Below are 57,091 nucleotides of genomic sequence, written 5' to 3' on the forward strand. Positions count from 1 at the left end.
ACTGGTCAAGACAGGCCGCGCCGAAAATGTAACGGGGCTCAAGACTAGTGCCGAAGCTTCGGGTCACACGTAAAGCGTGTGGCGGTAGGGGAGCGTCCCAGTTGCAGCGAAGGTCGACTGAAAAGGCGGCTGGAGCGACTGGGAGTGCTGATGCCGAAATGAGTAGCGATAAAGGGGGTGAGAAACCCCCTCGCCGTAAGCCCAAGGTTTCCTGGGTCAAGTTAATCTTCCCAGGGTTAGTCGGAACCTAAGCCGAGGCCGAAAGGCGTAGGTGATGGAAAGCGGGTTAATATTCCTGCACCATCTTGTGAGCGTTGAACTAAGGGAGGACGGAGAAAGCTAGGCGAGCTGACCGGTGGTTGTGTCAGTCTAAAGGTGTAGGGGTGTCGCGTACGAATAAAGGCGCGGCAGTTATCCCCGAGACTCCATGGCGCCCCGTAAGGGGTAAGTCGCTGATGCTCTGCTTCCAAGAAAAGTCCCGTAGGGAGCTTGCAGGGTGTCCGTACCGTAAACCGACACAGGTGGGCGAGGAGAAAATCCTAAGGCGCTTGAGAGAACTCTCCTCCAAGGAACTAGGCAAATTTCCACCGTAACTTCGGAAGAAGGTGGGCCTCTGGTAGGTGAAGGCGTACAGCCGGAGCTGAGAGAGGTTGCAGAGAAATGGCGGTAGCGACTGTTTACCAAAAACACAGGACTCTGCGAAGGCGACAAGCCGACGTATAGGGTCTGACTCCTGCCCGGTGCTGGAAGGTTAAGGGGATTCGTCAGCCGCAAGGTGAAGCGATGATCCGAAGCCCCAGTAAACGGCGGCCGTAACTATAACGGTCCTAAGGTAGCGAAATTCCTTGTCGGGTAAGTTCCGACCTGCACGAATGGAGTAACGACTTCCGCGCTGTCTCGGAGAGGGACTCAGCGAAATTGAAATAGCTGTGCCGATGCAGTTTACCCGCAGCAAGACGGAAAGACCCCGTGAACCTTTACTATAACTTGACAGTGACACTAGGGATTGACTGTGTAGGATAGGTGGGAGCCTTTGAAGCCGGGCCGCTAGGTTCGGTGGAGGCAACGGTGAAATACCACCCTGTTGATTTCTGGTGTCTAACCATGTCCCGTCAGCCGGGATTGGGACACTGTCTGGTGGGTAGTTTGACTGGGGCGGTCGCCTCCCAAAAAGTAACGGAGGCGCGCGATGGTTCCCTCAGCCCGATTGGAAACCGGGCGTCGAGTGCAATGGCATAAGGGAGCTTGACTGCGAGACGGACACGTCGAGCAGGTGCGAAAGCAGGTCATAGTGATCCGGTGGTCCTGAATGGAAGGGCCATCGCTCAACGGATAAAAGGTACTCCGGGGATAACAGGCTTATCTCCCCCAAGAGTTCACATCGACGGGGAGGTTTGGCACCTCGATGTCGGCTCATCGCATCCTGGGGCTGGAGCAGGTCCCAAGGGTTTGGCTGTTCGCCAATTAAAGCGGTACGCGAGCTGGGTTCAAAACGTCGTGAGACAGTTTGGTCCCTATCTGCTGTGGGCGTAGGATACTTGAGAGGCTCTGACCTTAGTACGAGAGGACCGGGTTGGAGGCACCGCTGGTGTACCAGTTGTCTCGCCAGAGGCATCGCTGGGTAGCCATGTGCCGATTGGATAACCGCTGAAAGCATCTAAGCGGGAAACCGACCTCAAGACCAGGTATCCCGGGCGCAAGCCCCTGAAGACCCGTCGAAGACTACGACGTTGATAGGCCGGGTGTGTAAGCGTGGTAACACGTTCAGCTAACCGGTACTAATTGGTCGTGAGGCTTACTTTCCCCATTCTCTTGCATGCCCCCTCAAGGGGAGTAAGGGACTCGGGGCCAAGGCCGAGGCTCGAGTGCTTCAAGCACTCGCCTGGAAGACTGAAATACGCACAGCGAGACTTCGCTTAGCAATGAATTGAAACTTACCCTTTGTATGCACTGTCGCTTGTTTTCCGGTGGCTATGTCGGAGGGGTCCCACCCGTTCCCATCCCGAACACGGAAGTTAAGCCCTCCAGAGCCGATGGTACTTCGCGGGAAACCGCGCGGGAGAGTAGGTCGCTGCCGGATTCTTTTTGAGAAACCCCCGGTGTCCCTCGTGGACACCGGGGGTTTTCTGTTTTGGGCGTCTTGGGTTTCCACGCCTCACCGCGAGCGTTGGGCCAGGCGCCGCGTGCGCAGCCGGCGCACGCCCCCCACCACCAGCAGGGCCACCGTCGTGGCCAGCACCAACAGGTGCTCGGCCCGCGCGGCTCCTTTCGCCACCGCGTCCACGCTGTGTGAGAAGGCGTAGCCCAACCCCACCACCACCGGGGCGCTGAGGAATAGCGCCAACCCGTCCCACAGCAGGAAGTGGCGCAGTCGCATGCCCTGCACCGCGGCCATGATGAACACCGCTCCGCGCAGCACCGAGAGAAAGCGCCCCACGAAGACGCAGCGCCCGCCGTGGCGCGCGTAGAGCTGGGCCAGTCGCTCGCGGCGCTCAGGCGGCAGGAGCTTCTTCATCCGTGGATGCTCGTACAGCGCGGGCCCCAACCTTCGAGCGGTGAGGAAGAGGGCCGTGTCTCCGCAGAGCACTCCGGCCACCGCGACCGCGGCCGCCAGGGAGATGGGCAGGACGTCCCGGTGCGCGAGGATGCCCAGCGACAGCAGCACCAGGTCCTCTGGAATGGGCACCCCCAAGCCTCCGGCGACAAGGGCGGCGAAGAGCAGGGCCGCTGTGCCATGGGTCAGCAGCCACGGGAGTGGACCTGCGGCCATCGTGTCCCCCTTTCAGGGCGTCATTCAGGTTCCGCGGGGGGGATTGTGCGCGCCGCCCTGCGCTCCTGCCGGAAGAGGAGGACCTCCCGGGAGATGATTTGAAGGGTCGCGGCCACTGGCACCGCCACCACCGCGCCCACGATGCCGGCCAGCTCCGCGCAGAACAGGACTGCCAGGAGGACGAGCAGCGGATTGACGTGGACCGTACGTCGGAAGACGAGTGGGGCCAGCACGTTGCCCTCGAGGGGCCCGTACAACAGGAAGTAGGCGAGCGCGGCCGCCGCCGCCCAGATTCCCTGCGTGGCCCACGTCAGCAAGGTGATGACGCCCCCAGCGATGAGCGGCCCTACATAGGGAACCAGGCTGGAGAAGCCACTGGCGATGCCCAAGGGCAGGAAGTACGGCAAGCCCAGGAGCGCCAGCGTCACCGTGGTCAGGGTGGCGTTGATGGTGCAGATGAGCGCCAGCCCGGACAGGTAGCCGCCCGTGGCGCTGTAGACGTTGTGGAAGACCCGGACGTATCGCATCCGGTGCTCGGGGCCGACCAGGGCCAGCCCCCTGCGAATCAGGTCTCCTCCGAATGTCAGCATGAACACGACGAGGAAGAAGACGGTGAGGGCCGAGATGACCACCCCCACCACGCCTCCGATGGCTCGGATGAGCAGCGTAGGCAGGGCGCCGGTGGCGAGCCGGGGAGTTGCTTCCTCCAACCGTCGCGCCCAGCCGAGCGCCTGCAGCCGGTCGCTGAGCACCTGGATGGGCCGAGAGCTCCGCAGTTCCTCCATCAGCTGCGGCCACTGGCGAACCAGGGCGTCCAACTGGTCCGCCGCGGCGGGAATCACGAGCAGCGCGAGGGCGGCGACGATGACCAGCAATGTCGTCATCACCAGGGCGATGGCGGCCAGCCGAGGCAGCCTGCCGCGCTCCAATCGCGCGACGCCATGTTCCAACGCGAGCGCCAGGATGGTGGCGATGCCCGTCAGTGTCAGTGCCACCCGCGTCTTCGCCATGAAGGTGACGAGCACGACCACCGCGAGCACGGAAGCGCAGACGGTGAACACCGTCGTCGGTGTGACTTGCGAGCGTTGCCCCCCGCCGTCTCGCTTCGCCACCACCGCCCACGCTCCCGTGCCGTATCGCTGCCACCGACGTGCCCACCCTGCCAGGAACGGGCTACCCACCCCGCCGTTCAGGGTCGGTGCGGACCTGGACGGGGTGTTTCGTGGGGATGGATTTGCGGCGGCCGTCCTTGTGGCCCCGCTGCGCCTCGCACACCTGAATGGAGCGAGGCGCTGAGCCCTTGGGGCTCACGGTGTGTCAGTTGCGCGACGGGAAGATGCCTTCCAGCGCGATGATGAAGTTGATGCACAAGAAGGGCGACATGTTGTTGTGCGGCTGGCTTCCGCCTGCGACGCCGATGGCCGCGGGGTTCATGGTCCCGTCGATGGGGGCAGCCCGGTAGTTGAGCACGGTCGCCGTGGAGTCCGCCGCGAGCACGGTACCAATGGGCGTTTCCGTATCGCCGTGCTGGCTGCTCACATTCAGGGTGTGATTGTGCGCCGGCATCTGAGTCGAAATCAGCGTCACGGTTTCAGCTCCACCCTGTTCGCCCAGCGTGCGGGGGGACAGGCCGGGGCCCTGGCCCGGCTGCATGGGATAGCGGCCGCGCAAATCCGGCAGAGCGAACGTCGTCTGCCCATTGCCTCCATAGGTGGTGCCAAGAATGGAGAAGAGCGCCGTGTTCTGGGCGATGGAGAGAAGCTGCCCCTGGCAGAATGCCCAGCCCCGCGGAGCGAAGTTGCCTGCGAACATCATGACCTGACCGATGAAGGGCTCTGACACGTGCGTCTACCTTTCGAGGAGAGGACTGCCTGACTGCGCCTGCTGCGCTTCCTCCCTGAGCAAAGGTCCGGCCAGCGCTGAAATCGCGCGTGTTTCATGTGCGTGTGACGGCGGCATGCAATGAAACGTGAGGCGCGGTGTCTCCATGTCTCGCTGTGTCACGCGCGCTCGTGCGTCCGGTACAGACGCGCATGCGTCCGGCCCAGACGCCGCGGCGGATCCGCGTGCCGATGAAACGCGGGTGCGTCTGACCCGGACGCCGGGGCAATGTCTCGTGGGTTCTCTCCCACGAGAGAATCTGCCCGGTTACCGCCGAACCTCCTGAGGCCGCCCCGGTCTTCTTGGCGTGGCGTGCGGCTTGCTCAGAGGCCCGCGGCATGACGTTTCACGACGAGGAGGCCGGCAGATGACGCAAGAGAACTGGCGACGCCCGCTGTATCAGAAGTGGTTTCAGGCGCTTCCGTTGACGGCACTGCTGGTGCTGTCGGCGTGTGAGGAAGGCACGCCGGGACCTCAGGGGCCGCAAGGTCCTGCCGGTCCCGCGGGCGCAGAAGGCCCTCCGGGAGCGCCGGGCGCCGAGGGGCCCGTTGGTCCTCAGGGCGAGCCAGGTGCGCCTGGTGCTACGGGCCCACAGGGGCCGCAAGGTCCTCCGGGCCCGGCAGGCGGGCCGGAGGGACCTCCGGGGCTGACGGCGCTGGTCCGGACCGACGCCGAACCCTCCGGTGAGAACTGCGCCCAGGCGGGTGTGGTGGTGGAGACGGGCATCGACCTCAACCGGAACGGTCAGTTGGAGGATGAGGAGGTCGACGCCTCGCTGACCCGTTACGTGTGCAACGGGGCACAGGGGCTCACGGGGCCCGAGGGGCCGCAGGGCGCCATGGGCCCGCAGGGCCTCCGTGGTGAGCAGGGCGTGCAGGGGCCAACCGGTCTTCAGGGTGAGACGGGCATGCAGGGTGACCGGGGACCGGAGGGGCCCGCTGGCGCGGTGGGACCTGCTGGGCCGGCGGGACCGCAGGGCTCCGTAGGACCTGAGGGCCCGGTGGGCCCAGCGGGTGCCACGGGTCCCCAGGGTGATGTCGGTCTGGGCACGGTGACGCGGACCACCGTGGAGCCGGCGGCCGGCAATTGCGCCACCGGTGGCGTGCGGCTGGAGATGGGTGTCGACGCCAACCGCAATGGGACGCTGGATGCAGGCGAGGAGAATGTCGCGCTCACCCGCTTCGTGTGCAACGGGCCGGCGGGACCGCAGGGCGGGCAAGGTCCTGCGGGCGCGACGGGTCCTGACGGGGCCCAGGGCCCTTCGGGACCGGTTGGTCCGCAGGGCCCTCAAGGTCCGCAGGGGCCCACGGGCTCGCTGGGCGCCTACGGTGACGGGTCGGCTGGAGCGTACAACGTCCCCAGCGGCAACACCGTCGATCTGACCACGGCCGCTGGCTACAATACGTTGGCCGGCCGGCAGCACCTCCAGTTCGCGAACGTCACCATCTCCGGCACGTTGATTGTCCCGAGTGGAACGGTCATCCGGGCCACTGGTGACGTCACCGTCAACGGTACGATCATCGTGGACCCCAGTGCCGAGGACAACGGAACCGGGCCCGCGGAGGCGGGTGTGGCGCGTGCGGCCGCAGGCGAGCCCCAAGGAGGGCGTGGGCTGTTGCCGCTCCAGGCCGCGCAACTCCTGCGACCCGGCGGCCTGGGCGGCGGCGCGGGGGCCAAGCAGGCCGGGGTGACCGGTGGCCGGGGTGGCGGCTCCCTGGTCATTCTCGCGCAGGGAGCGATCCGCATTCCCCCGGGGGGCGCCATCAATGCCAATGGTGAGGCTGGTGGGACCGCCGCCAACCTGCCCGGCTCGGGCGGTGGCGCGGGGGGCGCCATCGTCCTCGTGGGCAAGGGCTCCATCACCGTGGGGGGATTCGTTCGAGCGGTGGGGGCCAATGGTGGCGCTGGCAACAACGCGGGGGGCGCGGGCAAGGGCGGTGGCGGCGGCGGCGGCGGTGGCATCGTCCAGCTCCTCTCCACCACGACGCCCAGCGTGACAGGCGGCATTGTCGTGACCGCGGGCGCCGCGGGCGCCACCGCGAATCCCACGGGCGCAAGTCAGGCCATCACCGCGGGCGGTGGGGGCGGCGCGTGCGGTGGAAATGGTGGCTCGGGCGGTGGCGGGACGCTGGTCGCGCCTCAGCCGTCCGAGGCGGGGGCCGCCGGATATGACCTCCGGACCATCACGCCCACGCCGGAGAACGTGTTCCTGTAGGTCCTGGCGGTTTGGGGGGGATGCGGCGGCTCGCGGGCAATCAGCTCGCGGGCCGTTCGTGTTTCCGGAGCATGGTTCCGCTGTGCATCAGTCCTGACGTGGCGCGGGGTTCCACGTCATGGCGACGTAAGGGGCGGCGGCCTCCTCGGGAGGCTCGGCGTCCACCTCGAAGCCCAGGCGCTCGTACAGCCTGCGCGCGGGGTTGGTTCGTAGCACTCGCAGCCGGAGGGGGACGCCTGCTTTGCCGGCCTCGTCCCGCACCTGGGTCAGCAGCCGGGTCCCCACGCCGCTGCCTTGGTGTGCGGGCAACAAGGCGATGTCCACCACCCGCCACGCCGCCGCGTCTTTCGCGACCAGCAGGCGCCCCACGGGTTGGCCTTGGAGACACACCACCTGGTGGTCGGCGCGAGGATGGCGGGCCGCCCAGTCGTGGGACTGCGCCATCCACTGCATGCGGAGGAAGGCGTCGCGCTGCGCGGGCGCCCAGCCCCATGCGGCGAGCTCGGACTCCCGGGTGCTGGCGTACAGCGCGAAGAGGAAGGGTTCGTCCGAGGCCGTCGCGGCGCGCAGGTCAATGGACACAGTGGCGAGCAGCATGGCTCGACGGGCGACGACACGTCCATCAGCGGACGGCCACCGCGGTGCGCCGTCATCCGCCCAACGGCGGATGCAAGCAGCGGTAAATCCGGACGTCCTGGCAATCGTGGTTGGACGTCAGACCCGGATGAGATTTTCGGGAGCAGTTCCCGAAGGAGCCACACGATGAAGAAAACGCGAGACGAGGCACTGAACCTCCAGGAAGCGGGGGACATGGAGGCGCGGTGGCGGGGCCTCGCCACCCAGTTGCTGGAGCTGGGGGACGACGCGATGGATGCGCAGCTGCTGGTGGCCTTCCGCGCCGCGCGTGAAGAAGGGGTGGTGCCTCCCGATGCGGGCTTCTTCCTGGTGGCCCACATCCTCACCTCCATGGCGGACGAGGCGATTGGTGACGAACCCCGCGTGTGCCGTCTGGCGCTGGAGCTGGAGTTGATGGAGCGTGAGTACGGCGTGGAGCAGGGCGTCTGGCTCAGCGGCGAGGAGACTCCACCCGAGGACTGGGAGGCCCTGCGCGCGGCGTATGAGGCCGCTTGCGACGAGGCCCGCGCCACCTTCTTCACGGCCTATGGCGAGGAGGAGATGGCCCGTCTCTACCTGGATGACCGCTTCTGCTTCCACCGCCGCTTCGAGAGCGGGCGCCGCTTCTTCCACGGACTGCCCATGCTTCCCGAGCATCTGCACTGACTCTCAGTTCTCAATTTCTCTCATTCAAATGATGTGAGCCGTCTTTCACGCATCTCAGGCGGAATGTTGCGGCTACAAAGTTTGGATTAGCAGGACTTCAAGCTAGCTCAACGCCGTGTTGGTGAGGCGGCTTGCGGCGTCCTGGCCTTTTCCTTCGCCACACCCTATTCCGGCGCTCGCTTCCGGGTGGCGGGTGGGGTGGCGGGGAAGAAGTCAATGCATACCATACCCTCGGTGTGAAGACTCGAAACTCCAAGGCGAGTCTTCAGCAGCTTCGCTGCTCGGCGGCGCGCGTCTCTGGCTGAAGTCCCCTCCAAGGACCCGGGGCCGCGCGCCGCCGCTCTTTTTTCCGCAGGACGGTGGCCCGGGCCGCCACGGCGGCCCTCGGCGAGTGGTGGCGTTAGATTCGTGCGCCATGACCACCGACTCCGCCCATCGTCTCCTGGACCTGCTGTGGGAGCGCTACGCCGCGGAGGTGCCCTATGCGCGCACCTTCGTGCAGCTCTCCGGGGGCCGCTTCCGCAATGACCACGTCGCGCTTCGCTCGCTGGCCCGGCCCGGCGGTGGCATCGCGCTCTTCTCGCAGCCCTTCATCCGGCTTGGCTGGAAGGCCGCGGGTGCGTACGCCTTTCCGGATGCGCACCTGTCCGCCATCTATTTGTCACATCCGGCGGGGCTGCCCCGCATCTTCATCTCCGAGCTGAAGCAGGAGGAGCTGTCCTCGCGCGCTCGTGAGCTGCTCGCCCGGCTGCCCGAGGACCCCGCGCCTCCCGAGGACGTGGACGCACTCGCCGCGTGGTTTGGCCCGCCGGCGCCGCCGGACGAGGCCGCGCTGCTGGAGCTGGAGAAGGAGTCCCAGTACGGCGCCTGGCTGCTCGCCTTCGGCCGCAAGGTGAACCACTTCACCGGCTCGGTGGACGACGTGGAGGCGTGGCAGAAGCGCATGCGTGAGGCCGGGGTGCCGATGAAGGCCGACATCGAGGGCGCGCCCGGGACGTCGCTGCGGCAGACGGCCACGCAGGCCGCGCCGCTGCCCGTGTTGCTCAAGGGCGGTGGCTCACGCTCGTGGCCCTACGCCTACTTCGAGATTGCCCAGCGCACGCCGGACTTCGACGGCTTCCTGGGCCCCCAGGCCCGGGCGCTCTTCGACATGACGAAGCGCGGCGAGTAGCCCCGGGTCATCTCCGCCGGCCAGGGGCAATCAGCGCGTTGAGGACGTGGTCGCGCCACTGGCCGTCGATGAGCAGGAGCTCCCGCGCGATGCCCTCTACCTGGAAGCCCAGGCGCTTCAGCACCGCGGCGCTACGCAGGTTCTCTGGCAGGTGGTTGGCCTGGAGGCGGTGCAGGCCCATGACGTTGAAGGCGTAGTCACACACCGCGCGCAGGGCCTCCGTCATCAGGCCCAGGCCTTCATGGTGGTGGTCCAGGCCGTAGCCCAGGTCCGCGGACTGAAACGGGCCGCGGCGGATGTTCGTGAGTGAGACGTTGCCGATGATGGGCGCCAACTGGACGGGCTGGTTTCGCGGCAGCAGGAACACGCGCAGAGACAGGTCGAGCCGGAAGTCCTCTCGGTCCTGCGCCAGCCGCGTGCGCCAGTACGTCACCGAGAAGAAGTTGGCCGGCCGTGCCGGCGACACGGTGGAGACGTGCTCCCGGTTCGCCTCGTGGTACGCGAGCACGCGCCACGCCGCATCCGGTGGGAGCTGCACCAGATGCAGGCGTTCGGTGCTCAGCAGGCTGGAAACTGCGTCTGGGCCCATGGCGGGCATTCAACCCCGGCGTCCGTTGGATTTCAGCGCCGGGGCGTCATCGGGGACTGCGAGCGCCGCTGCCGCCGGTGGCCTCCTCTCCTTCGCGTGGGAGGATGATTTCCACGCGCCGGTTGTTGGCCCGGCCCTCGGGGGTGGAGTTGTTGGCGACGGGCCGGTACTCGCCCAGGCCGCGCACCTGGATGCGGTCGCGACTCACGCCCTGGCTGATGAGGAACTCCCGCACGTGCTCCGCCCGCCGGTAGGACAGGGCTTCGTTCATCGCGTCCGAGCCCATCGAGTCCGTGTGGCCTTCGATGACCATGGGACTGTCGGACACCTTGAGCGCGTTGGCCACCTCCGTCAGCTGCTCACGCGCCGCCGGGAGCAGGTCCACCGCGTTCGACGCGAACAGCACCTGTCCTGACATCGTCAGCACCAGGCCTCGCGCCTCCTCGCGGACCTTCACGTCGCGCGCCGTCGACTCCAACTGCGTCAGGGCCTCCGTGGCGCGCTGTTCCGCGTCGAGCCTCGCCTGTCGCTCGCGTTCCAACTCCCGCTCCACCTGGCGCCGTGCCTCCTGCTCCGCTTCCAACTCCGCCGAGCGCTGGAGCAGTTCGTGGTTCTCCTGGGCCAGGCGCTGGGATTCAGTCTCGGCCCGCACCCGGCGCTGCTCTTCTTCCTGAAGCCGCGTGGTCTCCTCCGCCAGCCGCCGCGACTCCGCCTCCTGCTGCTGGGCCAACCGCCGCAGCTGGTCCGCCTCTTGCTGGCGCCGCTGGGCATCCATCCGCATGCGCTCGGCTTCCTGCTGCTGCGTCACGGCGTGCTGCCGGGCCTGTTGCTGTTGCTGGAGGGCCTGCAGCCGCTCACGCTCGGCCTGGGCGAGCTGCTGACGGGCCGCACCCAGCTCCACCTGGGAGCGTTGCCATTGCCGCGCCTGGGCTTCCTGGAGCGTGGCCTGGGCCTCGGCCTGACGCCGCGCCGCCAGGTCCGCGGTGCCGCGTGTCCCCGCCGTCTCTGACTTGCGCAACGCCACGTAGGACAGCGAGCGGGTGCGAGGAGAGTCCTGGCTGCGGTCGTACTCCCGCTCGGCTTCCAGCAGCGCATCCCGCGCCGCCGCGACGTCGCGAGGGCGCTCACGGCCCTGGGGGCTGGTGGAGACCTCCTGGTACGCCGCGCGCGCGTTGAGGAGTTCCTGTGGCGGTGGTGCGTGTGCACACCCCACGGCGGCCAGCGCCGTGATGCCAGCGAGGGCCTTCCATCCACGCTTCAGCATGTCGCTCTCTCCTGTCGAGGTTGTCTGCTCACGGCTGGCCGCGGCGCAGGGACTCCGCCTGGGCGGCCGTGCGTCGCGACTCGCGCTCCAGCGGGACGGCCCGGGCCAGCGCTTGCGCCAGCTCCGCGTCCGCCTCGGCCTGCATGAAGCGCAGCTCCGCGGCTTCCTGTTCGCCTTCCACCCACAGCCGCTCCGCGTCGGCAATCTGCTGCCGGGCGAACTCCAGGTGCAGGGCCGCTTCGGGGACTCGGGCGGCGCCAGCGCCTTCCGCCGCGCGCAGCGAGGCTTCCGCCTGCACGCGGTGCTCATTCGGCGCGGGTAACACCCGCCGCCCGGCGCATCCCACCATCGTCAGACCCAGCAGCACCGCCGCCAGCTTCAGGCGCATGGTTTCACCTCCCGCCGCTCGAGGACGTGGACACGCGTCAGGGCGCGCCCAGACGTAGAGGTGGGGCCTCGGAGACAGGCCGGCAATCCAACCGTGGCAGGGTTGGCCGAAGAGCGGGCGGGCAGCCTTGCCAGCGCCTTACGTCTAGAGTGCGGGCTTCCCCTCACGGGCGCACCTGGGCACTGGCCGGCGTGCGCTACCGGGGGTAGAGAGGGCGACATGCGCCTGCACCTGGTCGACGGCACCTACGAGCTCTACCGCGCCCACTTCTCGCCCCGTCCGGGCCATGCCGCGCCGGGTGGACAGGACGTGAAGGCCACGGTGGGGCTGCTGTCCTCGCTGCTCGCGTTGCTGCACGACGCGGACGAAGCGGTGACGCACGTGGCGGTGGCGTTCGACAACCCCATCCGCTCGTTCCGCAACGCGCTGTTCGACGGTTACAAGAGCGACGAGGGCGTGCCCCCGGAGCTGCACGCGCAATTCGACCTGGCGGAGGATGCCGTGCGCGCGCTGGGCGTCACCGCGTGGTCCATGAAGGAGCAGGAGGCGGATGACGCGCTGGCCACCGCCGCGGCGCGCTGGGCGGACGCGGTGGAGCAGGTGCGGCTGCTCACGCCCGACAAGGATTTGGGCCAGTGCGTGCGTGGCAGCCGCGTGGTGCAGGTGGACCGGCGGCAGGAGAAGGTGCTCGACGAGGACGCGGTGCGCGCGAAGCTGGGTGTGCCGCCCGCGAGCGTGCCGGACCTGCTGGCGCTGATGGGTGACGCGGCGGATGGCATCCCCGGACTGCCGGGCTTTGGGGAGAAGGGCGCGTCGGCGCTGCTGAGCGCGCATGGCCACCTGGAGGACATCCCCGCGGAGGCGTCCGAGTGGAAGGTGCGTCCGCGGGGCGCGGAGAAGTTGGCCGCGACGCTGCGCGAGCACCGCGACGCCGCGCTGCTCTACCGCCGGCTGGCCACGCTGGTGACGGACGCGCCGCTGCCGGGTACGTCGTCGCTGGAGGACCTGGCGTGGAAGGGCGTGCCGGCCGCCGCGTACGAAGCGTTCTGTGACCGGCTGGGCCTGACGACGCTCAAGCGCCGTCCCAAGCGCTGGGCGCCCTGAGCGACTACCCCGCGGCCTCGTTGCCGTCCGGGCGCACGGGCAGCGCCGTGGGCGCATGACGCGGCAGCCGCACGGTGAAGGTGGTGCCCGTCTCCTCCTGGGAGTGCGCCTCCACCGTGCCACCGTGGGCCAGGACGATGCTGCGCACGATGTAGAGCCCCAGGCCGATGCTGCGTCGGCCCTGGTCCTCCGGGCGCACCGTGGCGCGCTCCAGCGGCTCGAAGATGCGCGGCTGCCGCTCCAGGGGAATCGCCGGGCCCAGGTTGTGGACCTCCAGCACGACGCCGTCGTCATCGCCCCGGGACGCCACTCGCACGGGCGTGCCGGGCGGGCTGTACTGCAAGGCATTGCCCACCAGGTTGCCAATGAGCTGCGCCAGCCGGTCCGGGTCCCACGTGCCCGCGCCGCTCCCGGTGCACTCCGTCTCCAGCCGGCGGTCGGGCCAACCGGCGTGCACCTCGTCCAGCACCGTGCGAACGACTTCGTGCAGGTCCATGGGCTGGGGGTACACCGGAAGCCCCGTGCCCTGGCGCGCGCGGGTGAAGTCGAGCAGGTCGCGAATCATCCGCGTCGCGCGGTCGGCCGAGCTCCGGATTCGCTGGGCCTGACGCTCCTGCCGTTCATCCAGCGGTCCGCGCTGGAGCATCATGGCCACCGCCAGGGTGATGGCCCCCAGCGGGTTGCGCAGGTCATGGCTGACGATGCCGATGAGCTGCCGCTCGAAGTCCGCGCGGGCCTTCATCTGCTGCGCCAGCTCCGACTCCTTGCGCCGCGCCAGGACGGAGTCCGTGACTTCCACCGCGAACAGGATGACGGCCGTCAGCCGTCCGCTGGCATCCAGCATCGGCTGGTACATGAAGTCGAAGTAACCCTCCGGCGGGGGGCCGCCGGGCACCTGGGCGATGCGCACGGGCAGCTCCCGCGCGCTGAAGGACTCGCCGGTGGCGAAGACGGTGTCCAGCAACTCGAGGACGTTCTGTCCCTCCAGCTCCGGCAGGGCCTCGCGGAGCGTGCGGCCCACCAGCGGCCGCTGGCCGAAGCGCTGCCTCAGCCGCGCGTTGGCCACCACGCAGCGCTGGTCCGGCACGCTCAGCACGCCGAGCAGCGCGGGCACCTGTTCGAAGAGGGTGGCCAGCATGGCGCGCTGCCGGTCCGATTCCTCCCGGGCACCGCGCTCCAGCTCCAGCAGCCGGGCCCGGGCGGCCTCGGCCTCCTGGCGCTCGGTGACATCCTGCATGGCGCCCACCACCTGCGTGGCCTTGTCCTGCGCGTCCCGGATGATGTGGCAGCGGTCCGCCACGTAGGCCCAGGAGCCGTCTCCGCGCTGGAAGCGGTAGGTGTCCTGCCACTCGTGCTCGGGGCCTTCCAAGGTGGCCTGGAGGCTGGCGACGACGCGCGCGCGGTCGTCCGGGTGCAGCCGTTCCTCCCACCAGCGATGCTCGTCCTGGATGGTGCCGGGGGCGTAGCCGAAGACTTCATGCAGGCTGCTCGTCCAGTCCGTGAGGCCCGTGCGCGGGTCCCACTCCCACACCGCGTCCCGCGTGGCGCGCGCCGCCAGCCGGAAGCGCAGCTCGCTGCGCCAGGCGCGCTCCTCTGCGGCCTGGACCTCCGTCAGGGTGCCTTCCAGCCGCCGGCGTCGCGCCCGTTCGTCCTCCAGCGTCTTGCGCCGGCTGCGCTCCCACTGCGCCAGGGCCTGGACGCGCGCGGCGAACTCCACCGGGCGGAAGGGCTTGAAGACGTAGTCGTTGGCCCCCGCGGCCAGGCCCTCCACCACGTCCTCCGCGCGCGTGTTCCCGGTGATCAGCAGGACGGGGACGTGCTCGGTGGCGGGATTGCCGCGGACGAAACGGCAGACCTCCAGGCCCGACATGTCGGGCAGGTGCCAGTCCAGCACGAGCACCTCGGGCACGGGCCCCTGCGTCAGGCACTCCAGCAGCGAGGCCCCGTCCATGAACCCGGTGACCTTGCAGCAGGGCTCCAGCGCGCGGCAGATGGCCTGGGTCTCTACTGGACTGTCGTCGAGCACCCAGACCACAGGAGGGGAGTGTGCGGCGCGGGGGGAGAGGGGCACGGGTGGCCGTGGCTCTAGCAACCGCCTCTCGCCCAGGTCAAATCTTCCAGGGCGAGCAGACCCCGGACCGCCTGCCTCTCTGTCCGCCGGAGGTCAGCTGGGCGTTTGGAGGGGAATGACGAGTCTCCATGAACCCGGGCGCTTCCGGCTGTAGAAAGAAACCATGTCCGTACAACTGAAGATGCCCACCGAAGACGACTGGGTGCCGAGCCCGGACGACCTGCCGTACCACCGGCTGGGCGGCACCGACGCGGCCATGGCCCTGGCCGAGGCTTTCTACGACGCCATGGACGCCCACGAACCGGAGTTGGCGCGCCTGCACGAACTGGACGCCGAGGGCCGGGTGAACCGCGGCACGCGCGAGCGGTTCGGCTTGTTCCTCGCGGGATGGCTGGGCGGGCCGCAGGACTACACGGAGCGTCATGGCCACCCCCGACTGCGCATGCGGCATGGCCACCTGCCCGTCGGCGTCGCCATGCGTGATGCGTGGATTCGCTCCATGCAGCGGGCCATGGACGCGCGGGGCATCACCGGGGGCCTGCGCCGCTTCCTCGATGAGCGCTTCGCCCACGTGGCGGACTTCCTGCGCAACGTCGAGGAGTGAAGCACTCCCACCTCGGAGCGTCAGGCCCGGCGTAGGGCGAGCACGCAGAGGCGCCGGGTCCGACGAGGCTCCGGGCGGCGCAGGCGTGCGCCCGGGCGCGGCGGCAGGTGGGCCAGCGACTTCACGTCATGCACCAGCCGCAGCGCGGCCAGTCCGCGCACGGCCCACCAGCCCGGGTCCGGCTGCCGCCACCCGAGCCCCATCTGCGCCGAGGCCGGGTAGACGTGGTGGGTGTTGTGCCACGACTCGCCCATGCTCAGCAGCGCCAGCCAGCCGGCGTTGCGCCCCTGTTCGGCGCAGCCCGGCAGTTCGTAGGGCTGCTCGCCCTCCACGTGGCTCACGTAATGGACGCACCAGAAGCCGTCCTGGGTGAGCGCCAGCCGCACCAGGATGCCCCAGGCCACCCAGGGCGCCCCGCCCAGCGCGTACAAGGCCAGGGCGAGCGGCACCTGAAGCCACAGGCCCGCGCGTTCCAGCCCGCGGAAGAACACGTCCTGCGTCACATGGGGCGCCGCTGGCACGTCGGCGGCGCCGCTTCGCGGGTGCCAGGTGTGGAAGAGGGCGTAGGCCATGGCGCGCGTGAAGCCCTCGCGGTAGCCGAAGTAGGGGGGACAGTCCGCTTCCGGCTGGTTCTGGTGGAAGTCGCGCAGGTCATGCATGCGGCTCATCGCGATGGGGCCGCCCAGGCCGGCCAGGGTGCCGAGCAGCGCCAACGCGCGCTCCACGGGCGCCGAGGCACGAAAGGCCCGGTGGATGAGTCCCCGGTGCAGGCCCACCGACACGCCCAGGCACATCGTCACCGCGGTCAGCCCGGCGAACACCGCCGCCGCGCTCCACGAGAAGAAACAGGTGCCCCCCACCAGCGCTCCCACGTGTAGGAGGCTCCAGCGCAGCACCTTGCCTCCGTCCAGCCTCGCCGTTCCCCACCAAGCGCTTCCTGTCTCCGCCATGGCCCGCTCCTTTTGGAAGGGCGCCATCGCAAGGGGCCTGCCACCGGAGGACGGGCCTGTTTCCGCGGGGTTGCGTGCGCGGGGCGGGCCTGGGTGTCAACGCCGTTCACGGCGCGCGCCCACGGCGTGGACGGTGGACACCCGCCGGCCACCTTGACGGGATGCCCACCGTGCCAGAAGCAATTCCCGGGGGTTACCCCAGGGTGAATGACGGGCCGGTATCCGGTGTCCACCCTGTCGTTAGTCAGCCGGGGATGAAACCGTACGAGGAGGTCTCCACATGAAGCGCATGCTGATGCCGCTCCGCCGGAGCGTGCTGGTGTTGGGGGTGGTGCTGGGGGCGGGCGTGGCGATGGCCGAACGGAAGCAGGACGCCATCAACATGAAGATTGCCTTCCAGTCGTTCAACCTGGAGATGACGCCAGAGGCGGTGACGGGGGCGGACTTCCAGGTGGCTCGCTCGCCCGGGATGCTGAAGGGCCGCGGGCTGAAGGGCAACTTCGCCCTGACGCTGAAGGACGGGTCGGTGGAGGGCGCCGTCGGCGGCGCGCCGGTGAACCTGACGGTGACGAAGGAGGGGGACGCCATCGTGGCCAAGGGCGGATTTGGCGGACGCCCCGTCAACCTGAAGCTGAGCCCCAGCGAGCTCACCATCTACGTCCGCGACTGCACCTACCGGCTGAAGGCGGAGAACACGAACCGCTTCTACACGGGCCGGCGCAGCTGCGACCGGGCCATGACGCCTGACTCGGAAATCTGGCTGCCGGACGAGTTCCTCGCGGCGAGCCCCGAGGAGAAGGCCGCCATCCTGTTCCTCGCGCTGTGAGGGGCGCGCCCGCGCGGGTGGGCCCCGGGCGTCCTCACCCGCGCGCACGCGGCAGCACCACGCTGAAGGTGGAGCCCACGCCCAGCTCGCTGCTCACGGTGACGTGGCCGCCCATGGCCTCCACCACCTCGCGGACAATCCACAGCCCCAGGCCGACGCCGCTGTAGTCCCGGCTGGACACGGCGCGCTCGAAGCGGTGGAAGAGGCGGGGCAGGTGCTCCGGCGCGATGCCGATGCCCGCGTCGCGCACGTCCAGGCGCACGTGGGCCTCGGTGCTGGACAGCGCCACCTGGACGGGGTTGCCCCGCCCGTACTTCATCGCGTTGGACATCAGGTTGGTGAGCACCTGGTCCAGTCGCAGCCGGTCCCAGTGGCCGTGGGCCTCCAACGGCAGCGTCAACGTCAGGTGCGTGCCCGCGCCCGCCATCTCCGGCTCGAAGCGCTCCGCCACTTCGCGGACCAGGGCGCCCAGGTCCACCGGCTCCGGGTTCAGCTCCAGCCGGCCGGCGTGGATGCGCGACACGTCCAGCAGCGCGTCGATGAGCTTCGCCTGACGCTTCGCCTGCCGGCCCACCAGGTCCAGTCCACGGTGCAGCCGCTCCCGGGGAACGGTGTCCGGTGTGCGCTCCAGCGCGGTGCGCAGGTTCTGCACCTGGAGCTGGAGCGCGCTGATGGGGGACTTCAGCTCATGGCTGGCGATGGCGAGGAACTCCTCGCGCAGGCGGATGGCCTGGCGCGCCTCGTGGTACTGGCGCGCGTGGTCCAGGGCGAGTGACGCCCGGCGCGCCAGCTCCCGCGCCAGTGCCATGTCCCGCGCGTCGAAGGTCCGTCCGGTGCGCGAGAAGACAAGCGCGGCGCCCTTCCGCCCCGGCCACGCCAGCGGCACGCCCAGCCAGGACGGCGGCTCCGCGTCGTGCAGCGCCGGCTCTCCGGACGCGATGATTCGCGACACCGCCGCTTCGTCCGGGACGAGCGGCGTACCCGCATCAAGGGGCTCCCGTGCGTCCAGGCCCGCCGATACCACGCAGCGCACCTCGCCCGGGGCATCCTCGAGGAACACGCGGCAGGAATCCGCGCAGCCAGGCACGGCGAGCCGCACCAGGTGCTCCAGCGTCGCGTCCTGCTCCAGGCTGGAGCCGAGGACTTCACTGGCCTCTGACAGGAGCCGTCGGTGAGCCTCGCCCCGGCGCCGCTCGGTGACGTCCACCAGCATGCCCAGGCACTGGGCGGGACCGGTGGTGGACGGTGGCATGGGCGCCGTCCACAGCTCCACATGGAGGGGCGTGCCATCGCGCCGGTGGAGCTCCAGCTCCAGACAGGGCGGCTCCACGCCCTGCGTGGCCTGCTCCAGATGGCGGCGGAACTTCTCCCAGCGGGCGTCGGTGGCCCAGGGGGCGCGGTGGTCAAGCACGTCCTCCCGGCTCCAGCCGAAGAGCCGCTCGGCGGCGGGGTTCCACAGCCGCACCGTGCCATCCAGGTCCATCAGGTGGATGGCCAGGGGGGAGACCTGGAGGATGGCTTCCAGCATCGCTGGACCGTGTGCTCCGGACCGCCGGGCTTCTGCCTGACCAAGTGCCGCCACCATCGTCATCGAGTCCCCCCCACCCATCGTGTTGCATGGGAGCATGGCTGTAACGGGGCGAGGAGCGTCCCTCCGGGCAGGGCGGTCGTGCCGTCGCGAATGTCGAACATCCCTGGCCTGGGAGTGTTCGTTCCGGACGCACTCCCCGCCCTAGGGCCCTGTGACGCCGAGGCGGGGGGCGTCAGGCGCACAAGGGAATACTCCGGGCGCGACACGGTGGCGGTTGCTCTAGGCCCGGGTTCAGCTAAAGCGCGGCTTCGTGAAAGCGACCACCACCGGAGTGCCGGGCGGCGAAGACGTCAAAAAGGGCCCGGACACCTTCAAGCGCTCGGCGCTGCTGGCCCTCGGGGCCCTGGGCATCGTCTACGGCGATATCGGCACGAGCCCGCTGTACGCGTTACGGGAGTGCTTCACGGGGGCGCACGGGATTCCGCCGACGCCCGCGAACGTGCTGGGGGTGCTGTCGCTCATCTTCTGGTCGCTCATCATCATCGTGTCGGTGAAGTACCTGCTGCTGGTGATGAAGGCGGACAACCGGGGCGAAGGCGGCATCCTGGCGATGATGGCGCTGGTGATGCAGCGTCAGCGCGCGCAGCCGTCCCACCGGTCGCGTCCGGTGTTGATTACGCTGGGCATCTTCGGCGCGGCGCTCCTCTATGGAGACGGCATCATCACTCCGGCCATCACCGTGCTCAGCGCGGTGGAAGGCCTGCATGTGGCCACGTCCGTCTTCGACCCCTACGTCATCCCCATTACCCTGGTCATCCTGGTGGGGCTCTTCCTGGTGCAGCGGCACGGCACCTCGGAGATTGGCGCCGTGTTCGGGCCCGTCATGTGCATCTGGTTCCTCACGCTGGGCGTGCTCGGCGCGAAGGAGCTGGCCCACAACCCGGCGGTGCTGGGCGCGCTGTCGCCCTGGCACGCGGTGGAGTTGTTCCGTCACAACCACCTGCATGGCTTCCTGGTGCTGGGCGGCGTGTTCCTGGTGGTGACGGGCTGTGAGGCCCTCTACGCGGACATGGGCCACTTCGGCCGCAAGCCCATCCAACTGGCGTGGTTCTCCATGGTGCTTCCGGCGCTGATGCTCAACTACCTGGGGCAGGGCGCGCTGCTGCTGCGCGACGCGAGCGCCGCGCGCAATCCCTTCTTCCTGCTGGCGCCGTCCTGGATGTTGTACCCGCTGGTGGCGCTGTCCGCGGTGGCGGGCGTCATCGCCTCGCAGGCGCTCATCGCGGGGGTGTTCTCCCTGACGCGCCAGGCGATGCAGCTGGGCTACAGCCCGCGCATGGAGGTGGTGCACACCTCGGCGGAGGAGATGGGGCAAATCTACCTGCCCGGTCTGAACTGGGCGCTGCTGGTGGGCGTGGTGGCGCTGGTGCTGGGCTTCCGCTCCTCCAGCGCGCTGGCGTCGGCGTACGGCATCGCGGTGTCCACGGCCATGGTCATCACCACCCTGATGGCCTACGTGGTGGCCCGGGAGCTGTGGGGCGTGCGGCGGTGGGTGGCCATTCCCGTGGTGGGCCTGTTCCTGGTCGTGGAGCTGGCCTTCTTTGGTGCCAACGCGGTGAAGGTGGCGGACGGCGGCTGGTTCCCGCTGCTGATGGCCATCGTCGTCTTCACGCTGATGACGACGTGGAAGCGGGGGCGCGACATCCTGGCGGCCAAGCTGCGCGCGTCCAGCATCCCCCTGAAGGAGCTGCTGGGCAGCTTCGGCGACCACCCTCCGGTGCGGGTGCCGGGCACGGCCATCTTCATGACGGGCAACGCGGAAGGCACCCCGCCCGCGCTGCTGCACAACCTCAAGCACAACAAGGTGCTGCACGAGCAGGTGGTGCTGCTGACCATCCTCTCCGAGGAGCTGCCGCACGTGCCGCCCAGCGAGCGCGTGGAGGTGGAGCCGCTGGAGCAGGGCTTCGTGCGCGTGGTGGCGCGCTACGGCTTCATGGAGAACCCAGGCATCCCCGACGTGCTGAAGCGCTGCCGCGAGAAGGGGCTCCAGTTCCAGCTGATGGGCACCAGCTTCTTCCTGGGCCGGGAGACGCTGATTCCCACCAAGCGCCCGGGCATGGCCGTGTGGCGCGAGGCGCTGTTCGCCTGGATGAGCCGCAACGCGCGCAGCGCCACCTCGTACTTCCGCATCCCGCCCAACCGGGTGGTGGAGCTGGGCGCGCAGGTGGAGTTGTAGCCCCGTGAACGCCGGAGCGGGGGCGGGTGTGCTTCACCCCACATCTGCCTTGACTCTTTGCGTTGAATGACGCTTCTGTGTCCTGGGCTGCGCCTCCCTGCCACATTTGCGTCCAGATTTACCGCTTAGTCGTAAAATTACGACGGGACGCAACAAATCGGACCGTATGCCGAGAATCATTTTCGTCCGCCGGAATTAATCTTCTGTCGGCGGAACGAAGCTCGGTATCTCGAAAACTGGTGTCCCCCGGCACCCCTCGTCCGAAATCAGGTCAGTCCATGCTCCTCGACATTGCGCCCTCGTCCGCGAATTCCGCTGTTGCCCCTGTTTCTGCCTGGGCTTCGTCGGAGCAGACGCTGGAGACGCTGTCGGGGCTGGCACCGCACACGCTGTTGACGCATGCGGATCTCTACCCGCGCATCTGCGTGCGGGACCCCTACTACGCCCTCAAGGACGTGACGGTGATGGGGGAGGGCGAGGTGGTGGCGCGCATCCCGGTGCAGCAGGACCCGGACGCGGAGGCGGGCCCCATTGGCCTGGGTGAGGCGGGGCGGCACCTGGCGATTCTGGGCTCGTGCGCGTCCGCGCTGATGTCGCCCAAGGACGGCCAGCACTTCTACCTGGCGTGCGGCGCGCGCGGGCAGTGGCTGCGCCCGGAGCCCATGGCCCGCGCCACGGACCTGCTGTGGGGGCTGGCGAAGGCGGAGTTCACCGGCCGCCGCACGGCCACCGCGCACACGCTGCTGTCGCTGCCGGACGGCACGCCGTTCTTCCGCCTGGAGGTGGACTACAGCGTGCTGTCCGCCGCCGCCTTCACGCGCCTGTTCGGCGAGGCCCGGGTGGACATGCGCCGCGAGCCGCGCCGCGACGATGGCGTGCAGCGCACCCCCGAGGAGTGGGCCCGGCTGCGGCAGAACCCCTACAGCAAGCCGCTGGCGCTGCGCGATTGGCGGCCGGATGGTGAGAGCCTGTCGGCCACGCTGGGGCCGGTGACGGCGGAGATGTGCAAGGGGCACTTCGCGCTGCACCCGGTGATGCCGGTGGCCGTGGTGGCCAGTGGGATGACGCGCGTGGCCACCACGCTGCTGCGCCGGCTGGAGGGCGCGCCGTGGGCCCGCTGCATGGCGAAGGACGTGCGCCTGAAGGCGGACACCCTGGCCTACGCGGGCCAGACGGTGACGTTCGGCGCCGTTCGCAGCGCGCACGACGGTGACGCGCACACCTTCACCTGCCAGGCGTCGGTGGGCGAGCGCGTCGTCGCCGAACTGGACGTCACCTACATCCGCGTGGACTGAGCGCCGCGCCTCAAGCCCACTGGATGTCGTAGTCCGCGCTGTCGATGCCTCGCGGCGTCGCGCGCGCGGTGCCTTGCAGGCCCAGCACCTTCAGCGCGCCGGTGAGGATGCCCTCGTGGTAGGCGGGCGGCAGCATGTCCCGGCGCATGTGCAGTGTGCCGGAGGTGGGGCCGGTGGGCACGTAGTCGCGGCTGCCGTAGCTGACGGCCGCGCCGTAGCCCATCTGCGCGCCCGCGAAGAGCTTCTGCGGGTCCCCGCGGGAGATGATTCCGAAGATGAGCATGCCCGGCCCGGTGGAGAAGCGCGTCACGTCCTTCTCGCCGCAGGCATGGAAGACGGCGTCCTCGGGGCCCAGCAGCGGCTCCAGCGCATCCGCCGCGCGGTAGAGGAGCGTCAGGAAGTCCCGCGCCGGGTACGTGAGCAAGTCCGTGTACGCCGCGCTCAGCGCCCCCGCGCGCACCGTTTCCAGCGCCGTCAGGCCCGCCTGCTGCTGGACCAGGCTGAGCACCGACTTGAAGAACAGCCCGCGCACCGAATCACCGGGGTGAACGGCCGCGAGCCGGGCCTCGAGCTCCGCCTTGTTGGACGGCATGGCGCGCCTCCTCACACCTCGTCGAGCAGCACCGGGGCGAAACCCGCCGCGTCACACGAGGCCAGCACGTAGCGTACGCCGCCGCGCTCGCCCGTGAAGCCCGCGGCGATGCCGGCCGCGTGCAGGTGGCCATAGACGCACACTTTCGGTCCGAAGGCTTCGATGGGCTCGCTGAAGGCGGTGGCCTTCTCGTTCGCGTACACCGGCGGGAAGTGCACGGCCACCACGCGCACCAGCGGCGTGGCGCTGGCCGCCTCCTTCTTCTTCGCGTCCTCCATGGAGGCCGTCAGCCGGCGCGTCTCCCGCTCCACGTAGCCGGTGTCCGCCGCCTCGTCCCCCATCTCCCCGCCGGGCATGGGCGGCGCCTCCGGCGCGGTCCACAGGCGGCTGCCCGCAATCACCCATGGGCCCATGACGACGGCGTTGTTGTGGAGGAAGCCCTCCAAGGTGCGGAAGGGCTCCAACAGCTTGCGCAGCTTGGAGGCGGAGTCGCCCCACCAGTAGTCGTGGTTGCCGCGCACCAGCACCTTGCGGCCCGGGCGCGCGTCCAGCCACGCCAGGTCATCCATCACCTCGTGGGCCCGCGTGGCCCAGGAGATGTCCCCCGCCACGATGACCACGTCCTCCGGAGCCACCCGCTCATCCCACGCGCGCTGCAGCGGCAGGGGATGCTCGGACCACCCGAAGCGGTGCATGTCCTTCTGTCGCGTGGAGGGCAGGTGGGTGTCGCCGATTCCGAAGAGCCGCATGGCCCCCTCATAGCGGAAGCCCTCGCCCCTGTCGGCACCCTCGTCCTATCCCCTGCATCCGGTGTCACGCCAAAAGGTGGGGAGGACTGGAAAGGTAGTAAAGTAGTTTTACATGTGGCTGTCTCGAAACACGTCAGTGCGACATCGGTTGGCCAACCCGACGCCGCGATTGTCAGGGCTTACATGTGCGTCACTCCTGATTCCAAGTGGTTGCACTGTCGGGTGCCCGGGTTCGAGGGATGATTTCTTGACGGGAAGGTGGAGCATCGATGCTCCACCTCGGGTCGGGAAAAAGAGGTGCTCCCTGGGACCGCGTGGCTGGCATGCATGGTGCTCAGGCGTGGCCCCCTGCGCCGCTCCCGTGGGACGGGGGCGACCGTGGAGCTGCTGACCCCCCTTCAAGGAGTTTCCATGCACGTGTTGCGCAAGACGTTCGCGGTGACGGCCGCGGCCATGGCCCTGGCGGCCTGTGGCCCTCAGCCCGAAACGTCTCCGGAAGAAACGGCACCTGAGTCGCAGGTTCCCGCAGGCGCGGTGGACGACGCCGCCCGCGCGGTGGCCGACGCGGCTCGCCGCACGCCCAACGAACTGGACGCGCAGTTCGCGAAGGCCGCTGGTGAGTTCAACGTTCCGGTGAGCCTGCTCAAGGCCATCTCCTACGCGGAGACGCGCTGGGAGCACGTCCGCGGCGAGGAGGAGTTCGAGGGCCGCCCGGCGGCCTTTGGTCTGCTGGCCCTGCGCGGTCAGCTCATCACCGACGGCGCCGCCCTGGCGGGTGTGTCCGCGGACGCGGTGCGTGACGAGCCGCTGGCCAACCTGCGCGCCGGCGCCGCGCTGCTGTCGAAGTACGCCGACGAGGCGGGCATCGACCGCGCGGACCTGGGTGCGTGGGCCCCGGTGGCCGTGCGCCTGACGGACATCTCCGACCCGGACATCCAGGCGCACTACATCCACAACGACGTGTACGCCGTGCTGCGCGAGGGCGCGGGCGCGTTCACGCCGGCGGGCAAGGTGGCGGTGTCGCTGGATGCCACCCAGGTCGAGCCGAAGTTCGCCCTGCCGAAGATGCAGGCCCTTGCGGCCGGCCCGGACTACGCGGCCTCCATCTGGCGCCCGTCGCCCAACTACAACGCGCGGCCCGCTGGCATCGGTCAGCAGATGGTCGTCATCCACACCTGTGAGGGTGGCTACTCGGGTTGCTGGAGCTGGCTGACCAACTCCTCCGCGGGCGTGAGCGCGCACTACGTGGTCAACGAGAGCGGCACCGAGGTGTCGCAGCTGGTGCGTGAGTCGAGCCGCGCCTGGCACGTGGCCGCCGCCTACCGCAGCAGCCTCAACGGCGGCGTCAAGTCGAACCTCAACGGCCGGTCGACGAACGACTTCTCCATCGGCATCGAGCACGGTGGTTACGCCAGCTCGGCCTCGTTCTCCACGGGGATGATCAACACCTCCGCCAAGCTGACGTGCAACATCACCCGGGACCAGGGCATCCCGCGCGACAGCTACCACATCGTGGCGCACGGTCGGCTGCAGCCGGAGACCCGCACGGACCCGGGCCCCAACTGGCCGTGGTCCACGTACATCAGCAAGATCCGCAGCGAGTGTGGTGACGGCGGCGGTGGAACGAACCCGGTCATCGTCGTGGACAGCAACAACGCCAACAACGACTCCAGCAAGGGCTACATCGCGGTGCCGTCCTCCTGGGCGCGTGGCACCAGCGCGGGCTACTACGGCAACGACTACTACTACGCCTCCACGCAGCCCATCTCCGAGCCGGCGGTGTTCCACTTCCACATGCCTGCGGCGGGCAGCCGGACCATCCAGGCCTGGTGGGTGGAGGGCACCAACCGCTCTCCCTCGGCGCCCTTCATGATTACGCACGCGGGCGGCAACAGCACGGTGACGGTGAACCAGCAGACCAACGGCAGCAAGTGGGTGACGCTGGGCACCTACAACTTCAACGCCGGCTGGAACAAGGTGCAGCTGAGCCGCTGGGCCACCGAAGGCTACGTCGTCATGGCGGACGCCCTCCGGATTCAGTGAGGTGGTGATGCGGGGCCTTGAACGGCTTCAGCGTTCCTGGCCGTGGCGAGCGCGGTGTCTGACCGCGCTCGCCGTGCTCGGTGTCGGATGTTCCGGCCGGTGTGGCGGGACGTCCGGCCCCGGGCCGCTGTCCAAGGAGGAGGCTGGCGCCATTCCGGGCGCGGTCATCTTCTTGTCGGAGCGGGCAGGGCGGAAGGATGTCTGGAAGGTGAGTCCGGACGGTGTGGAGACGCAGCTGACGCGCGGCGAGGAGGACGTGTACCCCGGTCCCCTGTCGCCGGATGGCAAGTCGCTGCTCGTCATCTCCGCGGCGGAGGAGGGCGGGCTGCACCGCCAGCAGATGCGGGTCCTGCCGCTGGATGGCAAGAGTCCGGCGGTACCGCTGCACCCGCCCCGGGCGCGTGCGCGCAACGCGAGCTGGGCGCCGGATGGCACCTGGTTGGTGGCCGAGTCCGACGCGGAGGGCTTCAGCGACGTGGTGCGCCTGGAGCCCCGTGAGGGTGTGCCGGAGGTGCGCCTCACGCAGGTGCCTCAAGGCTGCTTCGAGCCGGCGGTGTCTCCGGATGGCAGGGAGGTGGCCTTCGTGTGCAGCCGCGAGGGCGACCCCGAAGTCTACGTGGCGAACGCGGACGGCAGCGGTGAGCGCCGCCTCACCTTCTTCCACCATGAGGACCGCACGCCGAAGTGGAGCCCGGACGGCAAGTGGCTCGTCATCGTCAGCGATCGCGAGCGCAAGGACCGGCTGTACTTCCTCCGTCCGGACGGTTCGGACCTGCGCGCCGTGTCGGGCGAGTCCTTCGTGGGCGACGAGCGCGAAGCCGCCTGGAGTCCGGACGGGCAGCGGCTGGTCTACGTGAGCCGTCTGCCAGATGGGAACGCCCGCATCTGGATGGTGCCGGTGGCGGGCGGCGCGCCGGTGGCCCTGACGGACGGCAAGCACCGGGACGACATGCCCGCGTGGAGTCCGGACGGGAAGTACCTGGCCTTCGTGTCCGAGCGCCAGGGCGACACGGACGTGTACCTCATGCGCGCGGATGGCAGCGGCCAGACGCGTCTGACGAGCGCGAAGGGGCCAGACTGGCTGCCGCGCTGGGCGCCTACGCGCTGACGGCGGAGCCGTCTCCCGCCGCCGGGTCCTGGCCATCCGGGACCTGGGGCGGGAGCGGGTTCGCGCCGGGCGGAGCCACGGGCAGGCTGAAGCTGAAGGTGGAGCCTCGGCCGAGCTCGCTCTCCACCCAGATGCGGCCGCCGTGCGCTTCGATGATGAGGCGGCTGATGTACAGCCCCAGCCCCAGACCCTTCGCGTCCGACGCGCTGCTCTTCTGCGTGCGGTAGTACTTGTCGAAGACGTGGGCGGCGTCTTCCGGGCTCAGCCCGGGGCCCAGGTCCGTCACCGACACCACCACCTGTTCCGGCTGGAGCTGGACGCGCACGGTGATGGGCTGCCCACCGGGGCTGTACTTGGCGGCGTTGCTCAGCAGGTTGGCCACCACCCGCTCCAGCCTCGCCGCGTCCATCCAGACGGGGGGCAACGCGCCTGGGACTTCCATGTGGAAGCGCTCGCGCACGTCGGGGGCCACGTCCCGCTCCATCACCTCTTCCAGGAAGCGCGCCAGGTCCCGGGGCTCGCGGCGCAGCGTGTCCCGCTGGGACTCCAGCCGCGAGCCTTCCAGCAGGTCCTCAATCATGGTGCTCATCCAGGCCACGCTGCGCTGGATGGACTCCGTCATGGATTCCTCCCGCTCCAGGTTCTGCTCGCGCAGGGCGCGCCGTAGCAGGCCCACGCGCAGGCTGATGGTGTGGAGCGGATTGCGCAGGTCGTGGGAGATGAGGCTGACGTATTCCTCGCGGAGCCGGTCCAGCTCGTGGCGCGTCGTCACGTCCTGCGCCGTGGAGACCACGCCGCGCACCTTTCCGGTGGGACCGAAGACGGGAGCCGCGGTCATCAACACCGGCAGCCGGCTCCCGTCGGGGTGGAGGATGAGGAACTCCTCGGGCCCCGCGAGCTGGCCCGTGAGCAGCGCGCGGACGATGGGCACGTCCTCCCTGCGGACCGGCTTGCCGTCGGTGGTGAGCACGAACGGGTTGTTCCCCATCATCTCCAGCCTCACGCCCTTCAGCGGGCGCCCGAGCAGTTGCTCCGCGACGGGATTGGCCACCAGCCCGCTGCCGTCCGCCTCCGCGAAGACGATTCCCACGGGCGTGTGGTCCAGCAGGGCCTGCACCTGGCTGCGCTGCATCTCCGCTTCCTCACGGGCGCGCTGGACCTTGGCGAGGTACCGCTCCCGCTCCGTCACGTCGCGGACGACGGCGAGCACGCTGGGACCCTCCGGGCCTGACACCGGGCTCAGCCGCACCTCCAGCGACAGCGGGCTGCCGTCCTTGCGGCGGCCTTGGATGGCGTGCTCGCCCAAGCCGGTGTCCAGGCTCCGGCCACCGAAGAGTCCTTCGGGGATCAGCACCTCCACCTCGCGTCCCAGCAGCTCCTCGCGCGGGTAGCCGAACACCCGCTCCGCCTCCGTGTTGACGAAGCGCAGCAGGCCGTGCGCGTCCACCGTCAGCAGCGGCGCGGGGGTGGTCTCCAGCAGGCCCCGGTAGCGCGCTTCGGAGGCCTCCAGCGCCGCGGTGGCCTGTTGGCGGTGGGCTTCAATGTGGTCCAGGGCCCGCGCGGACAGGAGCACGAGCGCCGCGCCGCCCGCGCTCACGAAGGTGGCGAAGATGGGGAGCTTCGCCTCCAGGTTGATGGCGCGCACCTCGTGCAGGAGCATCAACACCATGCCCAGCACCGAGGGGCCGAGCAGCGTCACCGGCACCAACCGGCGCGCGAGGAAGCCGCCGAGCGAGTCGCGGGTGATGCGGCTCATCAGTCCCAGCCCTGGCCGTGCGCAGAGCGTGCCCACCGCCAGCAGCATCAGCGTCAGCGCGGTGGGCAGGCCCATGCTGCGCTCGGCGAGGAAGGGCAGGGTGCCCACCGTCAACAAGGGGCCCATCAACAGGCCGTTGAGGCCCAGCGTCGAGCTCACCAGCGACAACACGACCAGCGTGTCGCGCGGCCGGACGGAGTGGCTCCGCTCAGGGAGGGCCAGGGCCATGCCCAGCAGCGTCATGCAGGTGGCGGAGAGGGGAGAGGGCCGAGGGAGCACCGAGGCGTGTCCATCGAGCAGGCGCAGCATGACGCGCTCCATCCCCAGGTCCCAGCCGGTGATGTCGCGCAGGAGACTCACCGCGCCGATGGCCATCGTCACCAGCGCGCAGGCGGTGGCCGTGTGGTCCTGATGGCGGAACGGGCGGGAGCGCAGCCGCAGGCCCAGGGCGGCGCCGCCGAAAACCATGGCGATGCCCGTCACCGGCGTCATGGGGATGCCGGCCACGCCGGGCCTCAGCATCTCCACGTCCCAGGCCCAGCCCAGGAGGTACAGCGCGCCCACGAGCGGGGCGCCCAGCGTCGCGAGCCAGGCGATGCCGCGGGCCATGGCTGCGCTCCGACGCTGCGGCCTCCAGCACTCGTTCATCGTGGCGTCCCCCAGGAACGCACAGGGCTCCTCCCGTGACGCACCGGCCCGAGGCCCCCGGTCGAGACGCTCCAGCGAGAGATGCGTCGCGCTCTTGCCTCCGGCATCGGACGCGAGTGCGGCGCAGCGATGGGTGCGGACGGTGGGGGCGCCGCCAGTCATTGGCTCGGGCCGTGCGCGCCTCCGTCGGAACATGGGGGCGGCCAGCGCGCGGGGCAGCAGGCCCCGAGCAGCCGAGTCGCGAGCGGAAGGCCGGGCGCCGCGCTGCCTAGGGAGGCGGGTGGAGGCCGGGATGGACGGTGAGCACCAGCCCCCAGCCCGGCGCCACGCCCACGTTGCGTGGCACGTAGCCGTCCGTGCCCGTGACGGACAGGAGGAAGGCCTCCGCGTCCGCGCCCGAGTGGACGTAGACGAACAATCCGTCCGGGTCGGTGCCCTCCTGGTTCGCTCCCTGGAGGTCGGCGGTGGGGTAGTAGATGCGACCGGCCAGCGCCTCGCCGTCGGGGGCGACCTTCGCGCCAGCGACGGGATGGCCGCTGGCATCCACCACGCGCCCCAGCACGAAGCCGGCGTCGCGCAGGGTGGCCGCCCGGTTGTCGGTGTGGCCCCGGATGGCGCTCTCCCCCACGGCGACGCTGAGCGCGTCATGGAAGGCGCCCGGCAGCGCCCACACGCGCGCGCCGATGATGTCCGTGCGCGGCCGGGCACCGGTGAAGGCGGAGTCGTAGACGACGGTATGGGCGGGCACCAGGCCCGCGGCCTCCGCGCCCACCGCGAGGCTCAGATGCATCTCCCGCACCGCCACGTCGCGCACGGTGAAGGCGCCATCCGCGGCGGCCGGCGCGGTGCCGAAGGTGGCGTTGGCGTCATTCACCGCCAGCCGCAGGGGCTCCGCGGCGGTGAGGGGCGCTCCCTCCAGCGAGGGCAGGGGCAGGCCCCGGGCCTCGAGCAACCGCCGGGCCTCGGGGAGCAGGTCCACCGTGCCGCTGACACCAATGCGGAGGTTGTCCAGGTCCACGGCCTCGGCGTCGTCGGTCTGCACGCCAGGGTCGGGTGTGTAATCGCCAGGGCCGCAGCCCAGTGAGAGTCCCAGCACGGCACATGGAACCATCAGGAGAGGACGCATCATCGCGGGAAAGCTCTCCACGGCCTCACGTGGCGGCAATCCACCCCACGCTCCGTCTGTCCCCTGGTCGACGCCGCGGTGGTTCTGGCCATGGGGCCAGAGGGCGCCGCGCTGTCCGAAAAACATCAGCGCCGCGCCCCGGAGTGGGACGCGGCGCCGTTCATGTGGAAGCCAGGTGTTGTCGAACCGTCACCCGCCCCGCGGCGGGGCCCGACTCAGCGCCAGCGGCTGTTGCCGCCGGAGGAGGACGACGAACCCGAACGGCCGGACGGCGGCGCGCTGGACCCCGAGGAAGAACTCCCGCTGCTGCTGCCACCGCGCCCCCAGCCGCCGCCGCTGGAGCCCGAGCTGCTTCCGCTACTTCCGCTACGGTTGCTGCTGCCGCTGTTGCCGGAGCTGCTGCCACCGCGCCCCCAGCCGCTGCCGCTGGAGCCCGAGCTGCTGGAGCCCGAGCTGCTGGAGTTGCTGGAGCTCCCGCTGCTCCCGGAGTTGCCGCTGCCCCAGCGGTTGCCGCTGTTGTTGTCGCGCGAGTCGTCGTCCTTGGGCGCGGCGTTGTTCGTGGTGCGCCCCGGGGGAGGGCTGCTCCGGCCGCTGCCGGAGTTGTTGCTGGGCGCGACGTTGCTCGAGGTGCGTCCCGCGGGAGGGCTGCTCCAGCCGCTACCGGAGTTGTTGCTCGAGGTGCGTCCCGCGGGAGGGCTGCTCCAGCCGCTACCGGAGTCGTTGCCCTGGCCACGCGACGGCCGGTGGTTGCCACCCGAGTTGGAACCGCGCGGCGTGGTCCAGCGCGTACCTCCCGGGGGCGGCCGGGTGCCGCTGTACGTGTTGCCAGGCACCACGGGGCGGGAGGGGTGGTTGGAGGGGCGCGTCGCCGGGCGCACGTAGCCGTAGCCGGCGGAAGCGCTGTGCGTGCGGCTCCACACGTAGCCGCGGTTGCGCTCGTAGCGGTAGATGCTGCCCGTGCTCGGGTAGTAGTCGTGGGAGTGGCGCCCGTGCATGTTGCAGAGGCCGCCGTGCGCGTGCGGGTGGTCGTTCCAGTACCAGACCACCGACGGGCCACTGTAGTAGTACGCGTCGTCCGAGTAGACGTAGTACGTCGTGGTCGGCTCGTAGTCGTGGACATGCACGTGCGAGTACGGGCACCAGCCGCCGCCGAAGTCATCGGGGATGGGGTGGTCGCTCGAATAGCTGTACTCGATGACCTGAACCGGGGCGTGGTGACGCGCCGGCCCGTGGACGTGGGCGACACAGCCAGTGCCCATCATCAGGGCAAGCGGAACGGCGAGGGCGAGCAGGCGGCGCATGTGGTGACTCTCCTGGGCGGAGTGGACGGCCGGGCCGTCCACCTTGCGGCCACGCGAGGAAGACGGCGGGGCGCGGAGAAAATTCACGCCCGGGTGCAGTCCCGCGTCAGGCATCCGCCAACCTCAGGATAGCGCCCTTCGTCCTCTGGTGGACACCGCCTGGGTGGTGTAGGGGGAAATGTGCGCGCTGCCTGTCCCGGAAGGGTGATCCGCGGCGCGTGGGGAGAAGCACCATGGCGGAGACTGAGTTCACTTCGGGCGCGAGCTGTCCGCTCCACCCGGGATTCGAGGCGGTGGGCACCTGCTCCCGCTGCGGCAACTTCATGTGCCGCACCTGCGGCGAGGGTGGCTCGCAAGCCTGGTGCCCGTCCTGCCGTCAGCGCGAGGGCGTGGGGCAGGCCTTTCCACTGAACCGCGAGAACTGGAGCGTCTCCGGGCTGATGGACCTGTCCTGGGATGCGTTCAAGCGCGAGTGGGTGATGCTCTGTGTCGGCGTGCTCATCTTCCTGGCGGGGTCCTTCGCCGGGCAGGTCGTCTCGCAAATCTTCTCCGTCGTCAGCGGCCTGACGGGGAGCGTTGTCGTCACCGTCCTGGGCTTCATCGTCGGGATAATCGGCTCCTACGCCATCCAGGGAGCGGTAACGATGGGCTTCCTCCGGATGTGCATGGACGTGCTCAGCGGTCGGCGCGCGGACTTGACGCGGATGTTCAGCCAGTTCGGCAAGATTCCCCAGTACCTGGGGACCCTGTTCCTGTCCTTCCTGCTGATGCTCCCGCTTCTGTTGCTCATCGTCGTGGTGGCACTGGGCGCGGGGCTGGCGACCGGCACCCTGTCCTGGTCGGAGCTGGTGGCGCTGAAGGACCTGCCGCCCTCGGAAATGGACGCGGCCTTGAAGCCCATGGTGCCGGCCTTCGCGGTGATGGGGCTGGTGGCCATCGCGCTCTACATCTTCCCGGGCGGGTGGCTCCTCACGCCGCTCATCCTGATGCAGCCTGAGCTGGCCCGGACCGAATCGCCCGGCGTCGTGGAGACGCTGCGCCGCTGCTTCGCCTACTCGCGCGGTCAGCGCCTGCCCATGATTGGAACGGTGCTGCTGGGGGGCTTGCTCGCCATGCTGAGCGTGTTCCTCTGCTGCGTGCCTGTGATTCCCGCCCTGGGCTTCTTGCAGTTGCTGATGGCCGGGCTCGTCTTGGCGCTCAGTAGCGGCGCCGAAGAGGCCTGAGCCTTCCCTCTACATGGGGCCTTGCGCGCCCGTCGCGCGCAGGGCCTCCGGAAGGGTGGGGTGCCTCAGTGCACCACGCGCTCGGGTGAACCCGAGCGGGGCACGGACACCTTGCCCAGGCACGCGAGGATGTGCTCGCGGTACTCGGCCAGCTCACGCAGGCCGCACAGCATCCACCGGCCGCCGATGACGAGCGTGGGCACGCCCCGCACGCCGCGGTGGGTGGCATCCCGGTGCTCGTCGAGGATGAGGCGGCGCGTCTCCTCCGAGCGGAAGGCCGCGGAGAATTCGTTCATCGCCAGGCCCACGCGCGAGGCCAGCTCGAACACCACGTCCGGGCGGGACACGTTGACGCCCTGCTCCAGCGCGGCGCGCTGCATGGCGCGGGCGAGGAACGCGCGCGCCTGCGGGCCCTGCAGCCGCGCCGCTTCCAGTGCCGCCAGCGCCGGCACGCTGGTGCGCGGTGGATCTCCCCCGAGCCACAGGTCCGTGGACAACATGCGCGCGGCGGCGTCCGGTTCGCGCTGTGCGCGCTCGACCTCCTCCACCAACGCGCGTTGTTCGCGCGTCGTGGGCAGCACGTCATGGACGCGCAGCGGATACGGCCTGACGCTCCAGCGAACGGCTTCGCCCATCTCCTGGCGCAAGACATCCAGGCGCAGGTCGGCGAGGTAGCACCAGGAACAAAGCACGTCCTGGTAGACGGTGATCTGCAGCGGCTTGTGCAGCGTTTTCATTTGAGGGCCGCCAGATTAGAGGGCCACCCGCGTCGCTGCCAACTCCTCAGGACACGCGGGCCACGGAGGCATTCCTGAGTTCCTGAGGAGCATGCAAGGTGCCTTGCCCCGGCTGTGCGTCTGCTCGAAAGCAGGCGAGCAACCTCACGTGACCCGGGTTCGCGCTCACCCGGCGCGCTTCGCCTCGGCGTACTTCAGCGCGTGGTCGATGATGGCCCCCGCGATGTCCATATGCGTGGCGCGCTCCAGGCCCTCGAAGCCCGGGCTGGAGTTGATTTCCATCAGCCGGGGGCCGGCGTGGCCCTCCAGCATGTCCACGCCCGCGACCTCCAACCCGACGACGCGCGCGGCCCGCACGGCTGCTTCCATGTAGGGCTCGGTCAGCTCGATTGCCTGCCCTTCTCCGCCGCGGTGGATGTTGGAGCGGAACTCGCCGGACTTGGCCTTGCGCCGCATGGCGCCCACCACGCGGTCACCCACGACGAGGGCCCGCACGTCCCGTCCCTCGCTCTCCGCGACGAACTCCTGGAGCACGATTTCCTGTCCCAGGTCCCAGAAGGTGTCGAGGATGGTCTGCACCTCCGACAGCGTGTGGGCAATCATCACGCCCACGCCCTGGGTGCCCTTGATGAGCTTGATGATGACGGGCAGCCCGTTGACCTCCTCCACCAGCCGGCGCACGTTGCTGCGGTCGTGCGCCATGACGGTGCGGGGGATGTCCAGCCCGGAGCGCGACAGGAACTGCAGCGCGCGCAGCTTGTCGCGGCTGCGCGCGATGGACGTGGGCGGGTTGAGGACGGGCACGCCCATCATCTCGAAGTGGTTCACCACCGCCAGGCCATAGGCGGTGATGGACGCGCCGATGCGCGGCACCACCACGTCCACGCCACGCACCTCCACGCCGCGGTACGTCATGCGCGGTGCGTCTTGCGCGAGCAGCAGGCAGCAACGCAGCGTGTCCAGCACCAACGGGCGGTGGCCCCGCGCGCGGATGGCGGCCACCAGCCGCCGCGTGGAGTACAGCGCGCGCTTGCGGGACAGGATGACGACTGTCTTCTTCGCGTGCCCTCGCCGTGGGGCCCGCTCGGGACGGTCGGGTGCCTGGGACCCGGGCGGGACCGGGACCTTCTTCGGCTTCACTTTGCGCGGGGACATGGGCGGGGCGCGAGAGCCTAGCACGGACGCCCGCGAGGGGCGGGCCTCGTGGGGGGCCTTTGCTATCCTCGTGCGCAGATGAGTGCTCCCCCTCTGCACCCTGACGACATCCACACCAGTCCCGGCGACGTCGGACAAGACCTGAACCACTCTCCGTTGTTGGGCGAAACGCTCGTGGTGGACCCGCGCACCACGGTGAAGCTCCACAAGTGCCGCCTGGCCGTCACCTCCGGACCGGACACCGGCCGCTCGGTGGTGAGCGACAAGGAGCGGCTGCGCTGCGGCGCGCATCCAGGCAATGACCTGGTGCTGGTGGAGGACCGCACCGCCAGCCGTCACCACTTCGAAATCCAGTTCACCGAGCGCGGCTATCTGCTGGTGGACCTGGGCTCCACCAACGGCACCTTCCTGGATGGCCGGCGCATCGAGCGGGCCTACCTGTCACCGGGCTCGCAGATTCGCGCGGGCTCGTCCGTGCTGACCTTCGCGCCGCTGGATGAGGAAGTCACCATCGAGCCCGACCGCGAGGGCGAGCTGTGCGACATGGTGGGGCAGAGCGTGAAGATGCGGCAGATATTCGGCCTCATCAAGAAGATCGCCCCCATGGGTGTGTCCGTCATCATCCAAGGTGAGACGGGCACCGGGAAGGAGCTGGTGGCGCGCGCCATCCATGAGCTGTCCGGCCGCACCAAGGGCCCCATGGAGGTGCTGGACTGCGGCGCCATTCCCCCCAACCTCATCGAAAGCGAGTTGTTCGGCCACGAGAAGGGCGCCTTCACTGGCGCGGTGAGCAGCCGGCCAGGCGCCTTCGAGCGCGCGCACGGGGGCACCATCTTCCTGGATGAGCTGGGCGAGCTGCGGCTGGACCTTCAGCCCAAGCTGCTGCGCGTGCTGGAGAACCATGAAGTGCGGCGCGTGGGCGGCAACGACGTCATCGAGGTGGACTGCCGCGTCATCGCCGCCACCAACCGCGACCTGATGAAGGAGATTCAGGGCGGAGGCTTTCGCGAGGACCTCTACTTCCGCCTGTCCGTCATCACCATCCAACTGCCGCCGCTGCGACAGCGCCGCGACGACATCCCCCTCATCCTCAAGCGCGCGCTCGCGGACCCTGAAGTGGTGGGCAAACACGGCAAGAAGCGCTTCTCCGCGGAGTCCCTGGGCCTGCTGATGTCGTATTCATGGCCCGGCAACGTGCGTGAGCTGATGAACGTGTTGTCTCACGTCCTCACTTTCAGTGAGGGCGAGGAGATTCAGCCCGCACACCTGCCGCCCCGCGTGCGGGGACAGGTCCGCGAAGGGCCGCTGCCCTTCAACGAGCACCTCTCCTTCAAGGACGCCAAGGAGCAGCTGCTGGAGAACTTCGAGCGCGAATACATCACCAGCGTTTTGACGCGCTGCGAAGGAAACCTGTCTCGCGCCGCGCGTGAGAGTGGGCTCCACCGGAAGTCGATTGAACGATTGGTGAAAAAGTACCAGCTGGATACAAAGGGGATGAAGTCGCGTTAGCCCCATGAGTCAGCGGTGGATGCTGTAACTTGGTTGTTTCACGCCAGAAAAACGCGTTTGTCGCAGAGCCGTGTTCTCCTGTTCGCGATGCAAGGAACGCCCCGTCAAGTTGACGTATGTCCGATCGCAGCTGAATCCCCGGAACATACGTTCGCCATGAATTCTCAGCGTCCGAGCCGTGGAAGGCAGTCCGGCCAGGCGATGGTGGAGGCGGCTTTGTCGCTTCCGCTCGTCGTGTTCCTGGTCTTGGGCACGCTTCAGCTGTTCCTGATGCTGCAGGCGCGCGTGCTCGCGCAGTACGCGGCCTTCCGCGCGACGCGCGCGGGCAGCGTGGCCCATGGCGAGTGCGAGCGGATGAGCCACGCGGCCATCCTCGCCTTGTTGCCTTCGTTCCACTCCTTCATCGGCATGCGCACGCCGGAGGTCGGCGGCGAGCACGGTGGTGGCGTGGGCGCACCCGAGCGGCTGGCCATGGCCTTCGCGCCGCGCCGCGACAACCGGTACCAGGCCGGGCTGGACGGCGTGCACACCGGCAGCATCGTGTGGATCAACCGCGGCCTGGCGGGCGGCGGCGTGGAGAGCCCGCAGGACCGTGGCTTCGACGACCCGGGGCACCTGCGGCGCCTGGAGGTGCGGCTCATCTATTGGTACCCGATGCGCATCCCCTTCGCGAACTGGGTGATGTCCCGGATGTTCCTCGCGCAGCTCGGCATCCAGGACTACACGGCTGCCAATCCGCTGGTGCTGGCCGAGCGCAACGCCAACTGGGGCGCGGGTGAGTTCACCAGCACCTACGCGTTGGCGGCGGACGTGCGCGACGAGCTGGCCAGCCGCGTGGGCCGCCGTGAGTACGTGTTCCCCATCGAAACCAGTTTCACCATGCGGATGATGACGCCCGTCAAGGCGCGTCACTTCGCCTCCATGGACTGTCCCCGATGAATCGTTCTCATTCCCGTGGCCAGACGATGGTGCTGTTCGCTCTCGGCACGTTGCTCATGGTGCTGATGGTGACGCTGACGCTGTCCTTCACCATGAAGGTGCGCGAGCGCATCGAAGCCCAGACGGTGGCGGACGCGGCGGCCTTCTCGAACGCGGTGGCCACCGCGCGCACCTTCAACAACATCGCCGTCATCAACCGCGTGCAGATCGCGCACGCGGTGGCCCAGGCGGGCGCCGCCAGTCTGGTGAGCTGGGCCAGCCTCTACCGCGCGCAGCTCAACGCCGCTCGCGGGGGCTACAGTGACTGGGAGTGGCCGTATCAGCTGAACGTCATCACCGGCTGCCCCTGCGCCTGGAAGAGCGCGTCGTGCGCGCGGCGCTGCCGCTGCGGCAGTAAGGGGCTGCGCGACCTGGGCAATCTGCAGCGGAAGCTGCGCATGGAGGACCAGCGGGTCAACGCCGTCTTCCAGGCGTATGAGCCGCTGTTCGCGCTCCAGATGCGCGGGCACCAGCTGGCGCAGAACGCGCTGTACCTCGCCCAGCAGCAGAACTACCAGGAGCTGAAGGACGCGGTGGACTCGCAGCGGTTCACCAACCAGATTCTCTCCAACATCAACCCAGGCGCGAACGCCACCGATGCCGCGTGGCAGGTGCCGCCCATCGGCGGCGTCAACAAGGACGAACTCACGGGCGGACTGGCCTGCACGCAGGGCGGCGCGGTGTGCGACGTCCCGGCGACGGTGCAGCACGCGGTGAATGCCGCCATGGGCAGCCGCGGCTTCCACTTCGTCACGTGGCGGCAGGACCTGGACTACGTCGCGCACCTGGCCAACCTGGCCTGGGTCATCAACCCGCCGGACATGGTGCTGGTGGAGGTGGCGACGCAGGGCACGACGCACTTCGGCAAGAAGGGGCGGCAGATGCCGATGATCATGCCCTTCGCGCCCGCCATCACCGCCGAGGACGAGGGCAGCATCCTCTATCTCTACAACCACATGGCCAACGGCGGCGGCGCGCCGTGCCCCGCGGCCGTGGGTGGCACGGAGGGCGTCGAGGCGAGCCTCGTGTCCTCCGGTGGCGCGATGCCCACGCCCGAGCACCGCTGGACGGGCGGCAGCGACCCCAGTCCCTACATGCGGCACATGCTGATGCCTTGCATGAACCCGGTGTCGAGCTGCCCGGGCATCTGGCCACTGTTCCTGGACTACAACCTCACCCAGTTGCTGGACGGCGGCGACAACAACTACGGCCAGCCCAAGAACTTCGCGGTCGTGCAGCGCAACCTGCGCACGCGTGAGCTGGACCCGTGGGACTACTCGTTCCGCTACCGCTTCGAGCGCGGCAGCACCGGCACGCAGTTCGACAACCGCAGCTTCCAGATGGCGGATGGGACGGCCAACGACGTCCAGACGGCCATGGCCACGGGCATCGCGTACTTCCACCGGGGCCACAGCGTGGCGTTCCACCACTGGAGCGAGCCGCCCAACCTGCTCAATCCATTCTGGCGGGCCACGCTGGTGGCAGCGGACACGGACGAGTCCGGTCTGGATGACGCCGCGAACACGCTGGACCTCAGCGCGCCCGCCGCGGCCCGCACGCTGCGGGCCCTTCGCTCCGTGGGCTACAGGGGAATCCAATGATGAAGAAGACCCTTCGCTCCAGGCATGCCCGGGGCCAGTCGCTGGTCGAAGCGGCCCTTGGCGTCACGCTCTTCGTCACCATCGTCACCTTCGGCATCCATTTCGCCGAGGTGGGCTTCCTGTCCTTGAAGGTGCAGGAGGCCGCCATCTCTGCGCTCTGGGATGGCACGCATGGGCAGATGCACCACATCCCCGTGAACTACGACCCCGCGGGCAGCTCCATGCGGGACGCCGCGAATGACGCCCAGGCGCGCTACGCGGACTTCAACGGACTGTCCTCCACGACGGGCGCGGGCATCACCCAGGCGCTCACCACCGGCAGCAACATGGCGGTGGATTGTGAGATGGGCGTGGGCGTGGACTGGGGCGGCACGGCCGTCACCCGCGCGACCTATCGCGACAACGGCGGCACCGCGTGCCGCGCCTCCGCCACCCTGGCCGCGTGGCGCTTCCCCCGCTCGTTCCTGGACCAGGGCGAGGCCGGCCTCTACAAGAAGCGAAATATGGAGGATTCGCTCGCCAGCCTGCAGGTCTGCGCGGTGGGGCGTCCGGTGGGCGGCCGCTGCACGGGCAGCTACTCCATGCTCATCGACGACTGGGGCCTGGCCGGCCAGTTGGAGGCCGCCACCTGCAACATCATCATGCAGGACCAGCTCCTGCCCTGCACCAACGCGCCGTACCATGCCGCGGTGTTCAGCATCTACACGCCCACGGTGCTCGCCATCCCCGGGGCGGCCAGCATGCTGGCCGAGCAGACGCTCTTCTGGAACCCGCTGCCGCCCACGGCCCTGGCCATGGTGGGCCTGGGCATGAAGGAGCGGACGATGTGGATCAGCGCCGCAGGCGAGGACGTCATCAACTTCAATCAGTTCCCCACCTTGATGGACCCCATCAACATGGGCGTCTGGGGAACGTCTCCGGGTTCGGCGCTGGGTGGCATCACCACGCTGCCGTACGCGGCGGCCCACCTGCAGCGCTTCAGCAAGGGCGCGTGCTTCCTTGGAAAGGACTGCGACTGACATGATTCGCTTCTCTGGATGGATTCAGCTGGCCCTGGTGTCGGCGGTGTTGTCGTCTCCCGCGGCGCTGGCCGGGCGGACCGAGTGTGAGGCGGACTGTGGTGGCAAGGCCGGGTCGACGCTGGCCGAGTGCACGTCCCGGTGTCCGAACGGGGGCCGGGATGCCGCGTGTGCCTCGCGCTGCACGAAGAAGTTCCAGGAGCAGTTCGCGGCGTGTTCGAAGCGCTGCCCCCCACGGGACAACATCGAGTCGCCTCGCAAGACGGGCTCGCGCCCGCAGCCCCAGGAGTTCGATGTCCCGGCCGAGGACGCGGTCGTCGAGTAGCCAACCGGCCGGTGAGGGGCGGCCATCTTCGTGGAGTGACGGATGAAGCAGGTGCTGCAGGGACTCCTCGCGGGAGTGCTGGTGCTGGTGGCCATGGAGGCTCGCGCCCAGCGCCTGCCGTTCACCTGGGACGTGCCCAAGGTGGTGGCGGTGGTGGACGTGCCGGGCACCGTCATGGCGGAGGGCGTCCCCGTGCGGATGTCCGCCGTGCTCAGCGCGGAGAAGCCAGAGGTCATCGGGCAGCACCTGGTGTCGCGCTTCCAGGCCTGGGAGCTCCATGTCCCCAAGCCGTCGCTCCAGCCGCAGCTGCTGCGCGAGACGATGATTACCGCGCTCGATACCAAGCAGTTCATCTCCTACACGGCCATCCTTCAGGCCAACCCGGACGGCACCACCACGGTGTTCATGGGCGAGGCGAACCTGGCGCAGGGACGGCAGCAGCCGCAGTCCTCCGTGGCGCCGGTGTTTCCAGGGGCCGCGGACTCGATGAAGGCGGAGACGGAGTCGGCGCGCACCCTCACGTATTCCGTCAACGCCAAGCAGGCGGAGGTGGAGGCCTTCTACCGGACCGAGCTGGGCAACGCGGGCTTCCGTGAGGAAGAGCCGCGCCTGTTCCGCTCGCCGAACGAGGAAATCAAACTGTCGTTCTCTCCCACGAAGGAGGGCCGGCTGGCGGTGGTGGTGGTGCGCCGGACCGTTGCCCAGGAGCCCGCGAGTCCCACCGCGGATTGAAGCCCTCTGGGGAGCGTGTTACGGCCGCTGTCGACATGAGCGACACGCCCCCGAAGGACAAGGACTTCAAGGATTCGGTCAACCTGCCGCGCACGGATTTCCCCATGAAGGGGAACCTGGCGCAGCTTGAGCCGCGCATGCTCGGCTGGTGGGCGGAGCGAGGGATTTGGGGGAAGATTCTGGAGCAGAACGCGGACGCGGAGCCCTTCGTCCTGCCCGACGGTCCGCCCTACGCCAACGGCCACCTGCACGCGGGCCACGCGCTCAACAAGGTCCTCAAGGACATCGTGGTGAAGTACCGGAACATGTCCGGCCGCCGGTGTGACTTCATCCCCGGCTGGGACACACACGGGCTTCCGATTGAGCAGGCCGTCGAGAAGCGGCTGAAGGACAAGAAAATCGACAAGCGCACGCTGGCTCGCGACGCCTTCCTGGAGGCATGCCGCGCCTATGCGCTGGAGTTCGTCGACATCCAGAGGGCTGAGTTCCAGCGCTTGGGCGTGTTCGGCTCGTGGGAGCAGCCGTACAAGACGCTCGACTTCACCTACGAGGCGCAGGAGATCCGCGAGCTGGCCGCCTTCGCGAAGCGCGGCATGCTCTACCGCCGCAAGAAGCCCGTGTACTGGTGCCTGTATGACCAGACGGCGTTGGCGGAGGCGGAGGTGGAGTACGAGAACCACACCTCGCCTTCCGTGTACGTGGCCTTCCAGGCCGGCGCGGAGCTGGCCGAGCGCGTGCCTTCGCTGAAGGGCAAGGACGTGGCCTTCGTCATCTGGACGACCACGCCGTGGACGCTGCCGTCCAACCTGGCCGTCGCCGTCAACCCGGAGTTCGAGTACGTCTTCTACCAGCTGGGCGCGCGCGTCATCTGCGTGGCCCGGGAGCTGCTACCCAAGGTGCTGGCGGAGGTGAAGGCGGATGAGCTGGCGGTGAAGCACGTGGAGCTGCCCGGCGGTGAAGTCTCCGCGGCGGCGCTGGTGGACCCGTCGCGCATCCTGGCGTACGCGCGCGGCGAGGAGCTGGAGCACCTGACGTACCAGCACCCGTTCTATGAGCGCCGGGGCCGCGTCATCCTGGGCGAGCACGTGACGCTGGATGCCGGTACGGGCCTGGTGCACACCGCGCCGGGGCACGGCCAGGAGGACTACGAGGTCGGCCTGCAGTACGGGCTGGACATCTACAACCCCGTTCGTCCGGATGGCCGCTACGACGACACGGTGGGGCCGGCGCTGGAAGGCCGGCGCGTGTTCGAGGCGAACCCCGTCGTCATCCAGTTGCTGGTGGAGAAGGGCGCGCTGCTCAACGGCGCCACGGATACGGTGGCGCACACGTATCCGCACTGCTGGCGCTGCCGCAATCCCGTCATCCTGAGCGCGACGTACCAGTGGTTCATCCCCATGGACGCGCCGTTCCACGGGACGCAGACGTTCCGGCAGGTGGTGCTGGAGCAGGTGGACAAGGTGCAGTGGGTGCCCTCGTGGGGGCACAGCCGCATCCGCGGCATGCTGGAGACGCGGCCGGACTGGACCATCAGCCGCCAGCGGACGTGGGGCGTGCCCATCTGCATCGCCTACTGCGAGGGCTGCGAGGAAGCCGTGGTGTCGCCCGAGTTGATGGAGCGGGTGGCCGCGGCGGTGGAGAAGGAAGGCGTGGGCGTGTGGTACCGCACGCCGGTGAAGGACTTCCTGGGCGCGGACTTCCAGTGCCCTCGCTGCGGCAAGGGTGAGTTCCGCCGCGAGACGGACATCCTCGACGTGTGGTTCGACTCGGCGTGCATGTTCTCCGCGGTGCTGGAGAAGCGGCAGCGGATTCCGGCGGACCTCTTCCTGGAGGGCAGCGACCAGCACCGCGGTTGGTTCCATTCGTCCATGCTGGTGGCGGTGGGCACGCGCGACATGTCGCCGTACAAGGCCTGCCTCACGCACGGCTTCGTGGTGGACGGCCAGGGCGAGAAGATGTCCAAGAGCCGCGGCAACGTGGTGGCGCCGGACAAGGTCATCCAGCAGTACGGCGCGGAGGTGCTGCGCCTGTGGGTGGCGGCCAGCGACTACCGCAATGACGTGCGCCTGTCGGACCAGATTCTGAAGGGCCTGTCGGAAGGCTACCGGAAGATTCGGAACACCATCCGCTACGCGCTGAGCAACCTCTACGACTTCGACCCGGCGAAGCACGCAGTGCCGGAGGCGGAGCTGCTGCCGCTGGACCGCTGGGCGCTGGGGCGGCTGGCGGAGGTGGTGGCGCGGGTGCGCAAGGCGTACGAGGACTACGAGTTCCACCTCGTCTACGCGACGGTGGTGGACTTCGTCGCCGGTGACTTGTCGGCGGTGTACTTCGACATCCTCAAGGACCGGCTCTACACGTGGCGCGCGGACGGGCAGCCCCGGCGCGGCGCGCAGACGGTGCTGTACGAGGTGGCCTCGGTGCTGCTGCGCCTCCTGGCGCCGGTGATGAGCTTCACGGCGGAGGAAGCGTGGCAGACGCTGCCGGGCAAGCCGGCGGAGAGCGTCTTCCTGGGAGGCTTCCCGGTGGTGTCCGCGAAGTTGGACCCGGCGCTGGCCGAGCGCTACGCGAAGCTCTTCGCGGTGCGCGGCGCGGTGCAGGGCGTGCTGGAAGCGGCGCGGCGGGACAAGCGCATCGGCTCATCGCTGGAGGCGCGGGTGGTGCTGACGGCGGAGGGCGCGGCGCGCGACTTCCTCCAGGCGAACCGGGCCGAACTGCCGGGCCTCTTCATCACCAGCCAGGTGGAAATTGGGGACGTGAAGGGGGACGCGGCGCAGACGTTGGAAGTGGCACAGGCCTTCGGCGAAGGCGTCCGCGTCACGGCCGAGGTGCTCCCATCGCACGGCGAGAAGTGCCCGCGCTGCTGGACGTACTCGGAAGCGGTGGGGCAGGGCGGCGACGTCTGCCTCAAGTGCCGCGAGGCCCTGGCGGCGTAGCGGGTTGCCTGCGAGAAACCCTCCCCGGCGGGTGTGTCCGGGGAGGGGCGTGACGTCAGGCGAGGCGCGAGCTCAGTTCGCGCACTCCGCCACCGGGCGGTCGATGGCCGCCTGGGAGTTGCAGTCCAGCACGCTGGCCAGTCCTGTCCGCGGCTCCACCATGATGAGGCTGCGCGCGCGGCCCGACGTGAAGTCGAAGCGCAGATTGCCCGGGGCGGCGGCATCCAGCGCGGGCAGGTCATCCATGAAGTCCCGCATGCAGCTCAGGTCGCCCGGGCGCACGGGACGGCCGGAGCCGGGCATGTAGCAGAGCCCGTGAATCGCAGCCGCGTTCATGCTGACAGGGATGACGATGTCCGGGCCGAGCTCGCTGCAGCAGTTCGGGTTGGCGCGGCAGGTAGTGTTCTCACATCCGTTCGCGGGGCAGCTGGCGTTATCCCAGTCATTGCCGCAGCGGAGTTGCTCCCACCGGGCCACCGTGCGCGAGGTTCCATCGCCGCGAGGGACGTTCTCGTCCACGACGATGCGCACGGGCTGGTTGGTGGAGAGGGCGCGCTGCCGGGCACGGAGCGTGGAGGCCCACAGCTCGCGTGTGGCCTCGTTCTCCCGCTGGCGGTCGACGGGGGTCTGGATGCCCACCAGCGCCGCGGACAGCAGGATGGCGGCGATGGCCACCGTCACCATCATCTCCAGCAGCGTGATTCCTCGTGTGTGCTTCATGCTCAATTTCCCACCGGGACGGGGAGCAACCCACCCGCGGCGAAGTTCCGGAGCGTCACCCGGAAGGTAAAGGTGCGCCGCTTGAAGCCATCAATGGGAAGTTCTTCCAGGTCCAGTTCGATGGGGGCGTCTGGGTTGAAGGCTTGCCGGTCCTGCCGCGGTGTTCGGACCACCAGGGTGACCTCCACCTCACGGATGCGTTGCCGCAGCCGCATTCGCAGCTCGTCGTCTGTCCCAGGGGCGACCAGTTCGCTCGGATGCTGGTCAATGGCACAGGTTCCAATCGTGCAGGCGTCAAGCTCCGGAAGGCCCGTGGCCACATCGGGGAACCAGCGGAAGCCCAGTGGCGGGACATGGCTCATGACACCCAGCCGGACCTTGAGGCGCTCCACGTCCCGGCTCAGGACCACCCAGTCTGCTGCGCCCGTGCCTAGATACTCTAGCGTGGGCGTTCCGCTGGCCCAGTTGACCCGGTAGGCCGCACTCTGGGCCGGCATGATTCGCCAGGACTCCTGGTCTGGACGGTCGACTCTCCAGAGGGGGTCGACCGCGTTACCACATGGAGGGTTGTTCGTGGGGTCCGCGCCGAAGCCTGGATCGGCCGTGACGGTGTTGCCGCCCGTGTTCACATTGAGGACGCGGAGATGGCAGGCCACCTGTCGGTTGGGATTCACCGCGAAGGCGGGAAGTGAGGGCGTAACGGTGGGCTGAAGCCGTGGGGAGGGATTGGGGGTCGTGCAGAAATCTTGCGCCCCTGAGCGCACGGTGGCGCCACAGTTGGCCAGCGTCACCATCCCGCGGGTATCGCCCCAGTGGAGTTGCAGGACGTCCGACACGAACTCCTCGTAGGGGCCCGCGGGCGGCAGTGCGAAGTTGGGATCCGCGGGAAAGGGACGAGTGACGTCCACCGCGGAGAGGTCCGGCTCGGTCCACACCTGGATGGCCGTCTGCGTGCGCACGTCGCTGAAGACGATGCGCGCATTGCCCATGCCCGTGCCGGCGCGCTGCAGGTCCGCGGCAAGCAGGTCCTTGACCACCCGGCCGGTGGACTGGGCCAGCATCGTCTGTTCCTCGAAGTGGGAACGACGCTGCATCTGCATGGCCGCCACCAGCCCTGCTCCGAGCACGATGAGCCCGATAGCGCTCGCGATCATCACCTCAAGCAAGGTGAAGCCACGCGGCATCCGGGGCTGAGTCCGCATCGAAGAAAATCTCACGGCGCCATCCTCGTCTGAAGCATCACTACTTGCCGGTCGCGCCGCCCTGGCTCCAGCCAGCTCACAGTGACGCGGACGTGGGCGATGTTCCCCGCGGTGTCTGCCTGCCCGGGAATAAGGTTCCGCGTCAGGTCCGCCGGAACCGTGGAGCCCGGCTCGATGGTGGCGAGCTGAGAGGGAACGTCCACGTCCACGACGACCTGGTACTCACGCGCGATGACTTCCGGATTGGGAGGAGCGACGTTGCGCAGTTCCCCCGAGCTGGTCTGGAAGAGGGTGTAGGTTTCATCCAGGCCCACAAGGTTGATGCACGGCGGTTGCACCGTGCAGCCCAACAGCGTGATGTTCTCCAGTGCCTGCTCGGCGATGAGCTGTGCCTGCGTGGCGCTGAGGCTGCGCCGGTTGGAGGTACTGGTCTGGGTCACCACCATCATCGCCGCGCCGATGCCCAACAGCAGGATGGCCATGGTGGCCAGCACCTCCAGGAGCGTGATGCCCCGGGAGTGCTGGCGCCTGTTCAGGGACGTCACTGCTGAATCCTCCCATCCGGGCTGGGCGCGTAGATGAGCACCTTGGAGCGGGCAATGCCTCCGTTGGCGTTGCCGGTGTTCCACTCTCCGCTGCCCTGGACCCTCACTTCACCAAGTGCCGTGGGAATGAGGAGGTGCCCGTCATGCACCACCGGTGCATTCACCGCATGGCCACCCAGCGCCACGCTCTTCATCTCAGGGGCGCTGTTGCCATCCGGAAGCTGGCCGGACTCATAGAACCGGCCGCTCTCGGTCTCGCTCAGGTTGCAGATGTCCGCCGCCGCACCCACCGCGGTGCTTGCATAGACCTTGTCTCCCGCCAGCGTCACGCCACCCCACACCGCCTGGCCTGGATCCAACTGCTGCACCCATAGCGGCTCCAGCAATTCGCACGGGCGCGTGCCCGAGGGGTCGGTGTCTTCGAAGCCCAGCAGGTGGTACCGATAGCTGCCTTTGTTCGGAGGGCCGTCGGAGAACTCGTCCGGATTGTCACCCGTGCCGAAGTAGAAGCGGACCACGGGGGACCCGCTGTTGCGGACGATGCTCACGCCGAGGTTGGAGTGGATTTGCTGGTAGACGGGGTCCTGTCCCGTTGCCGCGTCCGGGTGGTCCGCCAGGGTGACCGGCGCACTGGCCACCTTGCACGTCTTCACCTTGCGGCCCAGGGGCGCGCTCGGGTTCACCGTGTCCAGGTTGATGCGGTAGACATTGCCTGCCGTGGTGGGCACGTACATGACGTCATAGTTCCCGTCGCGGTCGAGGTCGATGAGCGCCGTGCTTGCGGCGATGCCGAAGCCTTGGTCCAGGGTGATGATGCCGGCCCTGGTGCCACCGGGCGTCGTGCCGAAGTCGAGCGGCTGCCCCGTCTTCAGGTCGATGAGGTAGAGGGCACCGGCGTGGTTCAGGGAGGTTGGCACGTAGTCCGTGCCGAGGACGGCCGTCCACTTCCCTTCCGTTCCCGAGCCCCACGTCAAGCGGCCAATCGACGGCGAATGGCTGGAGCCGGAGGTGTCCGGGAAGTCTACGGTGGGGTCCGCGACCTTCGCCGTGGAGAACGCCAGTTCGGTGCTGGGCTCGCGCAGGTTGAACTCCCAGAGCGGCAGCGGGTACCAGGCATCATCGGGGTGGGTGATGTCGAGCGCGACGACGGCAGGGCTGTTCTTGCCGGAAGCGCTGACCAGGACCGTCTTGGCACCCTGCGTCTTGTTTGCGGAGGTCGCGCGGGTCCAGGCAGGCTGTCCGGGGATGCCGAAGTCCACGTTGGCGATTTGGGGCGATGCATCCATGGAGGGCCGGGGCAGGTTTCCCGAACCGTTGAAGCGAACATAGGTGTTGCGGTACCGCTCCAACTGCATGCGTGGCATGTACGTGAAACGCTCCGTGCCCGAGCCGTAGTCGCGGGGCGTGATGTTGCCCGGTACGCAGCTCGCGGTCGTATCGAAGTAGCCGCGCACCTGCGTGCCGGGCGCGCAGTTGTCGTGCGTGGAGTTGCGGAATGCGCCCGCTTCGAAGGCGTGTAGATATCCGTTCATGGTGCCCACGTAGGCCACGGTCGGACGCGTGGCGAGCGGCTCCATGAAGTTGCGGCGGTACAGGTCTCGTTCGCCAGCGCGAGCGTTCAAGGCCCAGGTGTCGAGGTACGGTGGCATGTTGATGGCCACGGTGGACATGTTGATGCCACCCAGCGCCCAGGGACGCCGCTCGTTGGCGGGCCCGGGGGTGTAATGGTCCTCCCAGCCGTACAGCCACTCCCGCAGGAAGTTGCGGTCGTTGGTGTGGTCCGTCACGCGCTTTTCGGGCGCGGTGATGGAGGGCGTGCCACATCTTCCGTCGTTGTTGAGGTCGTACAGGTACCGCCCGTTCTGCTCCAGGTCGCAGAGCGAGTCCGGGAAGAGCGGGCTGGCGCTGCTGGTGTCCGTCATCTCGTCGGAGATGGTGCTGCGGTTGCCCGCCGCGTTCATCGTGTAGAGCTTGCGCTGGAGCGGGTCGGAAGCATGTCCATTCGTGCCGAAGGTGAGCGCCATCACCCGGCCGGCGTCCCACCGCTGGACGGCGTTGGTGACGCTCGGATTCTCCGGGTCGTAGAGCGAGCGGAAGTAGAGCCGGCCGCGGACGGTGAAGTCCTTGTTGCCGTCATAGGCGCGCGTGCCGGGCGCGGGCATGCCACCGCTGGGCCAGCTTCCATCCCGGCCCCAGGCGCTGCCCGGTGTCTCGTTCACGCCCCAGACGATGGCGTTGCCCAGCGTGGAGGGTGAGGCGCGCGAGTAGCTGCCGGCCCGGACAGCCTGGTAGCCCACCTCGACGTCGTCGATGATGGGACGGCACAGCTCACTGGGGCTGGTGATGTCCACCTTCCAGCAGAGCTGAGAGCCGGTGAAGCCCATGGACATGATGTCCAGCTCCACCTCCTGGGTGGGCGGAGACGTGTCGGGGAAGTGCACCGGGAACCACGTGGGCGTGTTGGGGTTGGGGATGCACTCCATCGCCCCGGTGTCCGGGTTGGGCTGGCAGACGCGGCAATCCACCGCCAACGAATAGGTGATGGTGGGCCGGGGGCCGTCCGTGGGCGTGCAGGCGCCAGGGATTTCCTCCGTGAAGCAGGGGGGGCCGCCGGCGCACGTGCGCGGCTGGGGCGCGTAGTCATCCTGCCGCTTGAACCGCACCTTCGTGATGACGAAGTCGTTGGCGATGTCAGGCGACAAGTCACCAGACACCGTGGCGGAGCGGATGCTGCCGCCATTCTGCTTGTTGATGACGAACACCACGTCGTTGAAGTCGCGGTCACCGCCGCCGGGGATGTCCTCGAAGCCCAGAATCCAGCGGAAGGGGTCCGTGGTGGGCGCGCCCACGATGACGTGAGGCATGGGGTTGCGCACGCCCGCGGGCCTGGGAATCGTCACCCGCTCCATGGGCATCACCAGGTTGCCGTAGAGTTCGTCGTTCGCGAGCCGGTACAGCGTGGTGCCCCACTCGTCGATTGGCCCGTCCAGCCAGCCGCAGTAGTACTCGTTGGTGTCCGCGACCCGGCACGCTTGGCTCGGGGTGCTGGCGGGATTGTCCCGGTTGCAGCCTTCCAGGTACTGGCACCCGATGTTTCGCTCGGCGACGACGGTGCCGCCCTCGGGGTTCTGGTCCAGGTTCCACGCCGCCTTGGAGAAGAAGACGTTGATGGACGTGCGCAGGTGCAGCGCGCAACGGCCATCGGGGTCCTGCTTGAGGCAGGGATAGACGTAGCCCTCTCGGGGACCGTGGTTGCTTTCGTAGTAGACGGCGGTAAAGAAGACGATTTCCTTGCCACCCTGAATCATCCCCAGGTCCACGGTCCGGTCGTACGCCGTCACACCGGGGTCCGGGTCGACAGCGCGGAGCAGGCCTCGCGGGTCGTATGCGGACACGTTGTAGTCGGGGATGCCTTCGGAGTAGTCGCCGACGTCCTGCACCGGCGCCAGGTTGCGGTGGGTGGTCCGGCCCGAGTCGTCATCGGCGAGCAGGAAGACCATCCGCCCCAGGCCCATGTCTCCGTTGCTGGGCGAGGGGGGCTCGAGCAGATTGGGGAGGTGTGCGAAGAGTCCCCGGTCCGAGAAGTTGTTGTCGGTGACGGTGCCCGAGGCGAAGACGCCCACCTGGTCCGTCCGGTTCCACTCGCCGCCGAGTCCCGGCCGCGCATCCGCGAGGTTGATGTTGTGCTGGATGGTGGCGTCGCAGTTCACGTTCAGCGCGAGCTCGGGCTCGCTGTACTGCTCGCCGCCTGAGGTGAACTGGCGCGTGCAGCGACGGGCCTGGCCAATGTAGGGCCGGGCCTTGGGCCCGTTCCGGGGCGCGAGGTTGAACAGGTCCTCGTGCAGGTCCAGGATGCCGTTTTCGTTGGTGTCGAGCAGGTTGCCGTTGGCGTCGACGTACCCGCGCTCACGCAGGTCGTCCATGTACATGTAGCCCAGCGAGTGCGAGGCGCCGGCGGACTCGTACACGTAGCTGATGGTGACGTTCTGGTCGAACGGGAAGAAGATCCGCTCGACGTTCAACGCCGTGAGGTTGGTGTTGAGCTGGAGTCGGGCCGGATTCTCATCGGTGATGAGAATGCTCGACTCCTGAATCTCCAGGTTCTCGTCGCTGAACTCGGGCTGCTTGTTCTGGTCGAGCTGGTCTTCACACAGCTTGGCCGGCGTTTCCGAACCGGTCTGTGCATGGGCGAGCGGCGCGGTCAGTAGGGCGAACGCCGCGAGCGTATGGGTAAGGGTGCGCATCACTTCTTCCCCTGGGAACGGCGGGACGGGTCATTCGCCTTGCGTTGCTGCTGCGCCTGGCGTGTCGCGAGGTCTTGCTGGAACTGCTGACGCAGCAGCTCTTCGCGTGATGGGGGCGGCGGATGGATGCTGACCGCCAGGTAGTTGAGGAGCAGGTCCCGGTCATCCACGCGTACCAGTCGCGTGTCGCAACTCGTCTTGGGCTTGACCTGGGTGGGGCTCGCAATCCACGTGCGCAGTTGCTCGGGCGTCCGCTTCGGAATCAGTGGGCCCAGGTCGATGCCGCGGCCGCGTTGCTTCGCAGGCGCCGGCTTCGCCGCGGTCGCCGTCTTCCCGCTGCTCTGGGACTGCAGGCTGATGGTGTGGCAGCTGGCGCAAGCCTTGTCGAAGGCGAGCTTGCCTTCATCCGTGGCGCCAGCGGCCAGGCCCGGCAAGAGCAGAAGCGACAGAAGGGAGAGTCGTTTCATTGGGAGGGCTCAGCTCAAGGAGTGGAGGAAAGGACTACGACCTCGTTTTCGACGTCGATGGGCTCGTCTTCCCCACTGTCGTGAGTGCCTTCGGGGCCACCCGTATCCGACCCGGAGCCAGGCCTGGTGACGGCTGGCGCGTTCTCATTGGTAATGAGGGCCTGGATGACGGCGCGCGTGGGACGGCTGCCCGCGGGGCCTACGACCTCGCCCACTGCAATCAGCCAGACCTGCTTGTTGGTATCTCGAATGCCCTGGTTGGCCGGGGTGGGGTCGAGGGGATCGAGGGGGTCCTCGTCGTCCCGCGCGAACACGCGGTAGCGCACGTTCTGCTGAAGAGGGAAGGATGCGTAGGCTTCACCTGTCGGACTCTGGCGCTCCGATGGCGCCAGCTCCGCCTCGACGATGGCCAGCGAGTTCCAGGTCCCGACTCCCCCTGGCCCCGGCAGCACCTCAAGGAAGGGGCGGTCTCCACCGTTCAGTCCGGGTTCGTTGATTACGGGCAGGTTTGCGAGCGTCCCGCTATAGGACTGATCCGTTCCCAGCCGGATGCGCATCGCCTCGCGCCCCTCGGCCAGTCCCGCCTCCGCCGCGAAGTACGCCTCCTTGTAGCGGCGGCCGTCACCCTGGACTTCCGCCTCGCGGCTCACCACGCCGTAGCTGAGGAGCACCGCGAGGGTGACCATCGTGACGACGCCCATGGCGAGCAGCAGCGTGAAGCCACCTTGCCGCCGTCGGGCTGTGGGACGTTGCACCATGTCGCGGGACTCCCTTGGACTCTGGCCCTTGAGGGCGATGCCAGTGTTCGTCACTAGGCAAATGCCGTGCCTGAGCGGCGGCACTGTAACTGGCCGGAACTCGTGGGCAACGTTTGGATCGCACTTCAGGGTTGGGTCTCAGGAGACCTCGCAAGAGTTGCGGAGTTGCAATTACTTGCGGAGTTTCCGTTACGACCTGGTGACTTCTCGGGTTCCAATGTTCTGAGCAAACCGGACGCCTACGGGGCGCCTTCGAGCTCGCGCAGCCGGTCCACCAGGGCCTGCATTCGCTGGTGGTGCGTGCCGGCCCAGTAGACGCGCTGGCAGTCCGGACACTGCTGGAAGCGCGAGTGCCGCTCCGCCACGCGCTCGGGGATGCGGCCGGCCACCTCGGACGGCTCGGCGGAGGTCAGCGCGGCGTTGCAGGCGACGCAGCGCGAGAAGGGATGCATGCGGGACGTCAGCCCGTAGCGGCGCACCACCTCCACCAACTGCTCCGCCGGGTCCGTCGAGCGGGGGAAGTAGCCACGCAGGACTTCGCTGCGCTTGAGCACCCCGATGTCACGCGAGAGGAGGATGCGGTCCTCGTCATGTGAGAGCCGCGCGAGCGTGTCGTCCGCGAAGTCGTTGCGCCACAGGGCGTCGAAGCCCAGCATCCGCAAGAACCCCACGAGCCGTCCCAGCCCCACGTCGAGCACGAAGCGGGGCGTGTCCTGGAGCGGAGGCCCCACCCGGACGCCGGGCGCCTCGTCCATGGACGCGGGGTAGACCTCCACGCTCGAGCCCGGCTGCACCCGGTGCGTGAAGTCCACGGCCTCTCCATCCACGCGCACCACGTCCACTTCGGGGTGGGGCGGACCCAGGGACTCGATGAGGTCCTTCACCGACGGGCGGCCTTGCAGCGCGTGGCGGAACGCCTGATGCCGGTGCTCGGGGGACAGGAAGTCGTTCAGTGCGCCATGGAAGCGCATCGTCACCTGGGCCTTCGGCTGTTCCATGTCCACCCTCCGGCCCGCGGTGTCGCGGCCCTCCGTGCTTCACGGGGATGTTTCTGCGACTGCCGTGCCGGGTCCGCCAGACTTCCCGTGAGGGTTTGGGGGGACTGCGTAGATAAAATCGTGCAGCCGTGCCATAAGTCACAGAGTTGTCACATCGAGGGTTTCTATACTCCCGCCGCCGTCCGCACCTGGGTGTCGCCGGCGATTTCCCCCCTCTCGACTCCAGAGTCCGACAGCATGAAGAAGACGCTCACCTCTCTCCTGTGCGCGGCGGTTTCGCTCACAATTCTTTCCCTGGCGTGTGGTGAGGGCAACCCGCCTCAGGTGCCGCAACCGCTGGAGGACGGAGGGGTTCTCTGGACGGAGTGCAGCCCCGAGGGCGCGAGGGAAGACTGCTCGCAGGACGAATCCTGCATCTTCGTCGCGTCCCATGACCGCCACCTGTGCGTCCGGGCCTGTGATCCGCAGACCGCGTGCGAGCACCCGGATGCGATCTGCTGCCCCTCGTCCGGAGACAGTGCCGAGGGCGGCCACTGCGTGCCGAGCAACGCGTGCGTGCCGACCGACGCGGGCGTGGACGGCGGCTCGAACGAGGAGACGGACGGCGGCGCCCTGGATGATGGCGGCACGACCACCGATGACGGCGGCACCCAGGAAGAAGACGCGGGCGTGGACCCGGAGCCGGATGCCGGCACCGACCCCGAGCCGGACGCGGGCGTGGACCCGGAACCGGATGCTGGCACCGAGACCGACGCGGGCACGGATGCCGGTACGGACGCGGGGACCGACGCGGGCACGGATGCCGGTACGGACGCGGGCACGGATGCCGGCACCGACGCGGGCACGGACGCGGGCCACACCCCCATCCGGGTGATGGCGTCCAACCTCAGCAGTGGCAACTACCAGTCCTACGATCCGGGGCACGGCATCCGTCTCATCAAGGGCGTGGACCCGGACATCGTGCTGATGCAGGAGTTCAACTACGGGAACAACTCGGCGTCGGAACTCCGCTCGCTGGTGGACCAGATTGCGCCGGGGTTCCACTACTCCCGTGAGACGGGCGCGCAGATTCCCAATGGCGTCATCAGCCGCTGGCCCATCATCGAGTCCGGCCAGTGGCCCGACCCGCGCGTGTCCAACCGGGACTTCGCCTGGGCGCGCATCGACATCCCCGGTCCCCGCGACCTCTGGGCGGTAAGCGTGCACCTGCTCACGTCCAGCTCCAGCAACCGCAACGCGGAGGCGCAGGCCATCGTCAATCAGGTCCGCTCGCAGGTTCCCGAGGACGACTACCTCGTCATCGGCGGCGACCTGAACACGGACAGCTTCAGCGAGGCCTGCTTCGCCACCTTCCGGCAGGTCGTGACGACGGCGGGTCCGCACCCGGCGGACCACAACGGCAGCACGGGCACCAACCGCAACCGCAACAAGCCCTACGACCAGGTTCTGGTGGACCAGGACCTGCGCCAGTACCAGCAGGCGACCGTCATCGGCTCCAGCACCTTCCCCAACGGGCTGGTGCTCGACAGCCGCACCTACCGGCCGCTGTCGGAGATTTCCCCGGTGCAGTCCGGCGACAGCAGCGCCTCCAACATGCAGCACATGGGCGTGGTGAAGGACTTCCTCGTCCCCAACTTCTGAGGGGACGCCCTTTCTGGCGGGTTCGCGGCGGCCATCCTGGGCCGCCGCGGGCCTCGGCTCAGAAGCTCCACTTGTGCTTGTTCCGCTCGATGAAGCGCGCCACGGGAGGAATCCGGGCGATGAGCGGCGTGAGCACGAACACCGCGGCCAGTCGCAGCGGCTTCACCACCTGCGACGCCGCGTAGGCCGCCGCCCAGCTACCCGCCTTCTCGCCGGTGCTGCTGGGCTGGAAGCCGAACTCGATGGCGGCGTAGAAGCCCACGACCACCAGGCCGAAGATGACGTAGTTCACCACCAGCGCCAGCGGCCCGTATTCGAGCATCAGGTTCTTGAAGCGGGCCATCAGCGAGGGCTTCGCTGGCTTGGCCGCGGCCTCGGTGGGTGGGGGCGTGTCGGAGACTGAAGGATTCACGTCGGGCTCAACAGGCGGCATGGTGACACCATGCCCCAAACCCGTGCTGGCCGGGAAATGGAGCGAGCGGACAAGGAAGGGGCGGGTGGGCACTCTTCGTTGTCAGGACTCCGGGGAGCGGGATAGAGGAGGGCGCGCGACATGAAAGTCTCCCATCGATTCGTCCTCCTCGTGATTGTCGCGGTGCTCGCCGCAGACCAGGTGACCAAGTACCTGGCTGTCTCTCGGCTGACGGATGCCCTGGATGGGCGGGAAGGCCTGGCGCGGGTGACGGGCTTCGTCACCGAGCAGAACCTGGACAACCGCCCGCCGCCCGAGGACGGGTCGTACCGGGTGTTGCGGCCCTATCGCTTCATCGAGGACTACTGGCACTTCCGCTACGTGGAGAACCCGGGCGCGGCCTGGGGCATCTTCGGCGACATGCCCGAGGGCGTGCGGCGCCTCTTCTTCCTCGTGGTGAGCCTGGTGGCCATGGGCTTCATCTTCGTGATGTACCGGCGCACGCCCATGGAGCAGCGGCTGGCCCGGGTGTCCCTGGCGCTGGTGACGGGCGGAGCGCTGGGCAACTTCGTGGACCGGTTGCTGCGGGGCTACGTCATCGACTTCATCGACTGGCACTGGCGCAACCAGCCGGGGATGCGCTGGCCGACCTTCAACGTGGCGGACGTGGCCATCAGCGTGGGCGTGGCCCTCTTGCTGCTGGACTCGCTGCGGACTGCGAAAACCCCCAATCCGTGACGGGCGGGCGGCGGCTGGTGTAAGTCCCGGCCCGTGCCGCGCAAATACATCATCCTCCTCGCCGTCACCCTTGGCGTCATCGTGCTCGACCAGTGGACGAAGTACCTCGTCGTCCGCGAGCTGACCACCCAGATGGAAGGCAAGGAGAGCCTGGGCGAGCGCCTGGCCGCGATGTACTCCGAGCCGCCCCCCAAGGGCTTCACGGGGATGCACTATCAGCCCCGGCGGCACATCGAGATTTCGGAGTCGTTCTTCCGCATCCGCTACCTGGAGAACCCGGGTGCCGCGTGGGGCATGTTCCGGAGCATGCCGCCGGAGGCGCGGGGGCCGCTCTTCCACGTGGCCATCATTGGCGCGCTCATCCTCATCACCTTCAACTTCCGCAAGCTGACCGGCACGGACCCGGAAGAGAAGTGGGCGCTGTGGGGGCTGCCGCTGGTGCTGGGCGGCGCGCTGGGCAACTACATCGACCGCGTCGCCCGGGCCTTCGTCATCGACTTCCTCGAGGCCCACTGGTTCGACAAGGCGACCTTCCCGTCCTTCAACGTCGCCGACGCGGCCATCTGCATTGGCGTGGGCATGCTCATCGTCGACTCCTTCGTCCGCAAGGAGAAGCCGGCCCAGGCCCCCACCCAGGCCTAGTCCGCCGAATCGGGCCGAGCAGCCGGTCGGGCCCGGATGCGCGCATGCGTGTCGTCCCGCCCGCGCAACGAGGGTAGCCTTGTTGCCATGCTCCCCGTCCTCGTCCACCTCACCTTCACTTCGCTCTGGTCGCAGCTCCTGCTGTACGCGATGGCCGCGGGCACGGTGGGCTACGTCGTCTTCAACGGCTGGCGCAGCGCCGAGGGTGAGCTGGATGCCCGGACGGGCACGCGCGCGCCAGTGTCCTCGCAAGACAGGCTGCTGCGGGCCGCGGGGTATGGCGTCGTGGGCGCGGTGCTGGCCTGGTTCGCCCTGCAGTACGCGCTGCCGCCCGGGGCCTTTCCGGGCGCCAAGGGCGAGGGCATCCCCGTGCACACCTATGGCCTGCTGCTGGCCCTGGGCTTCACCACCGCGGTGACGGTGGCGGGCCGGCTGGCGCAGGACGAATGGCGCACGCTGGAGCTGAAGGATGGGGCGTGGGTGGACGTGGAGGGGCCGAAGAAGCGCGAGCAGATCATGGACATGACGGTCTGGATTCTGCTCGGCGGTATCGGCGGGAGCCGGCTGCTCTTCGTGCTCGTGAACTGGCAGGACTACGCCCGTGACTGGACGCAGGTGCTCTCCCTGGGCGGAGGGCTCGTCTTCTACGGCGGCTTGATTGGCGCGTCCGTGGCCGCGTACGTGTTCGCGCGGATGCATGGCCTGGACTTCTGGCGCCTCGCCGACGTGTGCATCCCCACCGTGTCGCTGGGCCAGTGCCTGGGCCGCCTGGGGTGCTTCAGCGCGGGGTGTTGCTGGGGGGACGTGGCGCCCGCGCATGCCGCCACCGCGGTGCACTTCCCCGGCAACGGGGTGGCGCAGGACCTCCTGGGCGGGCTCGGCAACACGTCCAGCCTGGCGTATTCGTCCCAGCTCCAGGACACGCGGTACGTCGTGGAGGCTACGGGTGAAATCTTCCACCACGCCGCGCCTGGCGCGGTGCGCATCTCAGACTGGGTGGCGCAGCAGGG

At 68.7% G+C, this 57,091-nt stretch carries 47 protein-coding genes and 2 rRNA genes (2 of these 49 running past the window's edge); 24 read left to right on the top strand and 25 right to left on the bottom strand.

Features of this window, described 5'->3' with window-relative positions; translation table 11 throughout:
- Positions 1-1,803 (top strand): 23S ribosomal RNA (locus BHS09_RS01580) (it extends 1,160 nt beyond the left edge of the window).
- A gap of 160 nt (positions 1,804-1,963) precedes the next feature.
- Positions 1,964-2,080, top strand: a 5S ribosomal RNA gene (gene rrf, locus BHS09_RS01585).
- Positions 2,081-2,155: 75 nt separating this feature from the next.
- Here the strand turns inward: rrf and BHS09_RS01590 are convergent.
- From BHS09_RS01590 to BHS09_RS01600, 3 genes are all read right to left on the bottom strand, one after another.
- On the bottom strand, positions 2,156-2,770 hold the full coding sequence (locus BHS09_RS01590; protein WP_140796990.1) for a DedA family protein: 615 nt from the start codon (positions 2,768-2,770) through the stop codon (positions 2,156-2,158).
- A gap of 20 nt (positions 2,771-2,790) precedes the next feature.
- Positions 2,791-3,951: an AI-2E family transporter gene (locus tag BHS09_RS01595; protein ID WP_140796991.1), complete on the bottom strand. Its 1,161-nt coding sequence runs from the start codon at positions 3,949-3,951 to the stop codon at positions 2,791-2,793.
- A 136-nt stretch (positions 3,952-4,087) separates the two neighbouring features.
- Entirely contained in the window at positions 4,088-4,612 is a 525-nt protein-coding gene (locus BHS09_RS01600; protein WP_140786770.1) for a phage tail protein, read from the bottom strand.
- Positions 4,613-5,018: 406 nt separating this feature from the next.
- Here BHS09_RS01600 and BHS09_RS40025 point away from each other — a divergent pair, with 406 nt between their 5' ends.
- The gene (locus BHS09_RS40025; protein WP_261344755.1) at positions 5,019-6,866 is read left to right on the top strand and encodes a DUF7151 family protein; all 1,848 of its coding nucleotides are present in this window, start codon (positions 5,019-5,021) and stop codon (positions 6,864-6,866) included.
- A gap of 87 nt (positions 6,867-6,953) precedes the next feature.
- On the opposite strand, the gene BHS09_RS01610 is transcribed toward BHS09_RS40025, so the two are convergent.
- Positions 6,954-7,463, bottom strand: coding sequence for a GNAT family N-acetyltransferase (locus tag BHS09_RS01610; protein WP_140796992.1), 510 nt, complete (start codon positions 7,461-7,463; stop codon positions 6,954-6,956).
- A gap of 165 nt (positions 7,464-7,628) precedes the next feature.
- On the opposite strand from BHS09_RS01610, the gene BHS09_RS01615 reads away from it, so the two are divergent.
- Both BHS09_RS01615 and BHS09_RS01620 read left to right on the top strand, forming a co-directional pair.
- The gene (locus tag BHS09_RS01615; RefSeq protein WP_174258602.1) at positions 7,629-8,147 is read left to right on the top strand and encodes a hypothetical protein; all 519 of its coding nucleotides are present in this window, start codon (positions 7,629-7,631) and stop codon (positions 8,145-8,147) included.
- Positions 8,148-8,562: 415 nt separating this feature from the next.
- Positions 8,563-9,318 carry a DUF1338 domain-containing protein gene (locus BHS09_RS01620; protein WP_140796993.1) on the top strand — a complete coding sequence of 252 codons (756 nt, stop codon included), beginning with the start codon at positions 8,563-8,565 and terminating at the stop codon, positions 9,316-9,318.
- A 7-nt stretch (positions 9,319-9,325) separates the two neighbouring features.
- Here BHS09_RS01620 and BHS09_RS01625 read toward each other — a convergent pair whose 3' ends face one another.
- Genes BHS09_RS01625 through BHS09_RS01635 form a run of 3 tightly spaced genes read right to left on the bottom strand, consistent with a single transcriptional unit; the run spans position 9,326 to position 11,559 of the window.
- A complete protein-coding gene (locus BHS09_RS01625) occupies positions 9,326-9,916 on the bottom strand; it encodes a GNAT family N-acetyltransferase (protein WP_140796994.1) in 591 nt (196 codons plus the stop codon).
- A 37-nt stretch (positions 9,917-9,953) separates the two neighbouring features.
- Positions 9,954-11,171 (bottom strand): OmpA family protein, encoded by a 1,218-nt coding sequence (locus BHS09_RS01630; protein ID WP_140796995.1) that lies wholly within the window; start codon positions 11,169-11,171, stop codon positions 9,954-9,956.
- Between the two features lie 28 nt (positions 11,172-11,199).
- A complete protein-coding gene (locus BHS09_RS01635; RefSeq protein WP_140786775.1) occupies positions 11,200-11,559 on the bottom strand; it encodes a DUF4398 domain-containing protein in 360 nt (119 codons plus the stop codon).
- Between the two features lie 219 nt (positions 11,560-11,778).
- Here BHS09_RS01635 and BHS09_RS01640 point away from each other — a divergent pair, with 219 nt between their 5' ends.
- Positions 11,779-12,663 carry a 5'-3' exonuclease gene (locus BHS09_RS01640; protein ID WP_140796996.1) on the top strand — a complete coding sequence of 295 codons (885 nt, stop codon included), beginning with the start codon at positions 11,779-11,781 and terminating at the stop codon, positions 12,661-12,663.
- A 4-nt stretch (positions 12,664-12,667) separates the two neighbouring features.
- Here BHS09_RS01640 and BHS09_RS01645 read toward each other — a convergent pair whose 3' ends face one another.
- Complete coding sequence (locus tag BHS09_RS01645) at positions 12,668-14,734, bottom strand: hybrid sensor histidine kinase/response regulator (protein ID WP_237080131.1); 2,067 nt, start codon at positions 14,732-14,734, stop codon at positions 12,668-12,670.
- Between the two features lie 163 nt (positions 14,735-14,897).
- On the opposite strand from BHS09_RS01645, the gene BHS09_RS01650 reads away from it, so the two are divergent.
- Entirely contained in the window at positions 14,898-15,338 is a 441-nt protein-coding gene (locus BHS09_RS01650; protein ID WP_140786778.1) for a group II truncated hemoglobin, read from the top strand.
- A 20-nt stretch (positions 15,339-15,358) separates the two neighbouring features.
- Here BHS09_RS01650 and BHS09_RS01655 read toward each other — a convergent pair whose 3' ends face one another.
- Positions 15,359-16,288: an acyl-CoA desaturase gene (locus BHS09_RS01655; protein ID WP_237080132.1), complete on the bottom strand. Its 930-nt coding sequence runs from the start codon at positions 16,286-16,288 to the stop codon at positions 15,359-15,361.
- A gap of 280 nt (positions 16,289-16,568) precedes the next feature.
- On the opposite strand from BHS09_RS01655, the gene BHS09_RS01660 reads away from it, so the two are divergent.
- Positions 16,569-17,114 carry a hypothetical protein gene (locus tag BHS09_RS01660; RefSeq protein WP_140796999.1) on the top strand — a complete coding sequence of 182 codons (546 nt, stop codon included), beginning with the start codon at positions 16,569-16,571 and terminating at the stop codon, positions 17,112-17,114.
- Between the two features lie 34 nt (positions 17,115-17,148).
- Here BHS09_RS01660 and BHS09_RS01665 read toward each other — a convergent pair whose 3' ends face one another.
- A complete protein-coding gene (locus tag BHS09_RS01665) occupies positions 17,149-18,642 on the bottom strand; it encodes a sensor histidine kinase (protein ID WP_140797000.1) in 1,494 nt (497 codons plus the stop codon).
- 313 nt (positions 18,643-18,955) lie between these two features.
- Here BHS09_RS01665 and BHS09_RS01670 point away from each other — a divergent pair, with 313 nt between their 5' ends.
- Positions 18,956-20,881 carry a potassium transporter Kup gene (locus tag BHS09_RS01670; protein WP_237077940.1) on the top strand — a complete coding sequence of 642 codons (1,926 nt, stop codon included), beginning with the start codon at positions 18,956-18,958 and terminating at the stop codon, positions 20,879-20,881.
- Between the two features lie 278 nt (positions 20,882-21,159).
- Entirely contained in the window at positions 21,160-22,176 is a 1,017-nt protein-coding gene (locus BHS09_RS01675; RefSeq protein ID WP_237077941.1) for a hypothetical protein, read from the top strand.
- Positions 22,177-22,186: 10 nt separating this feature from the next.
- Here BHS09_RS01675 and BHS09_RS01680 read toward each other — a convergent pair whose 3' ends face one another.
- Entirely contained in the window at positions 22,187-22,768 is a 582-nt protein-coding gene (locus BHS09_RS01680; RefSeq protein WP_174258603.1) for a TIGR02265 family protein, read from the bottom strand.
- An 11-nt stretch (positions 22,769-22,779) separates the two neighbouring features.
- Positions 22,780-23,517 carry a metallophosphoesterase gene (locus BHS09_RS01685; protein WP_140786784.1) on the bottom strand — a complete coding sequence of 246 codons (738 nt, stop codon included), beginning with the start codon at positions 23,515-23,517 and terminating at the stop codon, positions 22,780-22,782.
- Between the two features lie 411 nt (positions 23,518-23,928).
- Between BHS09_RS01685 and BHS09_RS01690 the strand changes: the two genes are divergently transcribed.
- On the top strand, positions 23,929-25,560 hold the full coding sequence (locus BHS09_RS01690) for a golvesin C-terminal-like domain-containing protein (RefSeq protein ID WP_174259168.1): 1,632 nt from the start codon (positions 23,929-23,931) through the stop codon (positions 25,558-25,560).
- Positions 25,561-25,567: 7 nt separating this feature from the next.
- Positions 25,568-26,668: a TolB family protein gene (locus BHS09_RS01695; RefSeq protein WP_140786785.1), complete on the top strand. Its 1,101-nt coding sequence runs from the start codon at positions 25,568-25,570 to the stop codon at positions 26,666-26,668.
- On the opposite strand, the gene BHS09_RS01700 is transcribed toward BHS09_RS01695, so the two are convergent.
- The 3 genes from BHS09_RS01700 to BHS09_RS38485 form a co-directional block, all read right to left on the bottom strand.
- Positions 26,658-29,033 (bottom strand): sensor histidine kinase, encoded by a 2,376-nt coding sequence (locus BHS09_RS01700; protein WP_237080133.1) that lies wholly within the window; start codon positions 29,031-29,033, stop codon positions 26,658-26,660. The two genes, BHS09_RS01695 and BHS09_RS01700, sit on opposite strands and share 11 nt — an antisense overlap.
- A 307-nt stretch (positions 29,034-29,340) precedes the next feature.
- Positions 29,341-30,324: a carboxypeptidase regulatory-like domain-containing protein gene (locus tag BHS09_RS01705; protein WP_140797002.1), complete on the bottom strand. Its 984-nt coding sequence runs from the start codon at positions 30,322-30,324 to the stop codon at positions 29,341-29,343.
- A gap of 89 nt (positions 30,325-30,413) precedes the next feature.
- Complete coding sequence (locus BHS09_RS38485; protein ID WP_161605113.1) at positions 30,414-31,499, bottom strand: hypothetical protein; 1,086 nt, start codon at positions 31,497-31,499, stop codon at positions 30,414-30,416.
- A gap of 233 nt (positions 31,500-31,732) precedes the next feature.
- Between BHS09_RS38485 and BHS09_RS01715 the strand changes: the two genes are divergently transcribed.
- Complete coding sequence (locus BHS09_RS01715) at positions 31,733-32,722, top strand: hypothetical protein (protein ID WP_140786788.1); 990 nt, start codon at positions 31,733-31,735, stop codon at positions 32,720-32,722.
- A gap of 65 nt (positions 32,723-32,787) precedes the next feature.
- On the opposite strand, the gene BHS09_RS01720 is transcribed toward BHS09_RS01715, so the two are convergent.
- Positions 32,788-33,459: a DsbA family oxidoreductase gene (locus tag BHS09_RS01720; RefSeq protein WP_140786789.1), complete on the bottom strand. Its 672-nt coding sequence runs from the start codon at positions 33,457-33,459 to the stop codon at positions 32,788-32,790.
- Positions 33,460-33,624: 165 nt separating this feature from the next.
- A complete protein-coding gene (locus BHS09_RS01725) occupies positions 33,625-34,614 on the bottom strand; it encodes an ATP-grasp domain-containing protein (RefSeq protein ID WP_140786790.1) in 990 nt (329 codons plus the stop codon).
- Between the two features lie 78 nt (positions 34,615-34,692).
- Between BHS09_RS01725 and BHS09_RS01730 the strand changes: the two genes are divergently transcribed.
- From BHS09_RS01730 to ileS, 7 genes are all read left to right on the top strand, one after another.
- Positions 34,693-36,123 (top strand): sigma 54-interacting transcriptional regulator, encoded by a 1,431-nt coding sequence (locus BHS09_RS01730; protein WP_174258605.1) that lies wholly within the window; start codon positions 34,693-34,695, stop codon positions 36,121-36,123.
- 156 nt (positions 36,124-36,279) lie between these two features.
- Positions 36,280-37,062: a TadE/TadG family type IV pilus assembly protein gene (locus BHS09_RS01735; RefSeq protein ID WP_237077943.1), complete on the top strand. Its 783-nt coding sequence runs from the start codon at positions 36,280-36,282 to the stop codon at positions 37,060-37,062.
- Complete coding sequence (locus BHS09_RS01740) at positions 37,059-38,702, top strand: TadE/TadG family type IV pilus assembly protein (protein ID WP_174259169.1); 1,644 nt, start codon at positions 37,059-37,061, stop codon at positions 38,700-38,702. Before BHS09_RS01735 ends, BHS09_RS01740 begins: the two co-directional genes overlap by 4 nt.
- Entirely contained in the window at positions 38,699-39,721 is a 1,023-nt protein-coding gene (locus tag BHS09_RS01745) for a pilus assembly protein (protein ID WP_237077944.1), read from the top strand. Before BHS09_RS01740 ends, BHS09_RS01745 begins: the two co-directional genes overlap by 4 nt.
- Position 39,722: 1 nt before the next feature.
- A complete protein-coding gene (locus BHS09_RS01750) occupies positions 39,723-40,046 on the top strand; it encodes a hypothetical protein (protein ID WP_140786791.1) in 324 nt (107 codons plus the stop codon).
- A 42-nt stretch (positions 40,047-40,088) separates the two neighbouring features.
- Complete coding sequence (locus tag BHS09_RS01755; protein WP_140786792.1) at positions 40,089-40,778, top strand: hypothetical protein; 690 nt, start codon at positions 40,089-40,091, stop codon at positions 40,776-40,778.
- Between the two features lie 35 nt (positions 40,779-40,813).
- Positions 40,814-43,714 (top strand): isoleucine--tRNA ligase, encoded by a 2,901-nt coding sequence (ileS, locus tag BHS09_RS01760; protein WP_140797004.1) that lies wholly within the window; start codon positions 40,814-40,816, stop codon positions 43,712-43,714.
- 72 nt (positions 43,715-43,786) lie between these two features.
- Here the strand turns inward: ileS and BHS09_RS01765 are convergent, their stop codons facing one another.
- The 7 genes from BHS09_RS01765 to BHS09_RS01795 all read right to left on the bottom strand — a co-directional run bounded on the left by BHS09_RS01765 (position 43,787) and on the right by BHS09_RS01795 (position 52,648).
- Positions 43,787-44,434 (bottom strand): pilus assembly FimT family protein, encoded by a 648-nt coding sequence (locus tag BHS09_RS01765; protein ID WP_140786794.1) that lies wholly within the window; start codon positions 44,432-44,434, stop codon positions 43,787-43,789.
- Positions 44,435-44,436: 2 nt separating this feature from the next.
- Entirely contained in the window at positions 44,437-45,651 is a 1,215-nt protein-coding gene (locus BHS09_RS01770; RefSeq protein ID WP_237077945.1) for a PilW family protein, read from the bottom strand.
- A complete protein-coding gene (locus BHS09_RS01775; protein WP_140786795.1) occupies positions 45,648-46,181 on the bottom strand; it encodes a type IV pilus modification PilV family protein in 534 nt (177 codons plus the stop codon). The genes BHS09_RS01770 and BHS09_RS01775 overlap by 4 nt, the downstream gene beginning before the upstream one ends.
- The gene (locus BHS09_RS01780; RefSeq protein ID WP_140786796.1) at positions 46,178-50,425 is read right to left on the bottom strand and encodes a PilC/PilY family type IV pilus protein; all 4,248 of its coding nucleotides are present in this window, start codon (positions 50,423-50,425) and stop codon (positions 46,178-46,180) included. Before BHS09_RS01780 ends, BHS09_RS01775 begins: the two co-directional genes overlap by 4 nt.
- Entirely contained in the window at positions 50,425-50,892 is a 468-nt protein-coding gene (locus tag BHS09_RS01785; RefSeq protein WP_140797005.1) for a c-type cytochrome, read from the bottom strand. The genes BHS09_RS01780 and BHS09_RS01785 overlap by 1 nt, the downstream gene beginning before the upstream one ends.
- A 14-nt stretch (positions 50,893-50,906) precedes the next feature.
- On the bottom strand, positions 50,907-51,650 hold the full coding sequence (locus tag BHS09_RS01790; RefSeq protein WP_140786798.1) for a hypothetical protein: 744 nt from the start codon (positions 51,648-51,650) through the stop codon (positions 50,907-50,909).
- 239 nt (positions 51,651-51,889) lie between these two features.
- Complete coding sequence (locus BHS09_RS01795) at positions 51,890-52,648, bottom strand: Mut7-C RNAse domain-containing protein (RefSeq protein WP_174259171.1); 759 nt, start codon at positions 52,646-52,648, stop codon at positions 51,890-51,892.
- Positions 52,649-52,885: 237 nt separating this feature from the next.
- Between BHS09_RS01795 and BHS09_RS01800 the strand changes: the two genes are divergently transcribed.
- The gene (locus BHS09_RS01800; protein WP_174260481.1) at positions 52,886-54,289 is read left to right on the top strand and encodes an endonuclease/exonuclease/phosphatase family protein; all 1,404 of its coding nucleotides are present in this window, start codon (positions 52,886-52,888) and stop codon (positions 54,287-54,289) included.
- Between the two features lie 58 nt (positions 54,290-54,347).
- Here BHS09_RS01800 and BHS09_RS01805 read toward each other — a convergent pair whose 3' ends face one another.
- Complete coding sequence (locus tag BHS09_RS01805; protein WP_140786800.1) at positions 54,348-54,701, bottom strand: hypothetical protein; 354 nt, start codon at positions 54,699-54,701, stop codon at positions 54,348-54,350.
- 141 nt (positions 54,702-54,842) lie between these two features.
- Between BHS09_RS01805 and lspA (BHS09_RS01810) the strand changes: the two genes are divergently transcribed.
- From lspA (BHS09_RS01810) to BHS09_RS01820, 3 genes are all read left to right on the top strand, one after another.
- Positions 54,843-55,439 carry a signal peptidase II gene (lspA, locus tag BHS09_RS01810; protein ID WP_140786801.1) on the top strand — a complete coding sequence of 199 codons (597 nt, stop codon included), beginning with the start codon at positions 54,843-54,845 and terminating at the stop codon, positions 55,437-55,439.
- Between the two features lie 33 nt (positions 55,440-55,472).
- Complete coding sequence (gene lspA, locus BHS09_RS01815) at positions 55,473-56,081, top strand: signal peptidase II (RefSeq protein WP_140786802.1); 609 nt, start codon at positions 55,473-55,475, stop codon at positions 56,079-56,081.
- Between the two features lie 87 nt (positions 56,082-56,168).
- Positions 56,169-57,091 carry the 5' portion of a prolipoprotein diacylglyceryl transferase gene (locus BHS09_RS01820; RefSeq protein ID WP_140786803.1) on the top strand. 382 nt of this gene lie beyond the right edge of the window, so 923 of the gene's 1,305 nt are visible here — the first part of the coding sequence; the start codon lies at positions 56,169-56,171; its stop codon lies beyond the right edge, outside the window.

Origin of the sequence: Myxococcus xanthus (assembly GCF_006402735.1) — a bacterium.
Taxonomy (GTDB): domain Bacteria; phylum Myxococcota; class Myxococcia; order Myxococcales; family Myxococcaceae; genus Myxococcus; species Myxococcus xanthus_A.

Coding starts and splice junctions, on each gene's coding strand:
- BHS09_RS01590 (WP_140796990.1), bottom strand. CDS start 2,770: ATGGCCGCAGGTCCACTCCCGTGGCTGCTGACCCATGGCACAGCGGCC.
- BHS09_RS40025 (WP_261344755.1), top strand. CDS start 5,019: ATGACGCAAGAGAACTGGCGACGCCCGCTGTATCAGAAGTGGTTTCAG.
- BHS09_RS01610 (WP_140796992.1), bottom strand. CDS start 7,463: ATGCTGCTCGCCACTGTGTCCATTGACCTGCGCGCCGCGACGGCCTCG.
- BHS09_RS01615 (WP_174258602.1), top strand. CDS start 7,629: ATGAAGAAAACGCGAGACGAGGCACTGAACCTCCAGGAAGCGGGGGAC.
- BHS09_RS01620 (WP_140796993.1), top strand. CDS start 8,563: ATGACCACCGACTCCGCCCATCGTCTCCTGGACCTGCTGTGGGAGCGC.
- BHS09_RS01625 (WP_140796994.1), bottom strand. CDS start 9,916: ATGCCCGCCATGGGCCCAGACGCAGTTTCCAGCCTGCTGAGCACCGAA.
- BHS09_RS01630 (WP_140796995.1), bottom strand. CDS start 11,171: ATGCTGAAGCGTGGATGGAAGGCCCTCGCTGGCATCACGGCGCTGGCC.
- BHS09_RS01635 (WP_140786775.1), bottom strand. CDS start 11,559: ATGCGCCTGAAGCTGGCGGCGGTGCTGCTGGGTCTGACGATGGTGGGA.
- BHS09_RS01640 (WP_140796996.1), top strand. CDS start 11,779: ATGCGCCTGCACCTGGTCGACGGCACCTACGAGCTCTACCGCGCCCAC.
- BHS09_RS01650 (WP_140786778.1), top strand. CDS start 14,898: ATGTCCGTACAACTGAAGATGCCCACCGAAGACGACTGGGTGCCGAGC.
- BHS09_RS01655 (WP_237080132.1), bottom strand. CDS start 16,288: ATGGCGGAGACAGGAAGCGCTTGGTGGGGAACGGCGAGGCTGGACGGA.
- BHS09_RS01660 (WP_140796999.1), top strand. CDS start 16,569: ATGAAGCGCATGCTGATGCCGCTCCGCCGGAGCGTGCTGGTGTTGGGG.
- BHS09_RS01665 (WP_140797000.1), bottom strand. CDS start 18,642: ATGCTGGAAGCCATCCTCCAGGTCTCCCCCCTGGCCATCCACCTGATG.
- BHS09_RS01675 (WP_237077941.1), top strand. CDS start 21,160: ATGCTCCTCGACATTGCGCCCTCGTCCGCGAATTCCGCTGTTGCCCCT.
- BHS09_RS01680 (WP_174258603.1), bottom strand. CDS start 22,768: ATGCCGTCCAACAAGGCGGAGCTCGAGGCCCGGCTCGCGGCCGTTCAC.
- BHS09_RS01685 (WP_140786784.1), bottom strand. CDS start 23,517: ATGCGGCTCTTCGGAATCGGCGACACCCACCTGCCCTCCACGCGACAG.
- BHS09_RS01690 (WP_174259168.1), top strand. CDS start 23,929: ATGCACGTGTTGCGCAAGACGTTCGCGGTGACGGCCGCGGCCATGGCC.
- BHS09_RS01695 (WP_140786785.1), top strand. CDS start 25,568: ATGCGGGGCCTTGAACGGCTTCAGCGTTCCTGGCCGTGGCGAGCGCGG.
- BHS09_RS01700 (WP_237080133.1), bottom strand. CDS start 29,033: ATGGCCCGCGGCATCGCCTGGCTCGCGACGCTGGGCGCCCCGCTCGTG.
- BHS09_RS01705 (WP_140797002.1), bottom strand. CDS start 30,324: ATGTTTTTCGGACAGCGCGGCGCCCTCTGGCCCCATGGCCAGAACCAC.
- BHS09_RS38485 (WP_161605113.1), bottom strand. CDS start 31,499: ATGCGCCGCCTGCTCGCCCTCGCCGTTCCGCTTGCCCTGATGATGGGC.
- BHS09_RS01715 (WP_140786788.1), top strand. CDS start 31,733: ATGGCGGAGACTGAGTTCACTTCGGGCGCGAGCTGTCCGCTCCACCCG.
- BHS09_RS01720 (WP_140786789.1), bottom strand. CDS start 33,459: ATGAAAACGCTGCACAAGCCGCTGCAGATCACCGTCTACCAGGACGTG.
- BHS09_RS01725 (WP_140786790.1), bottom strand. CDS start 34,614: ATGTCCCCGCGCAAAGTGAAGCCGAAGAAGGTCCCGGTCCCGCCCGGG.
- BHS09_RS01730 (WP_174258605.1), top strand. CDS start 34,693: ATGAGTGCTCCCCCTCTGCACCCTGACGACATCCACACCAGTCCCGGC.
- BHS09_RS01735 (WP_237077943.1), top strand. CDS start 36,280: ATGAATTCTCAGCGTCCGAGCCGTGGAAGGCAGTCCGGCCAGGCGATG.
- BHS09_RS01740 (WP_174259169.1), top strand. CDS start 37,059: ATGAATCGTTCTCATTCCCGTGGCCAGACGATGGTGCTGTTCGCTCTC.
- BHS09_RS01745 (WP_237077944.1), top strand. CDS start 38,699: ATGATGAAGAAGACCCTTCGCTCCAGGCATGCCCGGGGCCAGTCGCTG.
- BHS09_RS01750 (WP_140786791.1), top strand. CDS start 39,723: ATGATTCGCTTCTCTGGATGGATTCAGCTGGCCCTGGTGTCGGCGGTG.
- BHS09_RS01755 (WP_140786792.1), top strand. CDS start 40,089: ATGAAGCAGGTGCTGCAGGGACTCCTCGCGGGAGTGCTGGTGCTGGTG.
- ileS (WP_140797004.1), top strand. CDS start 40,814: ATGAGCGACACGCCCCCGAAGGACAAGGACTTCAAGGATTCGGTCAAC.
- BHS09_RS01765 (WP_140786794.1), bottom strand. CDS start 44,434: ATGAAGCACACACGAGGAATCACGCTGCTGGAGATGATGGTGACGGTG.
- BHS09_RS01780 (WP_140786796.1), bottom strand. CDS start 50,425: ATGCGCACCCTTACCCATACGCTCGCGGCGTTCGCCCTACTGACCGCG.
- BHS09_RS01785 (WP_140797005.1), bottom strand. CDS start 50,892: ATGAAACGACTCTCCCTTCTGTCGCTTCTGCTCTTGCCGGGCCTGGCC.
- BHS09_RS01790 (WP_140786798.1), bottom strand. CDS start 51,650: ATGGTGCAACGTCCCACAGCCCGACGGCGGCAAGGTGGCTTCACGCTG.
- BHS09_RS01795 (WP_174259171.1), bottom strand. CDS start 52,648: ATGGAACAGCCGAAGGCCCAGGTGACGATGCGCTTCCATGGCGCACTG.
- BHS09_RS01800 (WP_174260481.1), top strand. CDS start 52,886: ATGAAGAAGACGCTCACCTCTCTCCTGTGCGCGGCGGTTTCGCTCACA.
- lspA (WP_140786801.1), top strand. CDS start 54,843: ATGAAAGTCTCCCATCGATTCGTCCTCCTCGTGATTGTCGCGGTGCTC.